At 59.5% G+C, this 56827-nt stretch carries 58 protein-coding genes (1 of these 58 running past the window's edge); 38 read left to right on the top strand and 20 right to left on the bottom strand.

Annotated elements, in window-relative coordinates; all coding sequences use genetic code 11:
- From FHT29_RS04850 to FHT29_RS04830, 5 genes are all read left to right on the top strand, one after another.
- A protein-coding gene (locus FHT29_RS04850) for a LysR family transcriptional regulator VtlR (RefSeq protein ID WP_004116399.1) crosses the window boundary here: on the top strand, positions 1-329 show its final stretch. It extends 568 nt beyond the left edge of the window; only the last 329 of its 897 coding nucleotides appear in the window; the start codon falls outside the window, past its left edge; the stop codon is at positions 327-329.
- A gap of 565 nt (positions 330-894) precedes the next feature.
- The gene (locus FHT29_RS04845) at positions 895-1188 is read left to right on the top strand and encodes a metalloregulator ArsR/SmtB family transcription factor (RefSeq protein ID WP_037194631.1); all 294 of its coding nucleotides are present in this window, start codon (positions 895-897) and stop codon (positions 1186-1188) included.
- A 2-nt stretch (positions 1189-1190) separates the two neighbouring features.
- Positions 1191-2357, top strand: a complete 1167-nt coding sequence (locus tag FHT29_RS04840) for an MFS transporter (protein WP_047562737.1) — start codon at positions 1191-1193, stop codon at positions 2355-2357.
- Positions 2358-2397: 40 nt separating this feature from the next.
- The gene (locus FHT29_RS04835) at positions 2398-3510 is read left to right on the top strand and encodes an alkene reductase (protein WP_047562735.1); all 1113 of its coding nucleotides are present in this window, start codon (positions 2398-2400) and stop codon (positions 3508-3510) included.
- A gap of 187 nt (positions 3511-3697) precedes the next feature.
- Entirely contained in the window at positions 3698-4501 is an 804-nt protein-coding gene (locus tag FHT29_RS04830; RefSeq protein ID WP_047562733.1) for an aminoglycoside phosphotransferase family protein, read from the top strand.
- A 9-nt stretch (positions 4502-4510) separates the two neighbouring features.
- Here the strand turns inward: FHT29_RS04830 and FHT29_RS04825 are convergent, their stop codons facing one another.
- Complete coding sequence (locus tag FHT29_RS04825; protein WP_047562975.1) at positions 4511-5488, bottom strand: SDR family oxidoreductase; 978 nt, start codon at positions 5486-5488, stop codon at positions 4511-4513.
- Positions 5489-5582: 94 nt separating this feature from the next.
- Here FHT29_RS04825 and FHT29_RS04820 point away from each other — a divergent pair, with 94 nt between their 5' ends.
- Positions 5583-6491, top strand: a complete 909-nt coding sequence (locus FHT29_RS04820) for a LysR family transcriptional regulator (protein ID WP_210166116.1) — start codon at positions 5583-5585, stop codon at positions 6489-6491.
- 2 nt (positions 6492-6493) lie between these two features.
- A complete protein-coding gene (locus FHT29_RS04815; RefSeq protein ID WP_047562728.1) occupies positions 6494-7003 on the top strand; it encodes a GrpB family protein in 510 nt (169 codons plus the stop codon).
- A 2-nt stretch (positions 7004-7005) separates the two neighbouring features.
- On the opposite strand, the gene FHT29_RS04810 is transcribed toward FHT29_RS04815, so the two are convergent.
- A complete protein-coding gene (locus FHT29_RS04810) occupies positions 7006-7287 on the bottom strand; it encodes a DUF2188 domain-containing protein (RefSeq protein ID WP_037194647.1) in 282 nt (93 codons plus the stop codon).
- Positions 7288-7515: 228 nt separating this feature from the next.
- Between FHT29_RS04810 and FHT29_RS04805 the strand changes: the two genes are divergently transcribed.
- Positions 7516-8613 (top strand): calcium:proton antiporter, encoded by a 1098-nt coding sequence (locus FHT29_RS04805; protein ID WP_047562725.1) that lies wholly within the window; start codon positions 7516-7518, stop codon positions 8611-8613.
- A 141-nt stretch (positions 8614-8754) separates the two neighbouring features.
- On the opposite strand, the gene FHT29_RS04800 is transcribed toward FHT29_RS04805, so the two are convergent.
- Positions 8755-9957 (bottom strand): pyridoxal phosphate-dependent aminotransferase, encoded by a 1203-nt coding sequence (locus FHT29_RS04800; protein WP_047562723.1) that lies wholly within the window; start codon positions 9955-9957, stop codon positions 8755-8757.
- 512 nt (positions 9958-10469) lie between these two features.
- On the opposite strand from FHT29_RS04800, the gene FHT29_RS04795 reads away from it, so the two are divergent.
- From FHT29_RS04795 to FHT29_RS04780, 4 genes are all read left to right on the top strand, one after another.
- Positions 10470-11615, top strand: a complete 1146-nt coding sequence (locus FHT29_RS04795) for a PQQ-dependent sugar dehydrogenase (RefSeq protein WP_047562721.1) — start codon at positions 10470-10472, stop codon at positions 11613-11615.
- Between the two features lie 99 nt (positions 11616-11714).
- Positions 11715-12605, top strand: coding sequence for a DMT family transporter (locus FHT29_RS04790; RefSeq protein WP_047562973.1), 891 nt, complete (start codon positions 11715-11717; stop codon positions 12603-12605).
- Between the two features lie 497 nt (positions 12606-13102).
- The gene (locus tag FHT29_RS04785) at positions 13103-13318 is read left to right on the top strand and encodes a cold-shock protein (RefSeq protein WP_004116423.1); all 216 of its coding nucleotides are present in this window, start codon (positions 13103-13105) and stop codon (positions 13316-13318) included.
- Between the two features lie 146 nt (positions 13319-13464).
- A complete protein-coding gene (locus tag FHT29_RS04780) occupies positions 13465-13902 on the top strand; it encodes a BA14K family protein (RefSeq protein ID WP_047562718.1) in 438 nt (145 codons plus the stop codon).
- A 61-nt stretch (positions 13903-13963) separates the two neighbouring features.
- Here the strand turns inward: FHT29_RS04780 and FHT29_RS04775 are convergent, their stop codons facing one another.
- The gene (locus FHT29_RS04775; protein WP_047562715.1) at positions 13964-14608 is read right to left on the bottom strand and encodes an MBL fold metallo-hydrolase; all 645 of its coding nucleotides are present in this window, start codon (positions 14606-14608) and stop codon (positions 13964-13966) included.
- A gap of 198 nt (positions 14609-14806) precedes the next feature.
- Between FHT29_RS04775 and FHT29_RS04770 the strand changes: the two genes are divergently transcribed.
- The 6 genes from FHT29_RS04770 to FHT29_RS04745 all read left to right on the top strand — a co-directional run bounded on the left by FHT29_RS04770 (position 14807) and on the right by FHT29_RS04745 (position 19842).
- Complete coding sequence (locus FHT29_RS04770; protein ID WP_047562714.1) at positions 14807-15436, top strand: DUF1236 domain-containing protein; 630 nt, start codon at positions 14807-14809, stop codon at positions 15434-15436.
- 246 nt (positions 15437-15682) lie between these two features.
- Positions 15683-15946: a hypothetical protein gene (locus FHT29_RS04765; RefSeq protein WP_037194666.1), complete on the top strand. Its 264-nt coding sequence runs from the start codon at positions 15683-15685 to the stop codon at positions 15944-15946.
- A 629-nt stretch (positions 15947-16575) separates the two neighbouring features.
- Complete coding sequence (locus FHT29_RS04760; RefSeq protein ID WP_037194668.1) at positions 16576-17058, top strand: MarR family transcriptional regulator; 483 nt, start codon at positions 16576-16578, stop codon at positions 17056-17058.
- Positions 17059-17135: 77 nt separating this feature from the next.
- Positions 17136-17837: a response regulator gene (locus FHT29_RS04755; RefSeq protein WP_037194671.1), complete on the top strand. Its 702-nt coding sequence runs from the start codon at positions 17136-17138 to the stop codon at positions 17835-17837.
- Between the two features lie 28 nt (positions 17838-17865).
- The gene (locus FHT29_RS04750; RefSeq protein WP_047562711.1) at positions 17866-19248 is read left to right on the top strand and encodes an ATP-binding protein; all 1383 of its coding nucleotides are present in this window, start codon (positions 17866-17868) and stop codon (positions 19246-19248) included.
- 12 nt (positions 19249-19260) lie between these two features.
- Positions 19261-19842 (top strand): DUF1349 domain-containing protein, encoded by a 582-nt coding sequence (locus FHT29_RS04745; RefSeq protein ID WP_047562709.1) that lies wholly within the window; start codon positions 19261-19263, stop codon positions 19840-19842.
- A gap of 34 nt (positions 19843-19876) precedes the next feature.
- Here the strand turns inward: FHT29_RS04745 and FHT29_RS04740 are convergent, their stop codons facing one another.
- From FHT29_RS04740 to FHT29_RS04725, 4 genes are all read right to left on the bottom strand, one after another.
- Positions 19877-20218 (bottom strand): tRNA-binding protein, encoded by a 342-nt coding sequence (locus tag FHT29_RS04740; protein ID WP_047562707.1) that lies wholly within the window; start codon positions 20216-20218, stop codon positions 19877-19879.
- A gap of 24 nt (positions 20219-20242) precedes the next feature.
- On the bottom strand, positions 20243-21082 hold the full coding sequence (proC, locus tag FHT29_RS04735; protein ID WP_047562705.1) for a pyrroline-5-carboxylate reductase: 840 nt from the start codon (positions 21080-21082) through the stop codon (positions 20243-20245).
- Position 21083: 1 nt separating this feature from the next.
- Positions 21084-21584: a YbjN domain-containing protein gene (locus tag FHT29_RS04730; RefSeq protein ID WP_037194677.1), complete on the bottom strand. Its 501-nt coding sequence runs from the start codon at positions 21582-21584 to the stop codon at positions 21084-21086.
- Positions 21585-21972: 388 nt separating this feature from the next.
- Positions 21973-22233: an accessory factor UbiK family protein gene (locus FHT29_RS04725; protein WP_037194679.1), complete on the bottom strand. Its 261-nt coding sequence runs from the start codon at positions 22231-22233 to the stop codon at positions 21973-21975.
- Between the two features lie 266 nt (positions 22234-22499).
- Here FHT29_RS04725 and lgt point away from each other — a divergent pair, with 266 nt between their 5' ends.
- The 6 genes from lgt to FHT29_RS04695 all read left to right on the top strand — a co-directional run bounded on the left by lgt (position 22500) and on the right by FHT29_RS04695 (position 28591).
- On the top strand, positions 22500-23387 hold the full coding sequence (lgt, locus tag FHT29_RS04720; RefSeq protein WP_047562971.1) for a prolipoprotein diacylglyceryl transferase: 888 nt from the start codon (positions 22500-22502) through the stop codon (positions 23385-23387).
- A gap of 73 nt (positions 23388-23460) precedes the next feature.
- A complete protein-coding gene (locus FHT29_RS04715) occupies positions 23461-24558 on the top strand; it encodes a class I SAM-dependent methyltransferase (RefSeq protein WP_047562703.1) in 1098 nt (365 codons plus the stop codon).
- 133 nt (positions 24559-24691) lie between these two features.
- On the top strand, positions 24692-25474 hold the full coding sequence (gene pgeF, locus FHT29_RS04710; RefSeq protein WP_047562701.1) for a peptidoglycan editing factor PgeF: 783 nt from the start codon (positions 24692-24694) through the stop codon (positions 25472-25474).
- Position 25475: 1 nt separating this feature from the next.
- Positions 25476-26627: a Xaa-Pro peptidase family protein gene (locus tag FHT29_RS04705; protein WP_047562699.1), complete on the top strand. Its 1152-nt coding sequence runs from the start codon at positions 25476-25478 to the stop codon at positions 26625-26627.
- Between the two features lie 53 nt (positions 26628-26680).
- A complete protein-coding gene (locus tag FHT29_RS04700) occupies positions 26681-27553 on the top strand; it encodes a hypothetical protein (protein ID WP_037194688.1) in 873 nt (290 codons plus the stop codon).
- 105 nt (positions 27554-27658) lie between these two features.
- The gene (locus FHT29_RS04695; protein ID WP_037194690.1) at positions 27659-28591 is read left to right on the top strand and encodes a ribose-phosphate pyrophosphokinase; all 933 of its coding nucleotides are present in this window, start codon (positions 27659-27661) and stop codon (positions 28589-28591) included.
- Positions 28592-28606: 15 nt separating this feature from the next.
- Here FHT29_RS04695 and FHT29_RS04690 read toward each other — a convergent pair whose 3' ends face one another.
- From FHT29_RS04690 to FHT29_RS04680, 3 genes are all read right to left on the bottom strand, one after another.
- Positions 28607-29842, bottom strand: coding sequence for an MFS transporter (locus FHT29_RS04690; protein ID WP_037194692.1), 1236 nt, complete (start codon positions 29840-29842; stop codon positions 28607-28609).
- A gap of 25 nt (positions 29843-29867) precedes the next feature.
- Positions 29868-31322 (bottom strand): YdgA family protein, encoded by a 1455-nt coding sequence (locus FHT29_RS04685; protein WP_168599244.1) that lies wholly within the window; start codon positions 31320-31322, stop codon positions 29868-29870.
- 75 nt (positions 31323-31397) lie between these two features.
- Entirely contained in the window at positions 31398-32840 is a 1443-nt protein-coding gene (locus FHT29_RS04680) for a hypothetical protein (RefSeq protein ID WP_168599243.1), read from the bottom strand.
- Between the two features lie 300 nt (positions 32841-33140).
- Here FHT29_RS04680 and FHT29_RS04675 point away from each other — a divergent pair, with 300 nt between their 5' ends.
- From FHT29_RS04675 to FHT29_RS04655, 5 genes are all read left to right on the top strand, one after another.
- Positions 33141-33755, top strand: a complete 615-nt coding sequence (locus tag FHT29_RS04675) for a 50S ribosomal protein L25/general stress protein Ctc (protein WP_037194699.1) — start codon at positions 33141-33143, stop codon at positions 33753-33755.
- 245 nt (positions 33756-34000) lie between these two features.
- Positions 34001-36367: an EAL domain-containing protein gene (locus FHT29_RS04670; protein ID WP_047638648.1), complete on the top strand. Its 2367-nt coding sequence runs from the start codon at positions 34001-34003 to the stop codon at positions 36365-36367.
- A gap of 14 nt (positions 36368-36381) precedes the next feature.
- On the top strand, positions 36382-37113 hold the full coding sequence (locus tag FHT29_RS04665) for a transporter substrate-binding domain-containing protein (protein WP_047638775.1): 732 nt from the start codon (positions 36382-36384) through the stop codon (positions 37111-37113).
- 73 nt (positions 37114-37186) lie between these two features.
- Positions 37187-37903: an aminoacyl-tRNA hydrolase gene (pth, locus tag FHT29_RS04660; RefSeq protein WP_037194706.1), complete on the top strand. Its 717-nt coding sequence runs from the start codon at positions 37187-37189 to the stop codon at positions 37901-37903.
- A gap of 1 nt (position 37904) precedes the next feature.
- Entirely contained in the window at positions 37905-38381 is a 477-nt protein-coding gene (locus FHT29_RS04655; RefSeq protein WP_047562694.1) for a GNAT family N-acetyltransferase, read from the top strand.
- A gap of 15 nt (positions 38382-38396) precedes the next feature.
- On the opposite strand, the gene clpS is transcribed toward FHT29_RS04655, so the two are convergent.
- The gene (gene clpS / locus FHT29_RS04650) at positions 38397-38708 is read right to left on the bottom strand and encodes an ATP-dependent Clp protease adapter ClpS (protein ID WP_037194710.1); all 312 of its coding nucleotides are present in this window, start codon (positions 38706-38708) and stop codon (positions 38397-38399) included.
- Positions 38709-38943: 235 nt separating this feature from the next.
- Here clpS and ychF point away from each other — a divergent pair, with 235 nt between their 5' ends.
- Positions 38944-40047 carry a redox-regulated ATPase YchF gene (ychF, locus tag FHT29_RS04645; protein WP_037194712.1) on the top strand — a complete coding sequence of 368 codons (1104 nt, stop codon included), beginning with the start codon at positions 38944-38946 and terminating at the stop codon, positions 40045-40047.
- A 22-nt stretch (positions 40048-40069) separates the two neighbouring features.
- Here the strand turns inward: ychF and FHT29_RS04640 are convergent, their stop codons facing one another.
- Positions 40070-41182, bottom strand: coding sequence for a hypothetical protein (locus FHT29_RS04640; protein ID WP_047562692.1), 1113 nt, complete (start codon positions 41180-41182; stop codon positions 40070-40072).
- Positions 41183-41366: 184 nt separating this feature from the next.
- Here FHT29_RS04640 and FHT29_RS04635 point away from each other — a divergent pair, with 184 nt between their 5' ends.
- Together FHT29_RS04635 and FHT29_RS04630 are read left to right on the top strand one after the other, a co-directional pair.
- Positions 41367-41831 (top strand): MaoC family dehydratase, encoded by a 465-nt coding sequence (locus tag FHT29_RS04635; protein ID WP_047562689.1) that lies wholly within the window; start codon positions 41367-41369, stop codon positions 41829-41831.
- On the top strand, positions 41828-42295 hold the full coding sequence (locus FHT29_RS04630; protein WP_047562687.1) for a MaoC family dehydratase: 468 nt from the start codon (positions 41828-41830) through the stop codon (positions 42293-42295). The genes FHT29_RS04635 and FHT29_RS04630 overlap by 4 nt, the downstream gene beginning before the upstream one ends.
- A 51-nt stretch (positions 42296-42346) precedes the next feature.
- Here FHT29_RS04630 and FHT29_RS04625 read toward each other — a convergent pair whose 3' ends face one another.
- From FHT29_RS04625 to petA, 4 genes are all read right to left on the bottom strand, one after another.
- Positions 42347-42889, bottom strand: a complete 543-nt coding sequence (locus tag FHT29_RS04625; RefSeq protein ID WP_037194719.1) for an adenine phosphoribosyltransferase — start codon at positions 42887-42889, stop codon at positions 42347-42349.
- Between the two features lie 116 nt (positions 42890-43005).
- Positions 43006-43833 carry a cytochrome c1 gene (locus tag FHT29_RS04620; RefSeq protein WP_234903805.1) on the bottom strand — a complete coding sequence of 276 codons (828 nt, stop codon included), beginning with the start codon at positions 43831-43833 and terminating at the stop codon, positions 43006-43008.
- A gap of 61 nt (positions 43834-43894) precedes the next feature.
- Positions 43895-45169 carry a cytochrome b N-terminal domain-containing protein gene (locus FHT29_RS04615; RefSeq protein ID WP_034504061.1) on the bottom strand — a complete coding sequence of 425 codons (1275 nt, stop codon included), beginning with the start codon at positions 45167-45169 and terminating at the stop codon, positions 43895-43897.
- 14 nt (positions 45170-45183) lie between these two features.
- Complete coding sequence (gene petA, locus FHT29_RS04610; RefSeq protein WP_037194725.1) at positions 45184-45762, bottom strand: ubiquinol-cytochrome c reductase iron-sulfur subunit; 579 nt, start codon at positions 45760-45762, stop codon at positions 45184-45186.
- A 467-nt stretch (positions 45763-46229) separates the two neighbouring features.
- Between petA and FHT29_RS04605 the strand changes: the two genes are divergently transcribed.
- Positions 46230-47171: an endonuclease/exonuclease/phosphatase family protein gene (locus FHT29_RS04605; protein WP_047562684.1), complete on the top strand. Its 942-nt coding sequence runs from the start codon at positions 46230-46232 to the stop codon at positions 47169-47171.
- A 47-nt stretch (positions 47172-47218) separates the two neighbouring features.
- Here the strand turns inward: FHT29_RS04605 and FHT29_RS04600 are convergent, their stop codons facing one another.
- Both FHT29_RS04600 and FHT29_RS04595 read right to left on the bottom strand, forming a co-directional pair.
- Complete coding sequence (locus FHT29_RS04600) at positions 47219-49081, bottom strand: ABC transporter ATP-binding protein (RefSeq protein ID WP_047562682.1); 1863 nt, start codon at positions 49079-49081, stop codon at positions 47219-47221.
- A gap of 145 nt (positions 49082-49226) precedes the next feature.
- Positions 49227-51080: an ABC transporter ATP-binding protein gene (locus FHT29_RS04595; protein WP_047562680.1), complete on the bottom strand. Its 1854-nt coding sequence runs from the start codon at positions 51078-51080 to the stop codon at positions 49227-49229.
- Between the two features lie 390 nt (positions 51081-51470).
- On the opposite strand from FHT29_RS04595, the gene FHT29_RS04590 reads away from it, so the two are divergent.
- From FHT29_RS04590 to FHT29_RS04580, 3 genes are all read left to right on the top strand, one after another.
- The gene (locus tag FHT29_RS04590) at positions 51471-51944 is read left to right on the top strand and encodes a tRNA (cytidine(34)-2'-O)-methyltransferase (RefSeq protein ID WP_037195385.1); all 474 of its coding nucleotides are present in this window, start codon (positions 51471-51473) and stop codon (positions 51942-51944) included.
- A 100-nt stretch (positions 51945-52044) separates the two neighbouring features.
- Complete coding sequence (locus tag FHT29_RS04585) at positions 52045-53184, top strand: hypothetical protein (protein WP_047562677.1); 1140 nt, start codon at positions 52045-52047, stop codon at positions 53182-53184.
- Between the two features lie 205 nt (positions 53185-53389).
- A complete protein-coding gene (locus tag FHT29_RS04580) occupies positions 53390-55033 on the top strand; it encodes a Na/Pi cotransporter family protein (protein ID WP_037194734.1) in 1644 nt (547 codons plus the stop codon).
- 49 nt (positions 55034-55082) lie between these two features.
- On the opposite strand, the gene FHT29_RS04575 is transcribed toward FHT29_RS04580, so the two are convergent.
- Positions 55083-55343 (bottom strand): hypothetical protein, encoded by a 261-nt coding sequence (locus FHT29_RS04575; RefSeq protein ID WP_047562966.1) that lies wholly within the window; start codon positions 55341-55343, stop codon positions 55083-55085.
- 169 nt (positions 55344-55512) lie between these two features.
- Here FHT29_RS04575 and hemF point away from each other — a divergent pair, with 169 nt between their 5' ends.
- Complete coding sequence (gene hemF, locus FHT29_RS04570) at positions 55513-56424, top strand: oxygen-dependent coproporphyrinogen oxidase (RefSeq protein ID WP_037194736.1); 912 nt, start codon at positions 55513-55515, stop codon at positions 56422-56424.
- 93 nt (positions 56425-56517) lie between these two features.
- Complete coding sequence (locus tag FHT29_RS04565) at positions 56518-56796, top strand: hypothetical protein (RefSeq protein ID WP_047562675.1); 279 nt, start codon at positions 56518-56520, stop codon at positions 56794-56796.
- The last annotated feature ends 31 nt before the right edge of the window (positions 56797-56827 follow it).

Here is a 56827-nt window from a genome sequence, read left to right as displayed (position 1 = left end):
TCATCAGCTTCGGCGAGCCGGCGCCGAATTACCTGCTCGACGTCAACTGGCTGGAGATCGCCGGACGCTCTTCCGACAACAAGCGCATACCGCATCTGCAGATCAACAGCCAGACCTCGATCAAGCGTGCCTGCCTGCTCGGCATCGGCATCGCCGTGCTGCCCGACTACATCGTCGGCCGGGATCCAGGCCTGATTCAACTTGCGATCAATGCGGATGTCCCGTCCTTCGATACATATTTCTGCTATCCTGACGAGATGAAAAATGCGGCTAAGCTCAAGGTTTTCCGAGATTTTATCGTCGCCAAGGCCCGGAACTGGAATTTCTAGATAAGGGTAAACTACTGATAACAAACTCTTTTTGAGACTAATATATCAGCCGCGCGTATGATGCATAGCTGATATGCACAAAATAGAGTTGAAGCCTGCCCATTTAACTACCATATCGCACATAGCTGATGCACACGGTGGCTTTTCCTCCCAGTTCCACCGCATTGGCTGTTCCCCTCTGGAGGTTTTTGACCTTCATACCTATAGGGCCCTGGTTTACTCCGGTGGCCCTTTTTTTTGCCTTTTTGGCGCTGACCCTGCAAACGCATAACTGCCATGCACAAAAAAGCATTGCGCACTGCACAAATTAGCATCATAACGCACACAGCTGATGCACATGGTGGCTTTTCCTCCCAGTTCCACCGCATTGGCTGTTCCCCTCTGGAGGTTTTTGACCTTCATACCTATAGGGCCCTGGTTTACTCCGGTGGCCCTCTTTTTTTGCCCATTTTCTGAGCAGTCACCCTTGTTGCTATGCGGAAAATAATATCCCGCGTCGGTCTTGATATATCGAAAACCATCGATACATATATCGTCATTATTCGATATTCATGCGGTGAACACCATGGACAAAAGCGAGATACTCAAGGCTTTGGCCCATCCGGCAAGGCTTGAAATCCTCAACCACCTCAAGGATCCGCATACTCATTTCCCGACGCAGGAGCATCCGCTGGAACTGGGTGTCTGCGCCAGCCAGTTCGAGCGCTGCGGCCTGTCGCAATCCACCGTGTCGGCCCATCTGAGCACGCTGCACCGCGCCGGCCTGGTGACCACGCGACGGCTGGGCCAGTGGATTTTCTACAAGCGTAACGAGGAAACCATCGCCGAATTCCTCGACTCCCTGCAGAAGGAACTTTGAACATGCCGCTTGCGCTCCTCGTTCTCGCGCTCAGCTCCTTCGCCATTGGCACGACCGAGTTTGTCATCATGGGGCTGTTGCCCGAAGTGGCCTCGGACCTGTCCGTCACCATTCCGCAAGCCGGTTGGCTCGTCACCGGCTATGCGCTGGCAGTCGCCATCGGCGCGCCGATCATGGCGGTCTCGACCGCCCATCTGCGGCGGCGGTCGGCCCTGATCATGCTGATGGGCTTCTTCATTCTCGGCAATCTCCTTTGCGCCATAGCCCCGGGCTATTGGGTGCTGATGATCGCCCGGGTCGTTACCGCGCTTTGCCACGGTGCCTTCTTCGGCATCGGCTCGGTGGTCGCGGCAAGCCTGGTTGCGGATGATCGCAAGGCTCGCGCCGTCGCGCTGATGTTCACCGGCCTGACGCTTGCCAACGTGCTCGGCGTCCCCCTCGGCACGGCTTTCGGCCAGGCCTTTGGCTGGCGTGCGCCGTTCTGGATCGTCTCTCTTCTTGGCGTCGCCTCGATCATCGGCCTCATCGCCGTACTGCCGAAGGGCGAAGAAGTACGTCAGGGCAACCTCGCACGCGAGATCTCGGCACTGCGCGGCACCGGCCTCTGGCTGTCATTGCTGACGACCGTGTTCTTCTCGGCAGCCATGTTTGCGCTCTTCACCTATATCGCCCCGATGCTGCGCGACGTCACCGGCGTCTCGCCGAAAACCGTCACCTGGACGCTGTTGTCGATCGGCGTCGGCCTGACGATCGGCAATTTGATCGGCGGCAAGCTCGCCGACTGGCGACTCGGCACGACGCTTGCCGGCGTCTTCATCGCGATCGCGGTGACATCGGCGATCTTCAGCATCACCATTCATTCCTTCATCGGCGCTGAGATCACGCTGTTCCTGTGGGCGGCGGCAGCCTTTGCCGCCGTGCCTGCGCTGCAGATCAGCGTCGTCTCCTTCGGAAAGGACGCGCCGAACCTTGTTTCGACCATCAATATCGGCGCCTTCAACACCGGCAACGCGCTCGGCGCCTGGGTCGGCGGCGTGGTCATCGACCAAGGCTTTTCGCTCTCGCAGGTACCGCTCGCCGGCTCGGCCATGGCGGTCCTCGGCCTCATCACCGTCTTGTTGACCTTCGCAGCCGCCCGACCCAAGGGCGAGGCCCTCGCCTCGTCCTGACAACTCTCCCTCTCCCGCCCCCTCATAAGAAAGGACGACCATGACCAAATTGTTCGAACCGACGAAGCTTGGCGATATCTCCCTTGCCAACCGCATCGTCATGGCACCTCTCACGCGCAATCGTTCCCCGAATGCCGTGCCGAACGAGCTCAACGTCAAGTACTATGCTCAGCGCGCCTCCGCCGGGTTGATCATCACTGAAGCCACCGCAATCACCCATCAGGGTCAGGGCTACGCCAATGTGCCGGGCCTCTACACCAAGGAAGCGCTCGACGGTTGGAAGAAGGTGACGGACGCAGTGCATGCCAATGGCGGCAAGATCGTCGTGCAGATGTGGCATGTCGGCCGCATCTCCCACACAACCCTTCAGCCGAACGGCGCCAAGCCGGTCTCCTCCACCTCCAAGCGCGCTGAAACCTCGAAGACCTATCTGGTCAACAGCGACGGCACCGGCAGCTTTGCCGATGTCTCCGAGCCGCGTGCGCTCGAAACCTCGGAAATATCAGGCATTGTCGAGGATTATCGCAAGGCTGCCCGCGCCGCCATCGATGCCGGTTTCGATGGCGTCGAGATCCACGCCGCGAACGGTTATCTGATCGACCAGTTCCTGCGCGGCAATGTCAACGATCGCACCGATCAGTATGGCGGTTCGATCGAAAACCGCGGCCGCTTCCTCTTCGAAGTCGTCGATGCCATTACCAGGGAAATCGGTGCCGGCCGCACGGCGATCCGCATCTCGCCGGTAACCGCGTCCGGTGATGCCAGCGATCCCGCTCCGCAGCAGCTGTTCACCTATGTGGTCGAGGGCCTGGCAAAGTATGGCCTCGCCTACATCCATGTCGTAGAAGGCCAGACCGGCGGCAAGCGCGACTTCCTGTCCTTCGACTACGACGCCCTGCATGCAGCCTATAAGGCCGCAGGCGGCAAGGCTGGCTGGATGGTCAACAATGCCTATACCCGCGAGATGGCGATCGAGGCCGTTAACAGCGGCAAGGCCGATGTCGTCGCTTTCGGCAAGCCGTTCATCTCCAATCCAGATCTTGTCCACCGCCTGAAGGAAGATGCTGCGCTGACACCGTGGGACCAGGCGACGCTCTACGGCGGCGGTGCAAAGGGCTATGCCGACTATCCGACGCTCGATGAGGCAGCCTGAGCCGCAAGCGGCGCTTTCACGCGCAAGCACGCATCTCGGATTTAATTCGATACCAACAAAGCACCCTCGCGACGAAACGTTGCGAGGGTTTTTCCATTTCAAAGCTTGAAAACAGACACGGCACAACCGAGCTAAACAGGCATACACGCTTCAAAAGCATAATCCGCAGGTATAGCAAAGCCGATACATGTTTGATCCCTATATCGACCGTTGGTCGCTGACGCCGGACGGCGATCCCATCATTACCCATTCGAGCCATCTGTTGCCGGTCCTCTGGCGGGACAAGCCCGCCATGCTCAAGATCGCGCTGGATGTCGACGAGAAGTTCGGCAATCGCGTGCTGCGCTGGTGGGACGGTGACGGCACGGCCTTCGTCTACGAGTATGATGACAGTGCTGCGCTTATGGAGCGGGCGATCGGGCCAGGCTCGCTGCTCACCATGGCGATACAGGTCGAAGACGACGAGGCGAGCCGGATCATGTGTCGCACGGCGGCAAGACTGCACGCGCCGAGGGCAAAGCCGCTTCCGTCGGATCTCGTACCTCTGGATCGCTGGTTCCGGGAGCTCGAACCGGCAGCGCGCATTCATGGCGGCATGCTCACCGCCTGCGCCGAGGTGGCAGCACGCCTTCTGGCGGATCAACGCGACCAGACCATATTGCACGGCGATATCCACCACGAGAATATTCTGGATTTCGGTTCCCGTGGCTGGCTCGCCATCGATCCCAAGCGGGTCTACGGCGAGCGCGGTTTCGACTTCGCCAACATCTTCTGTAATCCGGAGCTGCCGACCGTCACCAAACCGGGCCGCTTGCAACGGCAGTTGCCGATCGTTTGCGCCGAGGCAGGCCTCGAGCCGAAACGGCAGCTGCGATGGATCATCGCCTATGCGGGACTTTCGGCCGCCTGGTTCTTGAGCGACGGCGACACGAAGAACGCGGATTCGGATTTCACGGTCGCCGGTATTGCCTTTGCCGAGCTCAACGCCTGACGGCCGGCTTCATGCCGCCGGCAAGCAACCGATTGCTGCAAGGCTCGTCTTCACGGCCTCATCGATCGGCGTGTGCGGCTCTTCGCCGAGCGCGGTCAGCAGCTTGTTATTTCTCATCTGCAACGGCACGTCCCACAGATAGCTCATTTCACGCAGCTCCCGCATGAACGGCACGAAGGGAGCAGCCAGCGGCACCAGCCACCAGGGAAACGCCTTGACCTTCACCGGATGCCCGAGCACGCGCCCCACGGCATCGACCATCTGCCTGCCATCGCCATCCCAATGGCCGCGCATGTGATAGACAGCAAAGACAGGCAGCTCGTCGCCCTTCTCGATCAGGCGGATCATCGTCTCGGCGACATCGGGCAGGTAAGCCCATTGATGCCCGATACCGGACTTGCCCGGATAGGTTACGGAACGGATCGGTTTGCCGGGCGTCACCATCGCCTGTGAAAACCAGCTGTTGGCGCGGGTTCCGCCAAAGAAATCTCCCGCACGAACAATGATGACCGGCGTACCGCCCTCCTCCGCAGCCGCCCTCAGGCGCCGCTCCATCTGCACGCGGATGGCGCCCTTGCGGGTTTTCGGGCGCTGCGCACTATCCTCGGTGACATTGGGAAAGACATCCGGGCCGAAATTATAGACCGTGCCCGGCAGCACGATCCGCGCGCCGACAGCCTTTGCGGCCGCGATGGTGTTATCAAGCATCGGTAATACGAGCTGTCCCCAGTTGCGATAGCCGGGTGGGTTGACGGCATGCACGATGACATCGGCTCCCGCCGCAGCCTTCAAGACATCCTCAGCTCGCATGGCGTCACCCTGGATCCAGTCGAAGCGCGGCTGACGGCGAGCCGCCTCTGGCGCGTCGCGGTTCAGCGCGCGGATGCGCCAGCCGCGCGCGGCGAGCCCCTCGGCAACGGCGCCGCCGATGCCGCCGGTAGCGCCGAGTATCAAAGCGGTTTTCGTATTGTCTGTTTGGTTGCTCATTGTCATCTCCACTGGTTCGATGAGCCGATTATGCTGCGTGCGCCAAATAAACAAAATTGCCAAAAAATCTGCAGATGTTATACATAAATGTATGATGACACCTGAACCAAGTTGGGATTTTTATCGCACCTTCCTTGCCGTGCTGCAGCATGGTTCGCTGTCTGCAGCCGCGCGCGATCTCGGACTGACCCAGCCGACCATCGGTCGCCATATCGACGCGCTGGAAGATGCCGTTGGCGCCGAACTCTTCACGCGCTCGCAACAAGGCCTCATTCCGACCGATGCCGCCCTCGCCCTGAGGCCATACGCCGAGACGCTGGCCAGCACCACCGCCGCCTTGTTGCGCACGGCTTCGGGCTCGCGCGACAAGGTGAGCGGCACGGTGCGCATCAGCGCCAGCGAAGTCATCGGCGCGGAGGTGTTGCCACCGATCCTTGCTGGGCTGCAGGCCAGCTACCCCGAGCTGATCGTGGAGCTTTCCGCCTCCGATGCGGTGGAGGACCTTCTGCAGCGCGAGGCGGATATCGCCGTTCGCATGGTCGAACCGGCGCAGGAAGCTCTGCTCTCCCGCCATATCGGTGTCATCCCGCTCGGCTTCTTCGCCCATTACACTTATATCGAACGACACGGCAAACCCGAGAGCCTCGAAGACCTGCGTCGACACAAGCTGATCGGCTTCGATCGCCAGACAGCCTATATCAGGATGATGCTGAAGCGCTATCCCGTGTTCGACGGCGTCCCCTTCGTCTTTCGGTCCGACCATAGCATTGCGCAGCATAACGCCCTGCGCGCAGGCATCGGAATCAGCTTCCTCCAGATACCTCTGGCAAGGCGCGAGAGAGACCTCGTGCGCCTGCTGCCCGAGATCGAATTGCCGCTCGACACCTGGGTCGTCATGCATGAAAACCTGAAGACATCGCCGCGCTGCCGCGTGACGTTCGATGCGCTGGTCACCGGCCTGCTGAACTATATCAAGGGTAACACCGCTGGAGAGCGAGCGTGACAATGAGTATTGCCGTGGAACTGGCGCCCTATGATCCGGCCTGGCCGGCAGCCTTCGAGCGTATTCGCGACAAGCTCGAGCGATTGTTGACACCCTATGTCGTGGCGATCGAGCACATCGGCAGCACATCCATTCCCGGCCTGGCAGCAAAACCGCTTGTCGATATCGACATCATTCTTCGCAGCTCCGATGACGTGCCACTAGCAACACAGCATCTCCTGGATCAAGATTACGAGCCACGCGGCAATCGCTACGATGACGATGTCTGGGCGTTCATGCTTCGCGATGGCAAGCCGCCGGAACGCATCTATCTCTGCCCGCCGAACAACCAGACGCATCAAAGAAGGGTCATTTTTCGCGATCATCTGAGATCGCACCCCGACGACATGGCCGCGTATGCCAGGCTGAAATTGGATCTGGCGGAAAAGCACCGACGCGATGGTGATCGCTATACCGCCGAGAAACGGCATTTCGTCGATGCGATCATCGACAAGGCATCAGGTACGCCGTAATTCTAGGCTCCGGGAGCCGTATCCACCGGCGGGAAATGCATCTGGCCATCGATAACTTCCGTTTCCGGCCGGTCGCCGCCATCGGCATATTCCTCATGCCACTTGCCGCTTTCGTCCTGCCAGCTGATTTCGGCCGAGTCACCCCCGACCTGCTGTTCGGCCGCGACAATCCTGGCTGCTTCCACCGCCTCGGAATGTGTCGGAAATGCTTCCGAATAAACATCGCGGAAACGATATGCCCATCCACCATCATGCGGCACGATTTCGTATACGACCTTGACCATTCAGATCCTCCTGCTGATCTGCCAAGACCTCAGGACCGGACATAGCCGGCGGGCCGCATGCATCTCAGACAAGTTTCGAGGATGCCGCGACATTTTTAGTTGGGCAGACCTATCCAACCAGTATTCCATTAAACGGCTTCGACTGCAAATTTCACCTTCGCATACGCGCTTGATGTGGGAAATCATTGATTTAGAGTGCAACCGTGAATCGGCGCAAAGGTTGGAAACGTGATCATAGCAAAGTGGCTTAGACAGGAAAAAGCCCTCCTGGTGGCATTGGCAATCGCCGTCATCGCCTATGTCGGCGAGCATGCCGTGCTGGAAATGGGGCAAGCCGTGTCGGTGATCGCGGCCGTTGCATTGATCGCGACGATTGTGCTGGCCTCCATGCGCGTTGCGCATCATGCCGAAACCCTTGCCGTAAAAGTCGGCGACCCCTATGGCACGATGATCCTGACGCTGGCAGCCGTCGCCGTCGAAGTCATCATCCTCGCCATCATGATGAGCGGGGAAAGCTCGCCGACGCTGGTGCGTGACACCATCTACTCCGCCGTTATGCTCGACATCAACGGCATCCTCGGTCTCGCCGCCCTCCTCGGCGGACTGAAACATGGCGAGCAGCCCTACAACGACGATTCCAGCCGGACCTACGGCGTGATGATCCTGACGGCCATGGGCATTTCGATGATCGTGCCGGAATTCATTCCCGATGTGAAATGGCACTACTATTCCGCGTTCACCATCGCCGCGATGATCGCGCTCTATACGCTGTTCCTGCGTATGCAGGTCGGCAAGCACAGCTATTTCTTCAGCTACAGCTATCCGCGCACCGAGAAGAAGCTCGCCGCGGCCGAAGCGCATCACGAGGACGAGTCCACCACCACATCGATCGTGACGATCCTGATCGGCGTCGTGCTGATCGGGGCCCTTGCGGAATTTATGTCTGCCTTCATGAATGTCGGTCTCAAGGGCACGGGCGCGCCGCCGGCCATCGCCGCGATCGTCGTCGCAGCGATTTCGGCAGCCCCGGAAATCCTGACTGCCTTGCGCGCGGCACTGCGCAACCGCATGCAGGCAACGGTCAACATCGCCATGGGTGCCTCGCTTTCGACCGTCATCCTGACGGTGCCTGTCATGGAGGCGATCGCGCTCTATACCGGCCAGCCCTTCATCATGGCGATGTCGCCGGCACAGACTGTCATGGTCATGATCACGCTCATCGTTGCCGCCATCAACCTAAACGACGGCGAAACCAACGCCATCGAAGGCATGACCCACTTCATCCTCTTCGCCACCTTCATCATGCTGACGGCGCTTGGACTTTGACTTTGATTTCAAAGGCTTGAGGCAGCAGGCGGATTCAAATCGCGAGGCGCTTGAATCAGTTGATGAGCCGATATCGAAGCCGGAAAAGCAAAAAAGCCCGCCATCTCCGGCGGGCTTTTCATTTGACTTGTCTTCGACTGCTTACTTGCAAGCGCCGCAGAAGCGCTGGATGCGGCGGCAAGCCTCTTCGAGCAGTTCTTCCGACGTCGCATAGGAAATGCGGAAGTTCGGGCCGAGGCCGAAAGCCGAACCGTGCACGACAGCTACGCCTTCCGATTCCAGCAGTTCGGATACGAAGTCCTCATCGGTTTCGATGACCTTGCCGGTCGGAGCCGTCTTGCCGATCAAGCCGGCGCAGGACGGATAGACGTAGAAGGCGCCTTCCGGAACCGGGCAGGAAAGGCCCTTCGCCTGGTTCAGCATCGACACGACGAGATCACGACGGCCTTCGAAGATCTTCTTGTTGCGCGGGATGAAGTCCTGCGGTCCGTTCAGCGCTTCGACGGCAGCCCATTGGGCGATCGAAGTCGCGCCCGAGGTCTGCTGGCCCTGGATCATGTCCATTGCCTTGATGAGCTGCAGCGGGCCGGCAGCATAGCCGATACGCCAACCGGTCATCGCGTAAGCCTTCGACACGCCATTCATCGTGAGCGTGCGGTCATAGAGGCTCGGCTCGACTTCGACCGGCGTGGCGAATTTGAAATCGCCATAGGTCAGATGCTCGTACATGTCATCGGTCAGGATCCAGACATGCGGATGCTTGACAAGCACGTCCGTCAACGCCTTCAGTTCGGCATGCGAATAGGCCGCGCCCGACGGGTTGGACGGCGAGTTGAACATGAACCACTTGGTCTTCGGCGTGATCGCCTTTTCCAGGTCGGCAGGCTGGAGCTTGAAGTTGTTGGCCTGCGTCGTTGCGACGAAAACCGGCGTGCCGCCGCACAGCGACACCATTTCCGGGTAGGAAACCCAGTAAGGCGTCGGGATGATGACTTCATCGCCCGGGTTCAGCGTCGCCATGAAGGCGTTGAACAGGATCTGCTTGCCGCCCGTGCCAACGATGGTCTGCTCGGGAGCATAGTCGAGATTGTTCTCGCGCTTGAACTTGGCGGCGATCGCCTTGCGCAGTTCCGGGATGCCGGCAACCGGCGTGTACTTCGTCTCGCCGCGATTGATCGCGTCGATGGCAGCCTGCTTGATATTGTCAGGCGTATCGAAATCAGGCTCGCCCGCGCCGAGGCCGATCACGTCACGTCCTTTTGCTTTCAACTCGCGCGCTTTCTGGGAAACGGCGATGGTGGCAGAAGGCTTTACACGGGAAAGAGCGTCGGCAAGAAAGGCCATGATGATCGGTCCTATTCGGTTGAAATGGGCAGAAAGCCTGTGGACCAGATTTCTGCGCTAAGCTCTATGTCGAATATGGGCCGCCGTTTCAAGCAGAAAGGCGTCACTGTGACGTTATTTCATGGCTTTTGAGCGGTGTCTTCCTTGTCATCTTCGGGCGATCTCGAGGCGACGGCGCAAGGCAGCGCCTGGCATCCGGATCGTCATCCGCCGCCCAAGCCTCGACATCATCATCCCCGAAGTTGAATCGATTTGCGAAGCACCTGATTCAGTTTCTGAGGACAGTTGAAATTTCCCATATGAAACAAAGGGTTTCCCATGTCCTTCGTTTCTCACAAACCCGCAGCGATACGTCCCGACAACCCTGTCGGAGCCCTCGCCCGCGGAATAGCCGACGGATCGGCGGATGAGCGCGCGACAACACAAAGACGTTATCGACCCGATATCCGACCTTGAACGGCAGATTGGCCGCCCCACGTTGCGAAAGCGGCGATATTGGGGGAGTCGGGAAGATGCAATTTGGCAAAACAGGATTTTCGATCGCCCTGGTGGCTTCTGCCTTGCTGTCGGCAAGCATGGCGTTTGCCGAACCTGCGCGAACCTTCCAGACGCAGAAAGTACCGGTCAAAATCGAGACGATCGCCACCGGCCTTGAGCATCCGTGGGCTGTCGCGGTCTTGCCTGATGGAACCTATCTCGTCACCGAACGGCCCGGCCGTATGCGGACTATCCGCGATGGCAAGGTAGGAGCCCCCATCTCCGGCGTGCCGGAGGTCTATGCCCGCGGACAGGGCGGCTTGCTCGATGTGGAACTCGATCCGAAATTCACCAGCAATCGCACCCTCTACTTCACCGCCTCCGTGGCCGCCGGCGGCGGGAGCGGCACGGAGGTTTTTCGCGCGCGATTGTCGTCCGATGAAAAACAGCTAACCGATGTGAAGCGCATCTTCCTGATGAACAAGTTGTCGCGCGGCAATATCCAGTATGGCGCGCGCATCGCCATCGCCAGGGACGGCAGTCTCTTCGTCAGCCTCGGCGATCGCGGCGAGCAGGACCGCGCGCAGGATTTCCATGACGACGCCGGCTCCATCATCCATATCGAGGGCGATGGGAGCATCCCCGCCAACAATCCGTTCAAGGACGGCAAGGGTGCCCTGCCGGAAATCTGGTCGAAGGGCCATCGCAATCCGCAGGGTATCACCTTCGATACCGCGACGAACAAGCTCTACACCGCCGAACACGGCGCCAGGGGCGGCGACGAGATCAACACGCCGGAGGCCGGCAAGAACTATGGCTGGCCAGTCATCTCCTACGGGGTCAATTATTCCGGTACGAAGATTGGCATCGGCACGGCAAAGGCAGGCATGGAGCAACCCCTCTTCTATTGGGACCCATCGATCGCGCCCGGTGCCATCGCCGTCTATCGCGGCAAGATGTTTCCCGAATGGAACGGCGACCTGCTGGTCACCGCGCTGAAATTCCAGTTGCTTTCGCGCCTGAGCCGTGACGGCAGCCGCAAGATCACCGAGCGGGAACGTATGTTCGAAGGCGAATTCGGCCGTATGCGCGACATCACCGTCGCTCCCGATGGCGCGCTGCTGATAACGACCGACGAGGACGATGGTGCATTGCTGAGAGTTTCAAGAACAACGAGTTAGGCGAAGCTGTCGCCCGATTTGGCCCCTTTCGCCCTTGTCCGGCATAAGAGCAACTGCTAACGGTCGCCCAACTCGTTTTTCCCTTCCCGCAGGATGCAGATGTCTCGCATACAGGCGAATTTGTTGTTGTTGCTTGCCGCCGCGATCTGGGGCGGCGGCTTCGTCGCACAATCGACGGCAATGAAGTCGATCGGACCGTTCTGGTTCATCGGCCTGCGCTTCGCCGTCGCCACGATAGTCGTCCTGCCCTTCGTGTGGATGGAAAACAGAAAGGCGACGCAGCCGCTGACGCACCGCAACTGGCTCTCCTTCCTGCTGATCGGCATCGCGCTCTTCGGCGGAGCCGCGACGCAGCAGCTCGGGCTTTTGACCACCACCGTCACCAACTCCAGCTTCATCACCGGCCTTTACGTGGTTTTCGTGCCCTTGATCGCCGTCATCTTTCTGCGCCGCACGCCGCATTGGGTCATCTGGCCGGCGGCCCTGATGGCGCTTGGCGGCATATACCTCCTGTCCGGCGGATCCCTCTCGCATCTGACGATCGGTGATTTTCTGACCGTCGTCTGCGCGCTCTTCTGGGCCGCGCAGATCACGCTTGCCGGCTCCGCCGTCAATGAGACCGGCCGGCCGCTCGGTATTTCCGCCACGCAATTCGCAGTCACGGCCGTGCTTGCTCTTGCCGTCGCAATTGCCGTCGAGCCGATCAGTATTGCCGATATCCGCGCCGCACTCGGCGAAATCCTCTACGTCGGCGTCTTTTCATCCGGCCTTGCCTTCGCGCTGCAGATAATCGGTCAGCGCTATACGACGGCGCCGCAGGCGGCGATTTTCCTGTCCGCCGAGGCGTTGTTTGGAGCCTCGCTCGGCGCATTGCTGCTGGGCGAAACCATGGGTCCGCTCGGCTATGCCGGCTGCGCCTTGATGTTCGCCGCGATGCTGGCCGTGGAACTGGTGCCGGAATTTGCTCGGCGACGCCGCGCCCCAGCGTGAAATCGGCCTCAAATTGCTCGCTATGGCTGTCCCCATAAGCATTTTTTGAATTTTTTTCAAACGACCTGAAACACGCGTTTACCGTCAGCCATTTGGGAAAATAACGCCAAAACTATATCGCAAACGATGCAAAAACCTTAGAAATTTGTTTCAAAGCGGAAAAATTTGCGAATCGCGTTATCACACTCGCATTACGGTACTGTGTGCCCCCAATGCGTTAAAAAACTTTTGCTTGCCAATTCCCAATAAACACAGCACTCTCAACGCTGTTCGGGCATTTTTAGAGCATGGGAAGTCCTAATAAAATTGCGCGCCGGGAACGCTAAATATTCCGGTCAGCTTGGTCGAGAAGCGGGTGGCAAACATCGCATCAAGATCATGCCGAGGTATAGGGGACCTTTTCCTTCAATTTGCGAGAATTGCCTGTAAGCGCCCGCAAGGGCAAGACAGTAGTGCTGCCCGTGTGGATGGCGGGCAGGGAGAAAAGGACCTTAGGCATGGCCGAGACTGGCACTGTAAAGTTTTTCAATACCGATAAGGGCTTCGGTTTCATCAAACCGGACAAAGGTGGGGCAGACATCTTTGTGCACATTTCTGCAGTTCAGGCTTCTGGTCTGGCAGGATTGTCGGAAAACCAGAAAGTAAGCTTCGACACGGAACCGGATCGCCGCGGCAAGGGACCGAAGGCCGTCAATCTCCAGATTGCCGGCTGATACGTCTTACGGCTATCATTCGAGTTGAGGCCCGGCAGCGATGCCGGGTTTTGTCATTCAGTCTGCATTCAGTTTGTTGCGTATAGTCTACCTGGCATGAAAGAGCGGGAATTGCAGTCGTCCCGTTCCCCTGAGAGGACAGACTAATGACCATACTCGGCAAATCGCTCGTACTGTCCGCCATGGCCGCAGCATTGACACTGACGTCTATAAGTGCTGCTTCGGCGGACGAATATTGGCGTCATCGCAACCGCGATGGTTGGGCGATCGGCGCTGCCGGCCTCGCCACCGGCCTGATCGTCGGCTCGGCTATCGCCAGCCAGCCGCGCTATGTTGAGCCCGGCCCGATCTATGCCGAGCCCGACTATGGCGCACCGCCCCCGCCCTATTACTACCGCGCCCCGCCGCGCCGGGTCTATGTCGAACGGGATGTCAGCTACTACGCGCCTCCCAGCGCAGCAGGCCTGCGCCCCTGGTCCTCGTCATGGATGCGTTATTGCTACGATCGCTATAGAAGCTTCGACGGCCGCAGCGGCACCTATGTCGGCTATGACGGCATGCGCCACTTCTGCACGGCCGACTGATCCCGAGCAGTTACTCATATCACCGGAAAAAAGTGCCGCCGTCGAGCGGCGCTTTTTTGATTCACAGTCCCCGTAAGAAAGGATTGGTGCGGCGCTCGTCGCCGATCCGGCTGCCTGGGCCGTGACCGCAGATGAAGCCCACTTCGTCGCCGAGCGGAAAGACCTTGTCGCGGATCGACTCCAGCAGTTGCTGGTGATTGCCGCCGGGCAAATCCGTGCGACCGATCGAGCCGCTGAACAGCACGTCGCCGAGATGGGCGAATCCCTGCTTTCGATTGAAATAGATGACGTGGCCGGGCGCATGCCCCGGGCAATGAAAAACGTCGAACTCATGCTCGCCGAAGGAGACCTTGTCACCATCCTTCAGAAAGCGATCCGGCACCACGTTGCGCACGCCCTCGATGTTGAACATCTTGCCCTTGGCTTCGATATCCTCGAGCAGGAACCGATCATCCTCGTGCGGACCGATGACCTCGATGCCAAGCGCTTCGCGTACTTCGTCAGCGCCTCCGGCGTGATCGATGTGGCCATGCGTCAACCAGACGGCCTTCAAGGCGATGCCATTCTCGCGCACCATCTGCAGGATGATATCGACATCGCCGCCCGGATCGACCACCACCCCCTCCTTGGTCTCCGGATCGAACAGGATGGTGCAATTCTGTTCAAAAGGGGTCACCGGAATGATGCCGGCCTGGAGCATGCCCATGAGCGCCTCGTCTGTTTGATGGTCGTGCTGCCGGTATAGCGGCAAACAATCGGCAAAGCAGCCCCTGGCGATTTCAAAGTCGGGAGGCCGCCAAGCCTGGCGAGATTTAGCCGACCGGCAACCGACGTGGCCAACGCTCGGAACACTGAAGCGCCCGACGCGTTGAGCATAGTCTTTTGAGGCAGAAGGAGAAAACCAATGTCCTTGAGGAGAAATCTGCTGCTGGCCGGCTTCGTTCTCGTCGGCAGCGCCGGCCTGGCACAGGCCGACATGTCCGCAACCACTGCCACCGATATTGAGGTGCGCTCGGGTCCTGGCTCGGAATTTCCGACGGTAGGCGTCGCGACGCGCGGCTCCGAGGCGACGCTGGATGGCTGCATCGAAGGCAGCCGCTGGTGTCGGGTCGACGTCAACGGCATGCGAGGCTGGGTCTACGCCCAATATCTCAGCGTCGAGCAAAATGGCACGTCGATGGTCGTCCAGGACCACCGTGACGATCTGGGTGTTCCGACCATCACTTACGAGCGAACCGATTCCGTCAAGACCGGCAGTGTGCAGCCCGGCCCGGATGATGAACTGCTCGGCAGCGTCGATCAGAACGACGGTAATGTCGTTGCAATCACACCGCCGGGCGAGATTCGAACCTATATCGACGAAAATCCGGTCGATACCGTCCAGTTGGATGACGATGTCGCCGTTGGTGCAACTCTCCCAGAGAGCGTCGAGGTCCACCGCATCCCCAACTATCAATATAGCTACGTCGAAGTGAACCGTCAGCCGGTCCTGGTCGATCCGGGCACTCGGCGTATCGTCTACGTCTACCGCTGATTCGGCCTTCAATCGGAACAGGATGGCGAAATTCGCATTCGGCCGGCCGGCCGCATGCCTTCAAGGCCGATTTCTCCTGCAATTATTGCGGAATTCTCCCGTTTGAGTTGCCTTTCTATTTCCACCGATCGGTGCATGATGTAGTTCTAATATCATTGAGGATTATCGCCGCTCCCTGGCATCGATCCGGGGCGCGCCGAGAGGGCATCCGGAAGCGTCTTCCGGAACAATGGGAGAAGGGCAATCATGGAAAGTCTAGGGCCTATCATCACTCAACTGATAGCCGGCGCGATCGGCGGCAACGCCGCAAGCGCTGTGTTGAAGCAGGACGGTATCAATCTCGTCGCCAGAACGATTGCGGGTGCGGTCGGCGGTCTTGGCGGTGGCTTGATCCTCAATCTGATCGGCAGCGAAGCCCTGACCGGCCTCATCGCACAGGGCATATCCTCGCTGATCGCCGGCGGCGTGCTCTCGGCAATCGTCGGCGCGGTCCTGGGCCGCAAGTCGTAGAGATCGGAAACTGCGAAAGCCGGGCAGGACGACACGCCCGGCTTCTGCAGACCTATGCGAAATCTTGCTCGATGGCGCGGAAAGGTCCGGAATGGACATGTCTCCGCCACAGTACCGCGATAATCGGCCTCGTCATTCTCCACATGGCGCCGATTTCAGCCACCCGTTTGCAAAATGTGCAGATCATCTAGAGATCGGCGGCGCTGGACGCATATCATGGCGCGGTCTTGATATCGCGGGCGGTATCCGGCGACATCGAAGCAGATGCCGTCATTTGAAAAAGGCTGCGCGCCACCGGATCGCAATCACCACGTTGATAGCATTGCGCTCGACGGAGATACCTCTCCTCTCGCCATCGCGCCCGCAGGAGCCCCACATTGTCTCCTGACGCCGCTATACCATGGCAATTGATTGTTGCCTCAGCTAGGCTCCAGCCACGAGGCGCCAAAGGGAAATGCAAGAAATATTTGGAGTTTTGCGAGGCCGGGCTTAATTTTCAGATGGGGCATACCGTCCGGGCCATGCAAGATTGCGCGGGAGCGACCAGCGACGTAAAAATGCGTCAATAAAGCTGACATATTTTTGCGTAAGTTTCCCGAATGCTCCAAAATAGGAAAGGAAATGCCAGGGTGCCACGACAGACGAGCCAGAATGCGGCAAAGACGGAGCCGCTGGCAACGCCGATGCGGAATGCGGGAATCATCGATTTCGAGATCATCGAGCTGCTTTTCTTCGCCTATCGCGACTTCGTGTCGGATCCGGACCAGATCCTGGACAAGAGCGGATTCGGGCGTGCCCATCATCGCGTCGTTCATTTCGTTAACCGCGAACCCGGCATGACGGTTGCAGACCTTCTGGAAACCTTGAAGATCACGAAACAGAGTTTGGCGCGGGTTCTCAAACAATTGATCGATTCGGGGTATATTCGTCAGGTCGCCGGCCCGGAAGACCGCCGGCAGCGTAAGCTTTATCCGACGCAGGCGGGCAGAGATCTGGCGCTGGCGCTGGCTGAGCCGCAATCGCGCCGTATTGAACGAGCATTCGAAGGCGCATCGGAAGCGACGCGCGAAAGCGTGAAACGGTTCCTGAGGGGAATGCAGACCGAGAAGTGACGGCGAGTTCCGACCCCGGGGCCGGTTCGGAATGGATCATCTCAATCACTGGGTAGGACAAGATCGAGACGGATGGAATGACGACGAAAACAGCTATTTCGGACGACGCGGCGCACCTTCTGATCGTCGATGACGATACGCGTATCCGCGCCCTTCTCAACCGCTATCTGATGGAGAAGGGATTCCGCGTGACGGCCGCTGCCGACGGAGCCGAGGCGCGCCGCAAGCTGGAAGGACTCGATTTTGATCTCATCATCATGGACGTGATGATGCCCGGCGAATCCGGTATCGCGCTGACATCGAGCCTGCGTGCCATCAAGAACATCCCGATCATCATGCTGACGGCGCTTGCCGAAGCCGATTCCCGCATAGCGGGCCTCGAAGCAGGTGCAGATGACTATTTGCCGAAGCCGTTCGATCCGCGCGAACTGGTGCTGCGCGTCAACAATATCCTTCGGCGCAACACGCCGGCCGATTCCCCGAAAATCGAGCTCGTCATGTTCGGGCCCTATACGTTTTCGCTGACCCGCAAGGAGCTCAAGAAGTCTGCCGAGCTCATCCGGCTGACCGATCGGGAGCAGGAGATCATGCTGCTCTTCGCCAAGCGCGCCGGCGAGACGATCCCCCGCCACGAACTCATCGGTGGCGACGCCGAAGTTGGCGAGCGGACCATCGACGTACAAATCAACCGGCTGCGCCGCAAGATCGAAGACGACCCGGCCAACCCCATCTGGCTGCAGACGGTGCGTGGCATCGGCTACCGCCTTAGCATAGACTGAGAAGATCGGCTCTCCAGGATCAGCGGCGATGGTGACATTCGATTCGATCAGGCGCGACCAGGACCACGCGCCGTCCAACGGCCTGCGGTGGCTTGCGCGCTGGCTGCGCCGGAATGTGCTGCCGACGGGCCTTTATGCGCGCTCGCTGCTGATCTTCATTCTTCCGATGATCATCCTGCAAGCGGTCGTGACTGTCGTCTTCATGGAGCGTCACTGGCAGATGGTGACGCAGAGATTGTCCATGGCGACCACGCGTGACATCGCCGCCATCATAACAGTCATCGAGACCTATCCACAGGACGCCGACTATTCGGCCATTACGCAGATCGCACGGCAGAAGCTCGACCTCGCCATCTCGATCGAACCGGGCGGCGAGTTGCCTGCCCCGCGCGAAAAGCCCTTCTTCTCCATACTGGACGGCATTCTGAGCGATGAAATCCGCGATCAGATCAACCTGCCTTTCTGGATCGATACGGTCGGAAACTCCAGCCTGGTCGAGATTCGGGTCAAGCTGCCCGATAAGGTGCTGCGGGTCTTCGCCAAGCGCAGCCAGACATATGCCTCCAACACCCATATCTTCATTCTCTGGATGGTCGGCACCTCCCTGGTGTTGATCGGCATCGCAGTGCTGTTCCTCAGGGGGCAGATCCGACCGATTCAGGCGCTGGCCCAGGCCGCGGAAAGCTTCGGCAAAGGCCAGAGGCTGGAAAACTATTCACCACGCGGCGCCGATGAGATCCGTCGAGCCGGCCTCGCCTTCATCCTGATGCGGGAACGCATCGAACGTCAGATCGAGCAGCGCACCGCAATGCTTTCCGGCGTCAGTCACGACCTCCGTACGGTACTCACCCGCTTCAAGCTGCAGCTCGCCCTCGTCGGCGACAATCCGGATCTCTTGGGTCTCAATGAGGATGTCGAGGACATGCAGAGCATGCTCGAGGGCTATATGGCTTTCGCGCGCGGCGAAGCGGAAGAAGATGTCGGCCAGTTCAAGCTCAGCGACATTCTCGAGAAGATCCAGCAGGACTTTTCCTTGCATGGCAAGTCCATGGATTTCTCGATCGAAGGAGACAACCAGATTTCGGTTCGTCCGAATGCCTTTAACCGCCTGGTGACGAATCTTGCCACCAATGCGCGCCGTTACGCCAAGAGCCTGCGCGTCGAGGCCAAGCACAGCGCCAAATGGCTGACGATCATCTTCGATGATGATGGCCCCGGCATTCCAGTCGGTGCCCGCGAGGATGTCTTCAAACCCTTCTTCCGGCTGGACGAGGCACGCAATCTCGACAAATCCGGCACCGGCCTCGGCCTTGCCATCGCCCGCGACATTGCCCGCAGTCACGGCGGCAACGTCACGCTTGGCGATAGTCCGCTCGGCGGCCTGCGCGCCACCATCCGCATTCCAGCCTGAGGGAGGCATCGCATGCCGATCGACATCGACAACATGCACTGGCTGAATGCGCCGCCCATGTGGGAAGTGAACCAGGGGCGGCTGTTCGTACGCTCGGGAAACAAGACCGACTTCTGGCAGGAAACCTATTATGGCTTCCATCGCGACGACGGCCACTTTCTCGGCGCATCCCGCCGTGGCGACTTCACCGCCGAAGTGACCTTCGTCGGACACTACCGCGAACTTTACGATCAGGCAGGCCTGATGATCCGCCATGACGCCAGACACTGGATGAAATGCGGAATCGAATATACCGACGGCGCCAGGCATTTCAGCGTCGTCATCACCAATGGCAACTCCGACTGGTCCGCCTTTCGGCTGGACCACGAATTCGATGCCATGTCTGCGCGGGTGACGCGCAACGGCGACGCTCTCTTCATCCAGTATCGCACCGACCGGATGAACGAATGGCGCATGGCAAGACTTGCCTGGTTCGATCCGATGCTGGAGGAGATATCGGTCGGCCCCGCCTTCTGCTCGCCGCAGCGTGAAGGCTTCGAGGCAGAGTTCCTCGATTTCAGCCTGAATGATCCGCTATCAAGGGATATTCACTGAACCATCTCTTCTCTGCACGAAGAAGAAAGCTGGCTCACATCATCTTTTTGCCGTTCGGCACCGCGTGAGTAACCGCGGCAAGAACGATCGCACCGGACTCATCCTCGAACCCCAGCGTCAGGACCTCCGAGCGCACCGGGCCGATCTGGCGCGGCGGAAAATTGACGACGGCAAGTACCTGCCGGCCGATTAGGGTTTCCGGCGTGTAGTGCACCGTGATCTGCGCGGAGGAGCGCTTGATGCCGATCTCCGGCCCGAAGTCGATCCGCAGCTTGTATGCCGGCTTGCGCGCTTCCGGAAAGGTCTCCGCCTCGATGATCGTCCCGACGCGGATATCCACCCGCTCGAAATCGCCATAGGTGATCTCTTCCGTCATGCCTCTGCCCTTTTCGTCGAAAATTTAACCGGCCAGTTCCTGCGCCCGCTTGCGTGCCGCTTCCAGCGCCGCATCGAACAAGGGCTGCATGCCGTCCTCCGCCATCAAAACACCCAGCGCCGCGGCGGTCGTCCCGCCCGGAGATGTCACGTTATGCCGCAGACGCGAAGCGTCGTCGGGGGACTGATGTAATAGCTCACCAGCCCCCGCGACAGTTTCCCGTGCAAGCCGCATGGCGAGGTCCGCCTGCAGACCGAGTTTCCGGCCCGCTTCCGCCATGCATTCGACGAGATAGAAAACATAGGCAGGCCCGCTGCCCGAGACCGCAGTCACCGAATCGATATCGGCTTCGCCCGGCACCCACTCGACCGGACCGGATACTTTCAGGAGATTCTGAACCAGCTGCCTTTGCCGTTCGCCTACCCTGGCATTCGCGAAAGCGCCGGTCACTCCACGCCCGACCATGGCAGGCGTGTTGGGCATGGCCCGCACCATCGCCGCCTCGCCCAGATGCTTCTCGAGCGAGGCAAGCGTCTTGCCGGCCGCGATCGACACGACGACCGTATCTGTTCCCACCGCCGCCTTCAGCGGCGGCAGCACCGCATCCATGACCTGAGGTTTGACGGCAACGAACAGCACGCCCGCAGTCACACCGGCGGGAATGCCGATGACATGGCTGGCTCCCGCATCCGCAATCATCTTCCGCATCGGCTCGGATGGATTGGGATCGACGACGATCACCGAAGATCCCGGCACGCCATTCTTCAGCCATCCCGTCAACAGCGCGCCGCCCATATTGCCGGCCCCGATCAACACGATCGGCCCTGTGGATGCAAAAGCACTGGCGGACTGTTGACCTGTCATATCACGCTTCGCCTACCGTTTCGAAAAGCACAGCTTCCATGGCGCGGTTGGCCTCAAGACCGGACCACACCACGAACTGGAAAGCCTGATAGTATGCCTCGCAAGTGTCAAGCGCGTTGGAAAGCAGCACTTCCACTTGTCGGTTCGTGGGCTCCGCACCGCCGGACAGCAAGAGCGACTGGCGGAAAATTACGATATCTTCCTGGCGCCAGAGGTCGAAGTGCCCCATCAACACCTGCCCGTTGATGCAGGAAAGCAGCTTGATCACCTCATTGACGCGCGGCTCCGAAACCTTGACGTCGAAAGCACAGGCGATATGCAGCGCCTCGAATTCCTCCATCCAGGAGAAGGAGACGTGGTAATCGGTCCATTTCCCTTCGACGGTCATAGCGAGTTCGTCCTCGCCGGACCGTTCGAACGACCAATCATTGTTGGCGGCCACGAACTCGATCATATCGACCGGATTCGACTGTCGTTCGACTTCCATTTCCATAAGGCTCATGCAGCACCTTCTTGACCGGAACGAATGCAGTTTTTTCGTGTTCGAACACCAAAAGAACGCAAACAGTTTTACTCCGGAGACATCCTCGGGATGATGTTGAACGGCTACGAGACTAACGCATCCATCCTGCCCGGAGCTTACCAAGTCCGTTTCGAATCATCATTTAAAATCAGTGTATAGCGGCATGCCCGGCAAGCCAGCCCCTGAGGATCGATTTTGGAAACGGCACTGTGGACAGCTCTTCCGGCGTCTATTCAGAAGGGAGTCATAACCGACTCTGACGATTGGCTTTTTTGCCTATGTCCACAGGTGGAAAAACAGCTGAATATTTTCAGAGAAAAAAGCGCGGCAAACGGGTGCCGCGCCGGTCAACAGCGAAAGGGTGTGCTTATTTGCTCTTGGAGGCCAGCTTTGCCTCGAGCGCTTCGATTCTCGCAAGCAACGCTTCGTTTTCGTCGCGCGCCTTGATCGCCATCTCGCGAACGGCCTCGAATTCCTCGCGCTTGACGATGTCCAGGCTATTCAGCCAACGCTCGGCATGCGCATTGAAAGCAGTCTCGATCTCCCGGCGCACGCCTTGGGCAGCACCGGCGGCATCGGTCATCAGCTTGGCGAATTCATCCAAGATACGGTTCGGTCCAGTGCTCATAGCAATCTCCTTGCGGCCGTCGGCCCCGAAAACGGACAGGCATCGATAAGGGGCCAGGTAGTGCTGAGGTAGGATTTCCAAGGGTCCGATGCAAGCAAATTGAGATAGAACGGGACAACCGGACCTGCGATAAAGGACACAGCAATAATCGACTTGACCGTTTCGATAGCGAGCGCCATGTTCCGCGCACATTTGGATTTAGCATGCTCTTGTCCCGAAATGGCGCAATGCCTTTTGGGAATCATGCGACAACGGGCCTGACGATCTTGCTGACATCCGCCAATCTCGCCGCCATCCTGCCGTTTCCGGATATCGATCCGGTCGCCGTTTCTTTAGGCCCGCTCTCGATTCACTGGTACGGCCTGGCCTATGTGGCGGGCATCCTGCTCGGCTGGTTCTATGCAAGGCGCCTGGTCGACAACGGCAAGCTCTGGCTGAACGACACCGCGCCGATGACGCGCCAGCATCTGGATGATTTCATCCTCTGGGTGGCGTTCGGCATCGTTCTCGGCGGCCGCATCGGCTATATCCTGTTCTACGATCTCGATCCGGTGCTCGCCAATCCGATCCGCGCGATTGAAGTCTGGAATGGCGGCATGTCTTTCCATGGTGGATTGATCGGCACGACCATCGCCATGATTTTGTTCGCAAAACGCAACAAGGTCCCGGTATGGAGCCTGTTCGATATCGTTGCCGCCGTCGCGCCTCTCGGCCTCTTCTTTGGTCGCATCGCCAATTTCATCAATGGCGAGCTCTGGGGCCGGGCCGCGGACGTCCCCTGGGCGATGGTATTCTGCAGCCCGCACGTGATCGCCGCACACAATGGCATCTGCCCCGCAGGTCCCGATCCGCGCCATCCGAGCCAGCTTTACGAGGCGGGTATCGAAGGCATCATACTCTTTCTCGTTCTCTTCATTCTCACGCGTTGGGCTCTGGCGCTGAAGAAACCCGGTACGGTCAGCGGTATTTTTGTGATCGGCTACGCTTTATCGCGTATTTTTGTCGAATTCTTCCGTCAGCCTGATGAGCAGCTCGGCTATCTTCTCGGCACGAACTGGTTGACGATGGGCATGGTACTGTCTCTGCCGATGGTTGCTATCGGTCTGTGGGCAGTTGTCCGCGCCCGGCAGGCAGCAACCAGGCAGACGGCTTGAGCTGAAGATTAATATCGCATGACCCTTTCAAAAGCCCCCGCTTTTCAAGGCAGTGCACTAGCGAAAGCAGAGAATGACGACGGCGCTCGGTGAAAAGATCAAAGCCATTATCCGCACGAATGGGCCACTGAGCATCACGGACTATTTTTCGCTGTGTCTGGCCGATCCGACGCATGGCTATTACAAAACGCGCGAACCCTTCGGCCAATCCGGCGACTTCGTCACCGCACCGGAGATCAGCCAGCTCTTCGGCGAGATGATCGGCGTCTTCATGGTGCATGCGTGGCAGCGCCACGGAACGCCGGCCGATGTGCGTCTCGTCGAAATCGGCCCTGGCCGCGGCACGATGATGTCAGACATGCTGCGTGTCATCAGCAAGCTGGCGCCGCCGCTCTATGACGTCGTGACGGTCCATCTGGTCGAGACCAGCGAGCGTTTGCAGGGATTTCAGCAACAGACCCTGGAGCCTTATGGCTCAAAAGTCTCGTGGCATACGGATTTCGGCGAAGTGCCTGATGGTTTTACCCTGCTTGCCGCCAACGAACTCTTCGATGCCATCCCCATCCGTCAGTTCGTTCGCACCGCCAGCGGTTTTCGCGAGCGCGCGGTCGGCCTCGATGTCGACGACGAACTGACCTTCACCACCGGCGTCGCCACCCTTGATCCGGCGCTTCTTCCGGAGGGCGGACTTCCGCCGATCGGTACGATTTTCGAGCTCGCGCCAGCCCGGCAGGCCGTCATGACGACAATCTGCGACAGGCTGGCCACCCATGGCGGCACGGCTCTCGCTATCGATTACGGCCACATGACGACGGGTTTTGGCGACACGCTGCAGGCCGTGCGCATGCATGAATACGATCCGCCGCTGGAACATCCCGGCGAAGCCGACCTTACCAGCCATGTCGATTTTCAGCATCTGGCGCAGACGGCGCTCGCCTCCGGCATGCACATCAACGGATGTTGCCACCAGGGCGATTTCTTGATCGGGCTCGGATTGATGGAACGAGCAGCGGCTCTTGGACGCGATCGCGATGTCGCAACTCAGGAGAGTATCCGCGTCGCCGTGGAGAGGCTGGCCGGAGCCGGAGAAGGCAGGATGGGAGAGCTCTTCAAGGTGCTTGCGGTTTCCAGTCCGGCGATCGACCTCCTGCCCTTTCGTCCTGTCAGCTGAACCGTGACCGTCGATCCTGCGGATTGACAGCCCGCGCCGGGCTGGGCCAACATCCCGGCCAGATCGAACTGCTTCGCCGCGGCTGCGTTACTCATCGCACGACAAGCTAAACCGAATATCAAGGAACGCTGTGTTGCCGACACCAATTGCAAGCACGCTGCTGAGCGCCGCCGAGGCTGCCGGCATCCGCCATGGCTATTTCACCCGCGCCGGCGGCATTTCAGAAGGCCTCTATCGCGGCTTGAACGTCGGCCTCGGCTCGAACGACAATCGTGAACATGTGCAGGAAAACCGCCGCCGCGTCGCCCATTGGTTCGGTCTTTCGCTTGAGCGGCTCGCCACCGTGCACCAGATTCATTCCCCCGATGTCGTCACCATCGACGAGCGTTATGACGGCAGTCGGCCTGAAGCTGACGCGATGGTGACGGCAACACCAGGCATCGTGCTTGGCGTTCTTGCCGCCGATTGTGGCCCCATCCTCTTCGCCGATCCCGAAAATCGGATCATCGGCGCCGCCCATGCAGGCTGGAAGGGAGCGCTGACCGGCGTGCTGGAAAACACCATCGACGCGATGGTGGCGCTCGGCGCAAGGCGTGAGGCGATCATTGCCTGCCTCGGCCCCTCCATCAGCCAGGCAAGCTACGAGGTCGGCCCGGAATTCGTCGATCGGTTCCTGGCCCACGACCCGGGCTACGCCAGATATTTCACGTCGTCTGAACGGGCCGGCCACGCGATGTTCGACCTGCCGGCCCTGACTGTCGATCGCCTGCGAAAGGCAGGCGTGACAGCTGAAAGCCTGAATCTCTGCACCTATCCGGATCCCGACCGCTTTTTCTCCTATCGCCGCACCACACATGCGAAGGAGCCGGATTACGGCCGGCAGATTTCCGCCATCGCCATCGGGGAGGCAGCTTGATATGGCCTTGCATTTCGAACGCAGCGAATTTGGTGCACGCTTGGCTCGACTGCTCGCCAAGATGCAGGAGGAAAAGCTCGACGCCATGCTGCTCTTCGCGCAGGAGAGCATGTATTGGCTGACGGGCTACGATACCTTCGGCTATTGCTTCTTTCAGACCCTGGTGGTCAAGGCGGACGGATCGATGACGCTCCTGACGCGCTCCGCCGACCTTCGTCAGGCGCAACTCACTTCGGTCATTTCCGATATCCGTATCTGGGTCGATCGCGTCAATGCCGATCCGACGCTCGATCTCAAGGAATTGCTTGTTGATCTCGACCTTCTCGGTGCCCGCATCGGCATCGAATACGATACGCATGGCATGACCGGCCGCATCGCCCGCCTGCTTGACCAACAGCTTGCCAGTTTCGGCCAGATCGTTGATGCCTCCTATCTCGTCAGCCGATTACGCCTGATCAAGAGCCCGGCGGAGATCGGCCATGTCGAGCGCGCCGCCGCTCTCGCCGACGATGCCCTGGACGCCGCCCTGGCGCTGATCAAGCCCGGTGCGGATGAGGCCGATATCCTCGCCGCCATGCAGGGCGCCGTCTTTTCCGGCGGAGGCGACTATCCAGCCAACGAATTCATTATCGGCTCCGGCGCCGAGGCCCTGCTCTGCCGCTACAAGGCCGGCCGTCGCAAGCTCGACGCCGACGACCAACTGACACTCGAATGGGCCGGCGTCGACGCTCACTACCATGCCGCCATGATGCGTACCGTCGTCATCGGCAATCCCAGTCATCGCCACCGAGAGCTCTATAGCGCCTGCCTGGAGACACTGCAGGCGATCGAAACCATCCTGACGCCTGGCCACAGCTTCGGCGATGTTTTCGACATGCACGCCAAGATCATGGACGAACGCGGGCTTTCGCGCCACCGGCTGAATGCCTGCGGTTATTCGCTCGGCGCCCGCTTTTCTCCGTCCTGGATGGAGCACGAGATGTTCCACATCGGCAATCCGCAGGAGATCGAGGAGAATATGTCGCTCTTCGTGCACATGATCATCATGGACTCCGACAGCGGTACCGCCATGACCCTCGGACAGACCTATCTGACGACGTCGCAAGCCCCGAAAGCCCTATCCCGTCACCCGCTCGAATTTCTTAACCGTTAGCGGCGTAAGATAGCGATCCTGAACGGAGAGACCGTCGAGGAAAGGATCGCGCAATGGGACTGGTCAGGACAATGTTGACTGTCGCCGGCTTCTGCCTCGCGCTCTCCGCCTGCAACACCACGGACGCCCTGACGCCACCCGAGGCGATCGGCGATGTCGGCTCCAACCCGGTCACCCAACGGGATGTCGAGCGGATGGCCACAGCACCCCAGCGTCGCCAAAGCTATCCGGGAACACAAGAGAGCTACGGCTACCAGCAGCAGACTTCTCAGCAAGCATATCAGCCGCAAAGCTATGGCGGCGGTTCGCTTGACGACCAAGCATCGGCGCTGCGGTCGAACGGCACCAATCCCTATGCCTCGCGCCCGCTTGATGACGGCCGCACCGCTTCCATCGCCCCGGCCGATACGCAGACCTCGCAAACCGACGAGCAGAGCGAGGCCGACCGGCGCCTTTCGGAAGATCCGCAACAGCAACCGAAACGGCAGCGGCAAGCCGCCGACGATCAACAGCCGGAACAACAGCAACAGGCGTCGCTGCCGCCCGCCGCCGCCCCCGGCGGCAACAGCATTCGCTTTCTGCCGATCATCGGCGCGCCCGTCGACGCCGTCACCCCGCTATCGCGTCAGCTCGGTGCGGATGCCCGCTCGCTCGGCCTGACGATCAAGAGTTCCAGCGACGCCAGCGCCAGCTATGTTTTGAAGGGCTACCTCTCCGCCTTCGAGGACGGCCCGCAAATTTCCGTGACCTATGTCTGGGATGTGCTGGATAACAACGGCAACCGCCTGCACCGAATCCAGGGCGCGGAAAGCGCGCCGCTGAAGCGCGGCGACCCGTGGACGGCCGTTCCGCCGGCCGTCATGCAGAAAATCGCCTCCAAAACCATGTCGGAATTCAATTCCTGGCGCAATTCCAGCGGTGGATAGCCACAAGCTTTTCAGAAATATGAAAGGTATCGCGCGTCTCCCCCTTGCATTCGAGTGCAAGGCGGTTAAAAGCGCGGCTATCAGGTTGGTAACAGGCGGGCCAAGATGAAGGTTTTCGCAGGCAATTCGAACAGGCACCTTGCCGAAGCGATCTGCAATTATCTCAATGTTCCCTTGGGAAGGGCTAGCGTCCGCCGGTTCGCCGACCAGGAGATTTTCGTAGAGATCCAGGAAAACGTGCGCGGCGAGGATGTCTTCCTCGTACAGCCGACGTCGTTTCCGACTAACGATCACCTGATGGAACTGCTGATCATGATCGATGCGATGCGCCGCTCGTCGGCGCGGCGCATAACCGCAGTCATCCCCTATTTCGGCTATGCCCGCCAGGATCGCCGCGCCTCCGGGCGCACGCCGATCTCGGCCAAGCTGGTGGCCAATCTGATCACCGAGGCTGGCGCCGACCGTGTTCTCACGCTCGACCTGCACGCGGGCCAGATTCAGGGATTCTTCGATATCCCGACCGACAATCTCTATGCGATTCCGGTGCTGACCCGCGACATCAAGGCCAATTACGACATCAGCAACGTCATGGTTGTCTCGCCCGACGTCGGCGGCGTCGTGCGCGCCCGCGCTCTTGCCAAACGTCTCGACTGTCTGCTGGCGATCGTGGATAAGCGCCGCGACCGCCCGGGCGAATCCGAGGTGATGAACATCATCGGCGAAGTGGAAGGAAAAGACTGCCTGCTGATTGACGATATCGTCGATTCCGGCGGCACGCTCTGCAACGCGGCCGATGCCCTGCTCGCACAAGGCGCGGCAAGCGTCACTGCCTACATCACGCATGGCGTCCTCTCGGGCGGTGCCGTGACCCGTGTTGTAAACTCGAAACTGAAGGAACTGGTGATCACCGATTCCATTCAGCCGACGACAGCAGTGCAATCGGCGCCCAATATCCGCGTCATCAGCACGGCCAGCCTCATCGGCGAAGCCATCAACCGCACCAGCCAGGAAGAATCGGTCTCGAGCCTGTTCGACTGAGGCCGACAAGCACTCTCAGGCGGTCTTCGCTGCGGACGGATGTGTCTGCCTCCATGCCAGCAAGCCGATCCCGACAAGACCCGAGGCGAACACAGCCGCCCCCGCACCCATGATCGAAGGCCCGATGCCAAACCAGGCAAACAGGCTCGGCGACATGAGGTAAGCCACAAACAAGCCCGTGAAAATAGCGCACATCAGCAGACGATAGACCTGTGCCAGGCGATGCGGTTCGCTGCGCGTCTGCATCAGGTACAGCATGGCGAGGTTTTCAAAAGGACCATTGATTGCCGCGAAGCACGCGACGATCATCAGCCACATCCTGTCATGCATTAGCGGCAGCAGGAATACCCCTGCCCCGAAAATCAGCTTTGCCACGATAATCCAGACAACAGGCCGGCGAGGCTTGATGCTGCTGAGAATGAGATTGGTCGTCAGGTTACCGACACCGTAAGCCGTCATCATCAAGCCGTAATCCGTCAGAGGATCGGCGCTGGTTTCGCGCAGATGCAAGATCATCCCGAGCAGAATTCCCATTGCCCAGGCGATGTTCCCCATCAGGTTGGTGAATAAGCCATAGAGGATCGCCGCATGACCCCGGGCCACCCGCCATCCGCCAAGGACACCATCTATCACGGCAGCCGTTCCGGAAAAATCGCGACGCCTCGGCGCAGCCGGGAATTTCGCGACCGCGAGCCAGACGGCGAGCGCCGACAGCAAGAAGGTAGCTGCAGTGACAGTAAAAAACTGCGACTTCGGCAGGAAGCCGTTCACGAGCGCGATCAAGCTCGGACCGAGAATGCGCGCCATGCGCCGTGTGGCATCGAACAGGCCATTGGTTGCATGCCGAACATCAGGATCGACGGCAATCGTCGGCAGGGTCGCCTGCAGCGACGGGTCGAATGTCGAGGTCAGCAATGCAATGCATCCGGCAAGTACCATCAGCAGCGGCAGGCTCATCAGATGCAGAAGGCCGGCAAGCGACAAAGTCAGCAACAGAGCTGCACGCACGAGATCGGCTGCGATCATCGTGGTACTGTGACGCCAGCGATCCGTGACGATGCCGCCGAAGAGACTGCCGAACAGAAGCGCGCCGGACTGCAACGCGGAAACATATCCCGCATTCCTGCCGATGAAGTCCGCCGCGATCCAGACGACTGCGACCATGTAGAATTCGGAACCTGTGGCCGCCAGCACCTGACCGGCCCACAGGAGAGAGATCGAACGCTGGCCGAGCGGCCTTAGAACAAACATGATCGCATTCTGACTTCAGATTGATTTACTTGATGACCTGGCCGTTGACCTTCACACCGCCGTCTTCGGAAAGATCGATCTCCCAGCGCGAACGCCCGTCCGCATCCGTCTTGGCGAAGCCCTTGGCCATCATCAGGCCGAAGGAAAGCTGAGCGAGATCGGTCTTCGTCTTGGCGGCCTCCTGGACCGCGGCGATCGTCTTGTCGAGATCGCGGGCGAGCACCGTCATCTTCATGGACACGCGGTCCTTCTCGTTCAGCCAGCCGCGCATGCTGCCGGAGGCCTCGACATCGTAAAGACCCGAGACGGCGCTGATTTTCGGAAAGTTGATGGTCATCGTCCCATCCGGGAACATGGCTTGCTGCAGCTTGACGTCCATGGCCGTATTGTTGTCCGGAACCTTGAAATCGGTCTGCTGCAAGACGTCCATCAGAGCGGAGAAGTTCAGGTTCGGCACCTGCAACTGGATATCGGCGGCATCGGGAATGAAGGCGACATAGTCTTCAGGCATCAGACCCGAGGCAAGGGTGAGCTTTTCGGCACTCATCCCGAAATCGGCGTTCATCGCATTGGTCGGCCCCGCCACCTTGAAGAAATAGCCGAGCTTCTGCAGTCCGCCATCACCGAGTGGCGTCGTGACGGCAATGTCCTTGATGGCGACCGACTCGTCGAACGAACCGACGATCGGCATCGCGTCCATCAGCAGGGCCTTCAGCGCCAGGCTGTCGGTGTCGGAGAGGGTCTTCTGGTCCTTGTGTTCCGAGACGAAATGCAGCAGGGAATTCACCGCCTTCAACGGCAGCTTGGTCGCGCTGGCATTGAAATCGATTGCCGCGACCTTGATTTCGCCAAGCGCCGTGCTGTCTGACGAGATCTTGTCGTAGAGCGACTGCAGGCCGCCGCTCATCTTGATATCGAGTCTGCCAGGCTCGCCGCTGTCGGACGAGGACAGGGTATAGCCGATGCTGTCGATCGTGGCGTCGTTCTTCTGGACGCCATTGTCGGTGGTCTTGGTGGCGAAGGTGATGCCGCTGCCCTTCATATCCATCGAGCGCAGATAGTGAAGCGCAGGATCGAACACGCCCTTGAAATTCGAGGAGGCCAGCGCATAACGAAATTCGGTGTCGGGACCGCTGCCCGGCTTCGAGCGCGCCGTCACATCAAAGGCGTTGTTGCCTTCAATGTTCCAGAGGCCGCTATCCAGCGGCGTCGCAAGCAGCGCCAACGGCTTCAAGCCGCTGATATCGAAACCGGTCACGTTCAGCTTGTCGAAAAGCTTCTGCAGGTCATAGGTGACCTCATAATGAGCACTGACCGGCTTCACCGAGATGCCGCCGCTCCCGGCGATATCATCGGGCAGGAAATAGGTCAGATTGCCGAGTAGATCCTTGGCACCCTGCTCGCTGACATCTGCCGCCTGGACAATGCCGGCCACGCCGGCGGCGAGAACAGCCGCCGCGGCAACCGCTTTAAAACGCATAATTCACCCCCAAATATGATGGAAAAACAATATGAAAGTCCGAAAATGCCCAAGAAGCTTGGCTCGCCCCGTGCCTCAGGGCTTCTTCATCACCTGTCCGTTGACCGTAACTGTCCGATCTTCATCCATCGTGACGTCCCAGCGTAGGCGACCGTCCGGATCGGTTTTTGCAAACCCCTTGGCGGCGAGCAGGCTGAAGGAGACATTGTTCAGCCGAGGCTCCGTCTTGGCGGCCTCCTGAATGGCTGTAACAGTCTTGTCGAAATCGCGCGCCAGGATCGTTGCCTGCAACGAATAGTCGGAATGGGCCTTGGTCGAGGCCTTCACCGCGCCGGAAACCTCGACGTCGTAGACACTGGAGGTAGCGCTTATCTTCGGAAATTCGAGCGTACCGTATCCGCTCGGGAACATCGTGCGCTTCAGCGCTTCACCGGAAACCGGCGTCGCCCGCGTGGCGACCGCCCCTAGAGCCGTGTCGATGAGGCCGGCGAAGTTGATGTTGGGCACACCGAGCTGAACGTCCAATGTCTCGGGCAGGAAAGGCGAATAAGCCGCCGGGATGAGGTCCGCATCAGGCGTGAAATGCTCTGCCCGCAGCTCGAAATTGACATTGGACGCCTTTGTCAGGCCATCCATCTTGAAATTATAGCCGACACGCTTGACGCCGACCTTGCCCTTATCCGTCGCCACCAGGACATTGTTCAACGTCACAGTCTTGTTGAACGAACCGAAAACCGGCAGGGCGCGGCGCACCAGCTGCTCGAACTTCTCGCTGCCGCTTTCCGAGAGCTGCTTCGCCTTGACGTGTTGAACGAAGAAGCGAATGAGTGCACGCAGCTCCTTCACTGGCAAGCTGGTCGCGGTAACGTTCGTATTGACGCTCTCGACACTGAAGTTGACGGGTGAACCATGCGGCCGCCCCGTGAACTGTTCGCTGAATCGCTGCAGCGTGCCCTGCAATTGCAGATCGACCTTGCCTGCCTCGGTGCTGTCTGTCACCGTATGCGCGAAAGAGGCGCTATCGATGGTGGCGTCGATCTTGCGCCCGCTCCTTGGCCCGCTGCCGACACTGGAGAATTTCACGCCGCTGCTCTTGATGCCCATCGACCGCATCATCTCGATCGTAGGATCGAAAATGCCGTCGAAAGAGGTGGAGGCAACGGAATAAGCGATGTCGGACACCGGCGAATGCAGAGAAATATCGAGGCTGTTATCGCCCTTCAAATGCCATTTGCCCTGATCGACCGGCTGCGCGAACAAAGAAAGCGGCTTGAAACCCGTGACGGAAAACGCGCTGGAATTGATTTTGTCGAAGAACTTTGCAAGGTCATAGGTAATCTCATACTGATCACCCGCTGGCTTCACCGAGACGAAATCGCTTCGGGCAAGATCGTTTGAAAGAGAATGCGCCAGTATGTTGCGAAGGTCCTTGGCGCCTTGCTCGTTGATGTCGGCCGCCTGTGATGCGCCGGCAAGACCCATGGAAATAACCGCAGCGGCGATAGCCCTGGAGCGCATGCCCGACCTCTCCTTTTGACCCTGATCGATTGAGTTCGACTGTTGAAGGGGCCGAGGGTATATGTCAAGTCGTTGATAGAAATGGCGTCGCAGCCTCGTGCGCAAGAGTTGCAATGTCATCACAGACCTTCGCATTCCGGAGGTGCTTGCGCCTTCGGCCACTTTGTATTATACGCCACGCGTCCGCGTAGACACCCTTGGAGGCAACGCGGATGAGGCAGGGCATGCCCTCCTCCAGTTCAACCGATACGGCGATGACCGACCGGATGAACTCTCCAAATAACCTCGAAAGGAATAGCCATGAGCCACGAAAGCTACGAGCTCAAGGCCGAGGCGCGCGAACGGGTTGGTAAGGGGTCCGCCCGTGAACTTCGCCGCAACGGTTTGATTCCCGCTGTCATCTATGGTGACAAGCAGGCCCCCATTTCTATCGCTCTCAACACCAATGAGGTGACGAAGCGCATCCACGCCGGCGGTTTTCTCACGACGATCGCAACGATCGACGTCGGCGGCAAGAAGATCAAGGTTCTGCCGAAGGACTACCAGCTCGATCCGGTCCGTGACTTCACGGTTCACGTCGATTTCCTGCGCGTTTCCGGCAACACCGAAGTCACCGTTGAAATCCCGGTTCACTTCGTCAACCACGAAAAGTCCCCGGGCCTCAAGGCTGGCGGCGTTCTCAACATCGTTCGTCACGAAGTTGAAGTTCATTGCCCGGCCGACGCGATCCCGGAATTCTTCACCGTTGACCTCAGCGGCCTGAAGAGCGGCGACAGCATCCACATCTCGAATGTGACGCTGCCGAAGAAGGTCACCCCGGTGATCAGCGACCGCGACTTCACGATCGCAACGATCGTTGCCCCGGCAGCCGGTCTTGCGGAAGAGGAAGAAGGCGGCGAGGAAACCACCGCCTGATTTTGGCGTCTTCATTGCCAAGCATCCAGACCCGCCTCCCTTATGGGGATGGCGGGTTTTTCATATGTAATCACTAATATTAGAACAAATAAAAATAAAGATTTCTTGAATCTATACTTTGATTGATATTCTTTAACCCCGGAATTTCAACAACATTTAACACATTCATGGAACCTTACGCGAAAGAGTTGTAGGGAACGGTATCCCAAGATTCGCCGGCCTATGACTGGGGAGCTATCGGGACTATGAGCCATTCGGTCGAAAACAGGTTTTTCGCGATCGTCTGCGGAGCGCTGCTGATTTTCGTAGCGCCGCTCTTTATTCTATTCCTTTTCCTGTCGTCAGAGCGCGCCGAAAAGGAAATCAAGGATCATATAACCGTACTGCTCGTTGCCAATGCCCAGGCCCTGGCCAAACCTCTGTGGGATCTCGACGAAGACAGCGTCACCCAGATCAGTGCGACGACGGTCGCCGAAGGCGCCATCGTCAGGGTCAATGTCCGCGACCTCTCTGGCCAGCTCGACGTCACGCAATCGACAATCCCTAAATCCTACAAGGGCAATCTGGAGTCGGTTTCCCGTTCGATCGTCTATAACGGCGTCGATGGCGCAAAGAAGCTTGGCACCATCACGGTCTACTATCCTCAGCTTGGGCTCTTCGATGGTTTGAAGAACGAGGAGATCGTCTTCATCTCCATCTTCATCTTCGCCGTGCTTACGGTCTTCGGCGCGGCGCTGATCGGCAACCGCATCTTCGTCATCCAGCCATTGATGCGGCTGACGCACGCCGTGGAGGCGACGCGGCGGCTCGGCTCGCGCCATCATGTCGATTGGCAATCGAATGACGAAATGGGACGGCTCGCCAGCAGTTTCAACGACATGCAGAGCAAGCTTCAGCGCGAGGAAACCGAGCTGAAGCACGCTCATCGCCGCGCCACCGACACTTATAATCTGACGCCCGCCATGCTCTTCTCCCTCGACAAGGACGATTGCATCGCCGCCGTCAGCGATTACTGGCTCGCTGCGACAGGCTATAATCGTGCCGAGGTGTTGGGGCGGGAATTCGCCAGTCTGGTACTGCCAGATTCGCGCTCGCAATATGTCGACCGCAAACGCAGCCATCCCGATAGCGCCGCCCGCCTTGCCGTCACGGTAAAATTCCTTTGCCAGGACGGGCGCAAAATGGACGTCTTGATCCTCGAGACGACGGCAGTCCAGGACGGCCTCTCACTGTCCGTCATGACCGACGTCACCGAACTCAAGCAATCCGAAGACCGGAACTTGCGCCAGGCGATCACCGACCATCTGACCGGCCTCTTGAACCGTCAAGGCTTCGAGACCGCACTCGACGCCAAGATCAATGAGGCGGACCTGCGCCATCGCGAGCTTGCCTGCCTCTTCATCGACCTCGACCGTTTCAAGTGGATCAACGACAATATGGGCCATGCAGCCGGCGATGCGGCACTGCGCGAACTCGTATCGCGCCTGCAGGCCCGACTGACGCCCGGCGATGTCGCAGCTCGCCTCGGCGGCGACGAATTTGCGATCCTGTTGCTGGCGGAAGATGCGGAAGCAAGAGCCATGGACATGGCCGCTCGCATCGCCGAAGTCTTCGACGCGCCATTCTGTGGCGACGCCCGCCTCAGCGCCAGCATCGGCATCGCCATCTATCCGCGCCAGGCCGCCAACGCGGCCGAACTGCTGCTGAAATCCGATATCGCCATGTATGCCAAGAAGCGCGACGGCAAGAACGGCGCGCAGATCTTCGACAACGGCATGCTCGATGACTCCCGCCGCCGCGCTGAATTGGAGAGCTACATCGAAAGCGGTCTCAGCGAAGACTGGTTCGAAGCCTATCTGCAACCGGTCGTCAATATCGATGATCGCTCGATTGTCGGCTTCGAGGCGCTGATGCGATTGCATCATCCGCAGAAGGGCATCCTGCCTCCGGGCCGCATCATCGAGGTTGCGGAAGAAACAGGCTCCATCATACGCATAGGCAATCGCATCATGGAAAAAGCGATCGCCCATTTCGCACGGCTGTCGCGGCTCGACGGCATGCAGGACAGCTACATCGCGATCAATTTCTCACCCTTGCAGTTCGAGCCGGATCTACCCGTGCGCATCGCAGCCTTGCTTTCGCGCTACGATATTTCCCCGCGACGCATCGTCATCGAAATCACAGAGGCCGTGCTCATGGACGACAATCCGGAAACACGCATGGTCATCAACGAGATCTGCCACTACGGCTGCCGCATCGCGCTCGACGATTTCGGCACGGGTTATTCCTCGCTGAGCTATATCAATCGGTTCCCCGTCGACATCATCAAGATCGACCAATCCTTCATCCGCGCCATCAACGATACCGCTTCGGACGTCAGCGCCAGGAGCCGCATGCTTGTGGAAAGCATTACGACGCTCTCGCACAAGATGAGCTGCACGGTCATTGCCGAGGGTGTGGAAACCGAAGAGGAATGCGCGACCCTGCGCACCATGGGCATCGATTATGGGCAAGGCTATCTCTTCCATCGACCGCAACATCCGGACAATCTGATGAAAACGCTGTCCGGCCCGCAATTCGACCAGCTCTCCCCCGTAGCGCAGGCGTCATAGCGATGAGGAACCGCATGCGAAAACTGCTGCTAACGGTCGCCATCAGCCTGTCTTCGCTATCCGTCCTTTCTCCTGCTCGTGCTGAAACCATCCATTTCACGACCGAGGAATATCCGCCCTTCAATTATCGCGACGGCAAGACCCCCGTTGGAGCAACCGTCGAACAGGTACAGAAGGTCATGACCGACATCGGCGTCGATTACACGATCGATATCATGCCCTGGGCCCGGGCCTACAACCAGGCGCTGACGGAGCCTCTGACCTGCGTATTCGCCACGGCGCACAACGACGAGCGCGACAAGCTCTTCAAATGGGTGCAGCCGTTGCTGATCGATCGCAACATCCTGATCAAGCACAGCGGCTCGACGGTTACAGCCGCCACGATCGACGAAGCCAAGACGTACCTCGTCGGCACCTGGCGCCAGGACTATACGGAGAGTGTACTGCGCCGGAACAATTTTCCGCGTATCGATGTGGGCAGCGACTTCAGGGCGACGCTGAAGAAACTGATGAGCGACCGCGTCGACCTGATGCCGATCTCGGAATTCTATTTCGATAAGCTGAAGAAGGACGGCAATGCCGTGGAGAAGGTGACGATCCTCTCCCAGCAACCCATGGGTATCGCCTGCCAGAAGGATTTCCCCGACGATCTCCAGAGCAGAATGCAAACTGCGCTCGATGCGCTGATCGCCGACGGCACGCAGACGCGGATTTTCCTGAAGTACGGCCTGCGCCTCGGCGAGTGATCGCATCCCGCCTTGACTTTGCCGTCAATTCCCTGTCGTGAAGGGCATCTGCATTTTCCAAGGGGTGAAGCGCATGCTTCTCATCGCGGGCCTCGGCAATCCCGGCGCCAAATATCAGGGCAACCGCCACAACATCGGCTTCATGGCCGTGGACGCGATCCATCGCCGCCACAGCTTTTCGCCGTGGTCGAAGAAATTCAAGGCGGAGATTGCCGAAGGCGAGCTCGGCGGCCAGAAAGTGCTGCTCATCAAGCCGCAGACCTTCATGAACCTGTCAGGCGAATCCGTCGGCGAGGCCATGCGCTTTTATAAGCTCGAGCCGTCCGACCTCGTGGTGATCTACGATGAACTCGACCTGCCGGCCGGCAAGGCACGCCTGAAGACCGGCGGCGGCCATGGCGGCCACAACGGCATCAAGTCGATCGATGCCCATTCCGGCCGCGAATATCGGCGCCTCCGTCTCGGCATTGGTCATCCCGGCGCCAAGGAACTCGTGCACAATCACGTTCTCGGCGATTTCGCCAAGGTGGACCGGGACTGGCTGGAACCTTTGTTCGATACGCTTGCCGACAATGCCGACATGCTGGTGCGCGGCGAGGATTCGCAGCTGATGAACAAGATCGCGCTCGCCCTGGGCGGCAAGGCCGAGGAAGAGGCACCAAAGCCGGAAAAGAAAGTCACGGCCAAATCGCATATCCATCAAGCACGCAACCACAACCAGCCGAGGATACCGGAAACCGGCCCGATGGCGGAGATGCTGAAAAGGATGTTCGGCAAGAAGGGCGATTGAAATGCCGGAAGCAGCAGCCGAAAACGCCGACAATATCGTCATCCGGCCGGCAGCAGCCAGGGATCTCCGAACCCTGCTGGCACTCTATCGGCACCTCAACTCCGATCCAGAGCTGGAACTTCCTCTGGCGGACAGCCGCTTCGCCGAAATCCTGACCCATCCCGGCATGACGATCTTCGCGGCCTTCGCCGGTGACGAAGCAATTTCCTCAGTGACACTGGTGATAATTCCAAACCTGACACGCGGCGCCTCCTCCTATGCCTTGATCGAGAATGTCGTAACCCATGCCGATTATCGCCAACGCGGCCTTGCCGGAGCGCTCATTGAAAGGGCCATAGGGGCAGCCTGGGAAAAGAACTGCTACAAGATCATGCTGCTGACCGGCTCAAAAGACCCGGCGACACTGCGTTTCTACGCCAATTGTGGTTTCGCGCAGGACAAGACCGGCTTCCAGATCCGCCGCCCCGTTGCAGTCTGACGCTCCGAGGGAGCCTTATTCTTCCGGCTCGGTGGTGAACATCAGCGGGAAATCGGCACTTTTCGCCAGATCGATCGCCTCCTGGGCTTTCGTCTCGGCGATATCCCGCGCGCAAACCATCACCACGCAGCTGCCGAGCTTATGCGCCGTCATCATGACGCGATAGCCGGCCTCCTCGCTCATGCGGAAGACGGCCTTCAGCACCATGATGACGAACTCGCGCGGCGTGTAGTCGTCATTGACGAGAATGATCTTGTAAAGCTTCGGCCTCTCGACCTTCAGCTTGGTTTTGGTCTTTGGTTTAAGGACAACATCATTGTCACTCATCGGCATCACCGTTGACGACAGAGAAAAAGGCTTTGAGCTAATAGCGCCATTATAGTGCAGCGCACCACGCCATTCAAGGCGGACGGTGTCTCGGAGACAATGTGGCGCCGCAGCTTTTGAAGGCTTCAACCCGTCTTGCGGCAGAAAATCGGCTCGCTTTCCCCACAAGACTTGACCCGCAACGGCCCTTCCCCCATACGCACTGCAAAGATTTTCTAGATATGGACAAGGTGCCATGGGTTTCAAATGCGGTATCGTCGGGCTGCCGAATGTCGGCAAGTCCACTCTATTTAACGCGCTGACCAAGACGGCGGCGGCGCAGGCGGCGAATTATCCCTTCTGCACGATCGAGCCGAACACCGGTGAAGTCGCGGTTCCCGATCCGCGCATGCGCAAGCTTGCCGACATCGCCAAGTCGAAGGAGCTGATCCCGACGCGCATCTCCTTCGTCGATATCGCCGGTCTCGTGCGCGGCGCCTCGAAGGGCGAAGGCCTCGGCAACCAGTTCCTCGCCAACATCCGCGAAGTCGATGCCATCGTGCACGTGCTGCGCTGCTTCGAGGATAGCGACATCACCCATGTCGAAGGCCGCATCAATCCGGTCGCCGACGCCGAGACGATCGAGACCGAGCTGATGCTCTCCGATCTCGAGAGCCTGGAGCGCCGCACAGAACAGATGCGAAAGCGCGCCACCAGCAAGGACAAGGATTCCATGGCGATGCTGCCGATCATGGAAGCCTCGCTCAGCCTGCTGAACGAAGGCAAGCCGGTCCGCACGCTGCTGTCGAAGCTCGACGCGGAGGAGCTCCGCATCCTCAAGAGCCTGAACCTTCTGACCTCGCATCCGGTGCTTTATGTTTGCAACGTCGCCGAGGCGGATGCCGTGACCGGCAACGAGCACACCGCTGCAGTCGAAGCCATGGCGAAGGAACAGAATTCCGAGGTGGTGATCATCTCCGCCGCCATCGAAGCGGAAGTAGCCCAGCTGCCTGAAGAGGAAGCGACGGAATTCCTCTCCGCTCTCGGCCTCGATGAAGCCGGCCTCGACCGGCTGATCCGCGCCGGCTACAAGCTGTTGCACCTCATTACCTATTTCACAGTCGGCCCGAAGGAAACGCGCGCCTGGACGATCGAGCGCGGCACAAAGGCCCCGCAGGCCGCCGGCGTCATCCATTCAGACTTCGAACGCGGCTTCATCCGCGCCAGCACCATCGCCTATGACGACTACGTCGCCTACAACGGCGAAGTCGGCGCCAAGGAAGCAGGCAAGATGCGCTCCGAAGGCAAGGAATATGTCGTCCAGGACGGCGATGTCCTCAACTTCCTCTTTAACGCCTAAAGAATGAAGGGATTGCCGGCGCTTACCTGAGCGCCGGCAATCTTCCTTGTATAGATGCCGGCAGCAGCCGGACCGTGGCGCGGCGCAGATGCGGCCAGCCGACGCCGATCACCAGTACGATGAGCCCGACGATCATCAGCACGATGAAGCTCACCTTGTCGAGCCCGGCATTGTTCTGCCGCAAAATAGTGCCGATCGCCACGCCGAGCGAAAGCAAACCAGCTGTGACGAAAGCACGCCTGTCGATGATCAGGCCGATCAGCATCATGATCGCCACGATGACGACGATGGTCGCCGCCTGCGCGTAACCACCAGTGTCAATGTTGGTGAAAATGTCGCCGTCCTTGCCGAACTCAAGCATGAATGCCAGCAGGTTCGCCGTGTAGAGCAACGCAGGCGCGGTCGCGAGATGCAGCCAGAAGGCAACGTCAGAGCGGCGTGTTACGCGCTGGGGATCGCGGAGATCGAAATACATCGCAACCGCGAATGTCCCGAGTGCCGCCGCAAACATGATGCAAATCGACAGCAGCGGGTAGGCAAGCACCACGTTCGGCGCGCCCGTCACCAGCCCCATGATGTAGAAGACTGCCGCCAGCAACAGCGCAAACAGCGAAAAGAGCAGCATTGCCAGCGACAACGGCACGCGGTAGCGCCAATAAAACAAGGCAAAGAGCGGCGGCAATGGAAGCGTCATCACCATCCAGTCCACCATGATAGATCGGCCATCGTCGGCCGGACCGAGATAGACCACCGAGACGGTGATTATCCATTGCGCCAGCGCGATGGTCAGCGCAACTGCCGGAAGCGCCAGCCGCTGGCGGCGCACCAGGATTTCGGCAAGGATGATAATCGCCGGCAGCGGCCCGAGGAAGCTCGTAAGCCCCCATAGCCCGGCAAGCAGCACGATGATGCCGATGGTAATCAGGACATCATGAAAGCCTCGAATGAAGCGCGGCGCTTCACTGTCCTCCAGCGGGTTCATCAGATCATTGTCGCGCGGCTGCGAAAGACCGTTCCGAACGGTGGGGGCGCCGATATTGCGCTCGGCCAGATAGGGCAAAAGCCGCATGGCTTGGTCCGGGGAAATTATCCCCTCGCCGGCGGCGCCTTCCAGCGCGGTCTTGAGATCGCTCATGTCTGTCCTTACTGCGTGACGATGTTATGCAGCCTCATCACATCGCCGGCACACAATCAAGGGCTGCGGGGCACCGGCATGCGTTCACAGCACTCTGTTATCCGCTGCTATTACGAAAATACTTGCGCGCTTCCTGCCCCGCATGCGATTGCGCACGGACGGAATGAGGAGGCTCGTGACGAATATGGCGAAACTGGCATATGAGGATTTTCAGCCGGGGCAGGAATTTCCGCTCGGCCCAAAACATGTGACGGCGGTAGAAATTATCGAATTCGCCAGGGAATTCGACCCGCAACCGATGCACCTGGATGAGGAAGCGGGCCGCACCAGCATCCTTGGCGGCCTTGCAGCCTCAGGCTGGCATACCGCGGCGATGTTCATGCGCATGATGTGCGACTCCTATCTTCTCGAAGCCGATGCGCAAGGTGCCCCGGGCATTGATTTTATGGATTGGAAGAAGCCGGTTCTGGCTGATGATACCCTGTCCGGCCGGTCCATCGTGCTGGAAGCACGTCCCATGCGCTCGCGCCCCGGCATCGGCATCGTCAAATTCCGCCACGAGGTCGAGAACCAGCGCCGCGAGCTCGTCTGCCTCGGCGAAAACTCGACGATGATCCGCATGCGCGCAGACGCGGAGGTGTCGGCATGAAGATGAGCGAGCTCTATACCATCGGTGAACGGGTCGAGATCGGCAGCCATACCTTCACGCCCGAAAGCATTGTCCGCTTCGCATCGCGCTTCGATCCGCAGATCTTCCACATGGATGCCGAAGCGGCCAAAGGGACGCTGTTCGGCGGCCTTTGCGCCTCCGGCTGGCACAGCTGCTCGATGTGGATGCGCACCTTCGTCGATTTCTGGAAGGGCGAGACCATCAGGCTGATTGCGGAGGGGAACACTCCCCCAAAACTCGGGCCCTCGCCCGGCTTCAAGACGCTGCAATGGCTGCGCCCGGTCTTTGCCGGCGACACCATCACCTATGGCGTCACCCTGCTCGCCAGCCGCCCTCTGGCCTCGCGCCCCGGCTGGACGCTCTACACGCTCGCCTGTGACGGCTCAAACCAGCATGGCATGCCGGCCTTGCGCTTCGAAAGCACTGTGCTGGCATTTGAATAAGGAATAGCGGGGCTGCCGGCAATTCTGCCCGGCGTGCCCAACAAGCCCGGCTCAGTGACCGGCGAATTCCACCAGCGTATGAACCGGCACATCAAGCGCTTCGAGCTTCTTGCGGCCGCCGAGATCCGGCAGGTCGATGACGAAGCAGGCAGCGACGACTTCGGCGCCGATCTGGCGCAGCAACTGTGTGGCGCCGACAGCCGTGCCGCCGGTCGCGATCAGGTCGTCGACAAGAATCACTCTCTCGCCGGGATTGACGGCGTCCCGGTGCATCTCCATCTCGTCGACGCCATATTCCAGGCTGTAGGCGATGCGGACGATATCGTGCGGCAGCTTGCCCTTCTTGCGGATCGGCACGAAGCCGGCCGACAACTGATGCGCTACCGCTCCCCCAAGGATAAAGCCGCGCGCTTCCATTCCAGCGATCTTGTCGATCTTCGTGCCGGCATAGGGCTGCACGAGCGCATCGACCGCGCGGCGAAACGCCTTGGCATCGCCGAGCATCGTCGTGATGTCGCGAAAGATGATGCCGGGCTTGGGATAATCCGGAATGGAGCGGATGCTGGCAGCAAGCTCCGAAGCGATAGTGTTCATGAAATATGTACTCTCAGGCTGTGATAGGGCCGGCCGCACCCTAGCAATACCCAGGCGTTATACCAATAAAAAAGGCGGCCCGGACAGGCCGCCTTTTCGTTGATTCACCGCAATACTCAGTGAGCGCCGGCCTTGGCATAGACGGACCGTTTGGTGAGATAGATCAACACCGAGAAGATCAGCAGGAACACGATGACCATGAAGCCGAGGTGCTTGCGATCCTCCAGATGCGGTTCGGATGTCCACATCAGGAAGGCAGCGACGTCGCGCGCATACTGGTCCACCGTCTGCGGCGAGCCGTCGTCATAGGTCACCTGCCCGTCCGAAAGTGGCTTCGGCATCGCAAAGGTCGCGGCCGCATCGAAATACGGATTGTAGTGCGAGTTCTGCGGTACCTTGAAACCGGCCGGCGCATCTTCATAGCCGGTCAGCAGCGAGTAGATGTAGTCCGGGCCGCCTTCCTGATACTGCGTGAAGATATCGAAAATGAACTGCGGGAAGCCGCGTTCGATTTCGCGCGCCTTGGCAAGCAGCGACATGTCAGGCGGAACGGCCCCGTTGTTGGAGGCAGCAGCAGCCTCGTCGTTCGGGAACGGCGAGTTGAAATGATCTGATGGAACCGCCTTGCGGGTAAACATCTCACCCTGAGGGTTCGGCCCGTCCTGCACTTCGTAGTTGGCAGCGAAGGTTTTCACCTGCGCCTCAGAATAACCGAGGTCTCCCAGCGTGCGGTAGGCCACCAGCTTCATCGAGTGGCAGGCGGAACAGACTTCCGTGTAGACCTTGAGGCCACGTTGCAGCTGCGCCTTGTCGTAATAGCCGAACGGGCCGGAGAAGGACCAATGCTGTTCGCGCGGCTCCTTCAGCGGATAATGCGGCGTCTCGCTTTCTGCGGCAGGCTTCGTTTCCGCGGCAAAGGCAGCAACGCTCGCCGGACCGCCCATGAGCGTGAGCGACAGAAGGCCGACAATAAGTTTTTTCATCGTTTTCTTCCTCTATCGCCGGTCAAGCTTGAACCGGGGTGGCAACTTTACCGCCCTGTTTTTCAAGAACCGCTTCCGTAATCGAATTGGGAACGCGCCTCGGTGTCTCGACTATGCCGAGCACCGGCATGGCGACGAGGAAGAAGAGGAAGTAGAACAATGTCGCGAACTGCGCAGCCGTGGTGTAGATCCCTTCCGCCGGCTGCGAGCCCAGCCAACCGAGCAGGATGGCATCGGCGACGAACAGCCAGAAGAACAGCTTGTACCACGGACGATAGACGGCCGAACGAACCTTCGACGTATCGAGCCACGGCAGGAAGAACAGCACGATGATCGCGCCGAACATCGTCAAGACGCCGCCGAGCTTGGAATCGATCGGCCCGATGTTGAAGGTGATCGACCGCAGCATTGCGTAGAACGGCAGGAAGTACCATTCCGGAACGATGTGAGCCGGCGTCTTCAGCGGATTGGCCGGGATATAGTTATCGGCGTGACCGAGGAAATTCGGCAGGTAGAAGACGAAATAGGCGAACACCAGCAGGAAGATCGAAACGCCAAGCGCGTCCTTGAGCGTGGCGTAGGGTGTGAAGGCCACGGTATCGGTCTTCAGCTTGACCTCGACGCCGGTCGGGTTCGTCTGGCCGGTCACATGCAGAGCCCAGATGTGCAGGATGACAACGCCGGCGATCATGAACGGCAGCAGATAGTGCAGCGAGAAGAAGCGGTTGAGCGTCGGATCGTCAACGGCGAAGCCGCCGAGCAGGAAGGTCTGGATCCAGTCGCCGACCCAAGGGAAGGCCGAGAAAAAGCCGGTGATAACAGTGGCACCCCAGAAGGACATCTGGCCCCAGGGCAGCACATAGCCCATGAAGGCGGTCGCCATCATCAGCAGATAGATGATCACGCCGAGGATCCAGAGGATTTCGCGCGGCGCCTTGTAGGAGCCGTAATAGAGGCCGCGCGCGATGTGGAGATAAACAGCGACAAAGAAGAAGGACGCGCCGTTGGCATGCATGTAGCGCAGCAGCCAGCCGTGGTTGACGTCGCGGACGATCTTTTCGACCGAATTGAAGGCGACGGTCGTATCCGCCGCATAATGCATGGCAAGGACGACACCCGTCAGGATCTGCAGAACGAGCATGACGGCCAGCATCGCGCCGAACGTATAGGCATAGTTCAGGTTGCGCGGAACCGGATAGGCAATGAAACTGTCATAGACCATACGCGGCAGCGGCAACCGCGCATCGACCCATTTTTCGAGCCCTGTGGATGGCTCGTAAGACGAATGAGTACTCATGATTCAGCTCCCCCTCAACCGACCTTGATCTTTTTTTCTGCGGTGAACGCATATAGCGGAATGGCGAGGTTCTGCGGCGCCGGCCCATGGCGGATGCGACCGGCGGTATCATAGACCGAACCGTGGCAGGGACAGAACCAGCCGCCATATTCCCCAGCCTGACCGAGCGGTATGCAACCGAGATGCGTGCAGACGCCGATCATGACAAGCCAGTTTTCCTTCCCATTACCGGCCGAACGCGCGGCATCGGTCGCTTGCGCATCCGACGGCAGATTGGCATTGCGGGCGACGGGATCCTTCAGATCGGAAATCTGCGTGCCCTTGGCATCGTCGATTTCCTTTTGCGTGCGGTTGCGGATGAAGACAGGCTTGCCGCGCCATTTCACCGTCAGAGACATGCCAGGCTCCAGGCTCGACACGTCGACTTCGATGGAAGCAAGAGCGAGTGTGGACGCATCCGGCCGCATCTGATCGATAAACGGCCAGGCGACGGCAACCGCGCCCACTGCGCCCGCCATTCCTGTCGTCAAATAAAGGAAATCGCGGCGAGTTGGCTCGCCGATGGTTTCACTTGTCGTACTATGCTCGCTCAAGGCTGGACATCCTCTTCCGCAAAACCGCGGCAGAGCCGCGGTACCCCCTCACTAACGGCGAATCAACGCGACCATAATTCCGCCATAGATTCCTCCGTAACCCGCTGCGTTCTAAGCTTGATCGCAAATTATGTCCAGTCTTGGCAAGGGAAGAGGGCACAATGTCGCGGCAAAACTGCGCTATTCGTTCGCAAGGCCGGAGCTTAAAATCGCAAGCTGCAGTCACGCGGCCCTAAGCACATGAAAAAACGAGCGATTCAGATAATATATTTTTATGATGCAAGGCAAAATAAACAGTGATTTCAATGCTGCATTGCGGCATAAGCGGTAGCGGTACAGCGTCCGGTATATAGTGAGCTTGCCTTTCTACCTCTTAAAACTGAATGGATTTAGCGCGCGATTTATGAACGATTGAGGCCGTTGCTGCGCCTCGTCAAAGCGCCGAAAACGAAGCACGAGAACCTCTCATGAGACATACGGTTTATTGCGTTCTATGTGTCCTCGCCACTCTGGCGCTCGGCATACTCGCGGCGCGCTACGTGGCCGATTCGTGGATACTGGCCTTTTTTGATAGCCTGCAGACCCACATCAGCCTGGTCGCGATCGTGCTCGCCCTGATCGCGCTTGTTTTCAAACGGCACTGGTATGCGACATTCCTGGTGTTGGTCGGCGCCGCGCTGCTGGTGCATTCCGTTATCATGCTCCAGGAATATGCCGTCCCCTCCTTCATTGCGCCGGCGGAAGCATCGGTCGGAAGCTTCAGGCTCCTCTCCTTCAACATAGAGGACAGCAACTTCGAGAACGGCGGACGTATCGCCGATCTCATCATCGGCTCGAAGGCCGATATCGTCGAAATCTTCGAGGCAGGCCCGATCTTTTCGCAGATGGATCGCATCACACAGGTCTATCCCTACCGCATCGGCTGTGGCGTGATGACGTCCGATTGCGACTCGCTGATGCTGTCGAAGCGGCCGTTCCAGACGCAGCTCATGCGCAGCCTCGGCAGCCTTTGGGACAATCGTTTCATTCTCGCCACCATCGACATGGAGGGACAGCCCGTCAATTTCGCATCGGTCCATCTGAGCAAGCCCTATTTCGACGCCTTCCATCAGATCGAACTCGATCTTCTCGGCTCGATCCTTGGCGATGTGAAAGGGCCGTTGATCCTGGCCGGCGATTTCAACGCGTCGGTCATCGTGCCCGATATGCGGGACTTCCTGGCGGCAACCGGCCTGCGCCACGCCTTCCCGGAACCGGCCACATGGCCGATCGAGGCCGGCGCCTACGGCATCACGATCGACCATGTGTTCGCGCGCGCTCCGCTGCGGCTGGTATCGGTAAAGCAGATACCCGACGCCATGGGCTCGAACCATTTCGGCGTGATGACGGAGTTCGGCATTTCCAAATAGTGGCTTGATATCGCAGGTTCTTGGCGGAGATGCGCGCGGAGGAGAGGCTATTCGGCGTCGGTCGCGATGAAGCCACCGGATTGACGTGCCCAGAGCTCGGAATAGAGGCCGCGGCGGGCGATCAGCTCGTCATGGGTCCCCTCCTCGATGATCTTGCCCTTGTCGACCACGATCAGCCGGTCGAGCTTGGCAATGGTCGATAGCCGATGGGCGATCGCCAACACGGTCTTGCCCTTCATCAGCGTGTCGAGATTGGATTGCAACGCGGCCTCGGCCTCAGAATCCAGCGCCGACGTCGCTTCATCGAGCACCAGGATCGGCGCGTCCTTCAGCATGACGCGCGCGATCGCGATACGCTGGCGCTGGCCGCCCGAAAGCTTGACGCCGCGCTCGCCGACATGGGCCGCATAGGCGGCGCGCCCCTTTTGATCTTCGAGATCGATGATGAACCTGTCCGCCTCCGCCTGGCGTGCCGCCTCCACCATCCGCTCGTCGCCGGCATCCGGACGACCGAAAAGAATGTTGTCGCGAATGGAGCGGTTCAGAAGGGCGGTATCCTGAGTCACCATACCGATCGCACCGCGCAGCGACTCCTGTCGCACGCGGGCTATGTCCTGGCCGTCGATCAGGATGCGGCCGCCTTCAAGGTCATAGAAGCGCAGCAGCAGATTGACGAGCGTCGTCTTGCCCGCCCCCGAGCGGCCGACAATGCCGACCTTCTCGCCCGCGCGCACGCAGAGGGAGAAATTGTCGATGATGCCGCCGCCGCGCCCGTAGTGGAAGGTCACGTTCTCGAAGCGGATTTCGGGGCCGCTGATCGTCAGGTCCTTGGCGCCTGCCTGGTCGACCAGGCCGATCGGCTCGGAGATCATCTCGGCCGAATTCTGGATCGTACCGAGATTGCGCATGATGGCGTTGAACTGCGCCATCATGCGGCCGAAGAGCATGTTCAGCCGCAGCACCATGCTGAGCGTGAAAGCAACGCCGCCGGTCGAGATCGCGCCGGACAACCAGAGATGCACGGCAAGCGCGCCGATGGTGGTGATCATCACGCCCGACAGCAGGGCGAGCGAGGAACGTACACCCGTCAACAGCCGCGTGAAAGGCATGACGGCGGCCTGGAAACGATCGAAGCCGTTGCGGATATAATCGTCGTTCTGCTCCTCACGTCCGAAGAGCTTTAGCGTCTGGATATTGGCATAGGCGTCGACCATGCGGCCGTTCAGCATCGAGGATGCCTCCGCCGCGTTGCGGGCGTGCCGCCGGATGCGCGGCACGAAGTGGCGGGCCAGCAGCGAGAAGATGCCGATCCACACCGTAATCACCAGCGCCAGCCGCCAGTCGAGCCTGCCGACCAGCGCAATGGTGGAAGCGGCATAGATGATGATGAACCAGACCACTTGCAGCAGCGACACGACAAGATCGCCTGTCGCCTGGCCCGCCGACCAGACCTTGGTGACGACACGCCCGGAAAAATCGTTCTGGAAGAATTCGACCGATTGCCTGGCCACGTGCCGATAGGCCTGCCAGCGCACGAGATTGAGAAAGCCGGGCACGACGACCTGCTCCTCCACAAGCGCACCAAGGCTGACGACCACGAAGCGGACCACCAGAACGACGAAGACCATGCCGAGGAGCACTCCCCCATGGCCGGCGAGCAGTCCGCTCCATCCTTCGCCCGGGTTCACCCTGTCGAGAATGTCGACCAGATGGCCGACGAACCAGAACAGCGCCGCCTCGAGCATCGCCACGGCACCGCCGAGCGCCGCCATCGCCAGGAACGGGCCTTTCGCCTGGCTGACATAGTACCAGATGAACGCCCCGAGCGACCGCGGCGGACGAAGATCGCCGCTGCGGTAGTAGGGATCAATCCACGTCTCGAACAGACGGTACACGGAACGGATGAGCATGCGAGCGATATAGGGAATTTCTGAGAGCTCGCAAAGTAAAGGGGGCCATAGCGAAGGTTACATTTTTGTTAGGATTGGATGCGGCGGGCTCACCACGAATGAGGCGCCAACAGAAAGGGCGGCCGAAGCCGCCCTTTCCTCATGCTTACTCCGCTGCCGCCTCGGCCTCTTCGTGGTCCGCAAGGAAACCACCGGACTGGCGGCTCCAGAGCTCGGCATAGATGCCGCCATTCTGGACCAGCTCCTGATGTGTGCCCATCTCGATGATCCGACCCTTGTCGAGGACGATGAGACGGTCCATCTCGGTCAGCGTCGACAGGCGATGCGCAATGGCGATCACCGTCTTGCCATGCATCAGCGCGAAGAGGTTTTCCTGGATCGCCGCTTCCACTTCGGAATCGAGCGCCGAGGTCGCCTCGTCAAGCACCAGGATCGGCGCGTCCTTCAGGAAGACGCGGGCGATCGCGATGCGCTGCCGCTGGCCGCCGGAGAGCTTGACGCCGCGCTCGCCGACCTGCGCATCCAGCCCTTTGCGGCCCTGCATGTCGACCAGACCTTCGATGAACTCCCAGGCATTGGCGCGTTTTGCCGCCTGGGTCACCTCTTCGTCGGTCGCATCCGGGCGGCTGTAGGCGATGTTGTCGCGGATCGAGCGGTGCAACAACGACGTATCCTGCGTCACTACGCCGATCATCGAACGAAGGCTGTCCTGCGTCACCCCGGCTATGTCGTGGCCGTCGATGGTGATGCGACCGCTCTCCAGATCGTAGAAGCGGAGCAGCAAGTTCATCAGCGTCGTCTTGCCGGCGCCTGAGCGACCGACGAGCCCGATCTTTTCGCCGGCCCGAATGTCCAGGGTCAGATCCTCGATGACACCCTTCGCTTTGCCATAGTGGAAGCGAATGTGGTCGAAGCGGATTGCGCCCTGCTTGGCTGAGATCGGCGAAGCCGTCGGCTGATCGACGATGTCATGCGGCTTCGTCATCATCTCCATGCCGTCATAGACCGTGCCGATATTCTCGAAGAGCGCCGAAACTTCCCACATCACCCACTGCGACATGCCGTTGACGCGCATGGCAAGGCCGATAGCAATGGCGATCGAGCCGACCGAGATCGAACCGCTGAGCCAGAACCAGATCGACAGCGCCGAAACGATGAACAGCGCCACGCAGTTGTTGATGTAGACGGCGGCATGGAACATCGTCACCTTGCGCATCTGCTGGTGCACGGTGCCCAGGAATTCCTCCATGCCAGCCCTGGCGTACTTCTCCTCCCGACCCGCGTGCGAAAACAGCTTCACCGTCGCGATGTTGGTATAGCTGTCGACGACACGACCCGTCATAGTCGAGCGCGCATCGGCCTGCTGTGCGGCGATCTTGCGCAGCACCGGTACGAAATAGGCGACAATGGCGACATAGACGCCGAGCCAAAGCAGGATCGGGAACATCAGCCGCCAATCCGCCATCGCGATCACGAGGATCATCGACAGGAAGTACGTGACCACATAGACGAAGACGTCGAGGATCTTCATCACCGTTTCGCGCACGGCAAGCGAGGTCTGCATCACCTTGGTGGCGACTCGGCCTGCGAACTCGTTGGCGAAAAAAGTCATGCTGTGGCGCAGCAGGAAGCGATGCATCTGCCAGCGCGCGATCATCGGATAGTTGCCGAGCAGGACCTGGTGCATGATGAAGCTGTCGAGCACCGCCGCAAACGGCAGGCCGATCAGCACCATCGCCCCCATCCAGAAAAGCTTGTGCCATTCCGTTTGCAGGAAGGTCGTCCTATCGGCCTTGGTCAGCCAATCGACGATATCGCCAAGAAACTGGAACAGCGCCACCTCCCCGATCGCGATCAGCATCGTGAGGATGCTCATGGCGATCAACCAGGGTGCTGCCGGCTTGGTATAGTGCCAGCAAAAGGCAAAGAGACCGCGCGGCGGAGCGTCCGGCACCTCGCTCGGAAAGGGGTTTAGTCGCTGTTCGAACCAGCCAAACATTGAAATGCTCCAAAGACTCGACCTTTTGACCATCCGCTGCGCCTAAAGGTGCAGACTGATATGGTGACCGGACGATGAAAGAACGAGGCCATATTGGCCGCGCAACGAAACGAAAAGGGGGACCTGCGAAAGTGCGCCTTGAAGCGCCCTAATCAGAACCGTGGGTTCACGGCACGGAGGCGCATCATTACAAAGGTGATATCCATCTGTGCCTCCTATCTCGCTGGTTGTAGAGCGAGTATCTTTTAGCGCGCATTTCCTGTTTTGAAAAGTGAAATATGCCTGAAAAATGGGCTGAAACCTTCAATTGTGCTGATGGAAGACATCACAAAAATCGAGGTATCGCGGAAAATCGAAGACAAATCCGCGTGATTTCGCTAGTTGCAGGCCATGACCACGCTTCGCATCGCCCTCTACCAGCCCGACATTCCCGGCAATACCGGCACGATCCTGCGTCTGGCCGCTTGCCTTGGCCTTAGCGTCGACATCATCGAACCGGCGGGCTTCGACATTTCGGACCGCAACCTGAAGCGCGCCGGCATGGATTACCTGGCAGCCGTGACCCTGACCAGGCACGTGAACTGGGACCGCTTCGAGGCGTGGCGTTTGGAAAGCGGGCGGCGGCTGGTGCTCGCCTCCACCAAAGCGGCCGAACGATATACCGACTTCGCCTTCCGCAGCGACGATATTCTCCTCTTCGGCCGTGAGAGCGCAGGCGTGCCCGAGCATGTGCACGACAAGGCCGATGGCCGCATTTTGATCCCGATGGTCGAAGGCCAGCGCTCCATCAATGTCGCCATGTCGGCGGCCATGATAGCAGGCGAAGCGCTGCGGCAGACGCAATGGACGCCGATCCCGCGCTAGGCCTGAATGTCGTGCCCGAATAGGCGTTGGCACGTCGGATAAAGTGTGAGAAGCTTTGCCCTGGAATGCTCTAACTCAGGCAACCTTGGCGAGGTGACCCATGTTCCAGACGGCATTCACTCTCTCCCTCATCCAGTTCGCGCGCATCTTGAGCCTCCCCGAGCGGCTTCAGCGCTCCCCCCTTCGCAATCTCGCTCTCGAGGGCCTTCGCCAACGGAATGTCGCACTCGACGCCCTGTTTTACGACATCAAGGTGATCACGCCGGAAGAAGCCTTCTACATCAGCGACTCGCTCGCCGCCCAGGGTGCGATCATGATCGTCCCGCCAAGCGATGGTGCGCCGATTATCCTTTGCGAGACGGTGGACGAATTCGTCCTGCGCGGCGGCGATAAGGTGCGGGCACTCGCCGTCGCCGGCATCGGCGGCTCCGCGTTGGGTGCGGCCGCCTTCGCCCGAAACGTGGCGGACGCAATCCAGGGGCCGGTCGCCGTTGTCGTCTCCGGCTACGGCATCGCCGATGTCATCACCGAGGCTTTCGGCGGACTTTTTTTCTTCGGACATCTGAGGGGCCTGCGACCGATGCTGGAAACGTTGGACGACCTTGCCGGACGTCCCAAAGTCGGAGCATATGGCGACGGAGCGGCCGCCCGCACCAGCCTCGATACCAGAACCGTGCGGGCGCTTCTTGCTGATCCCCGCCTCTCCTTCCGCCTGCTGGTCGGCCACTCCAAGGGCAATCTCGTGCTTTCCGCCGCCCTGCATGATCTTTGCAAAGAGGACGAGATACGGGTCGCCGACCTGGCCGAAACTATGAAGATCGTGACGATAGGCGCACGCATCGCCATGCCGCCGGCCTTCACCGACGTCGTCGATGTCATGGGCGAATGGGACTGGTTCGGCGAAATCAATTCCCGGCCGTTCATCGACGCCGATCGACACATTCCCCATGCCTGGCATCATACGAATACGGATTTGGGCGGCCATTTGCCTGTGACATCAACGCTCAAGGAAATCCTGGCGATCTCGCCGATAGCAGCGGATGCGCGGGCCGAGGAAAGCAGCGCGGAAGCATCGCCGTTGGCGAACGAGACAATCGTTGCCTTGTCCTCTGCTCGTCCCGGACCGCGACCCGCAACAATCGAAAAGGTCAAAAAGGCCTTCTCGGTAAGCACATTGCCAAGCACGCCGCACAGTGAACCCGGCTCTTCCGAAGATTTGCAACCGCCCAAGCCACATTGAAGCGGACGCTGCGCAAATACTGACCCCATATGTCGCAAGTGATGATGGACTAAGGTCTCCGCAAGCGTATAATGCTTAGCCGGCGATTAAAATTGCCTCTTCTCATCCGATACGCCTGCATGCTGAAATACATGCCTTTTCAGTATGTTATTATGCTTTCGGATTTATCTAGCAAATGGCGGCATGAGGAAGAATAAGAAGAAAATTGGAATCTACCATTGTCATGATCAATCTGTTCGGGGCCGTTGCTCTCCTGCTCTTCGGCCTTGCACAGGTGAAGGATGGCGTGTCGCGCGCCTTCGGAGCCAAGCTCAGAACAGGCCTTGCCAAGGGCACGCGCAGCGGCGGACGCTCATTCCTATCCGGCTTCCTGGCGACAATTGCTCTGCAGAGCTCCACAGCGACGGCGCTGATGATTGCCTCCTTCGTCGAGCGCGATCTCGTCCTGCCAAGCATGGCACAGATCGTCCTGCTTGGCGCCAATGTCGGCACGGCGGTCACGGCATGGATCGTCGCGACCGGCATCGAATGGCTGTCCCCTCTTATCCTTCTCATAGGCATCGTACTCTATCGCCGCTCGTCGACCTCCAAGCAGGGCGCTGGAGCGGCGCTCATCGGTATCGGGCTGATGTTGCTTTCGTTGCAATTGCTGAGCCTTGCTACCGCGCCGATGCGGCAATCGCCGGCGCTTGGTGCCTTCATCGGCCTGCTTGACGGCGCGCTGCCAGTGGCGCTCATCTTCTCGGCTGTCCTGGCCTTTGTGTCCTCGTCCAGCCTTGCCGTCGTCGTGCTGATCCTGTCGCTTGCGTCAGCAGGCATATTGTCCCCAGCATTGACGGTGGTGCTCGTGCTCGGTGCCAATCTCGGCGGCGCGATCCCGCCGGTCATGGCGACATTGTCAGGCCCGGCGACCGCGCGGCGCGTCACCCTCGGCAACCTGATCGTGCGCGCGATCGGCTGCCTCATCGCGCTGCCGCTCGCAGGCTATATCGGCGACTGGATGCAAAACCTCCATTTCTCGCCGGCCAAACTGCCCGTGGATGTGCATCTGCTTTTCAATATCGCCCTTGCCGTCTGCGCCTGGCCCTTCTCGCGCCTGCTGTCAAAGGTGATGCTCCGGCTTGTGCCGGATGATCCGCGGGCCGACGACGGGCCGAATTTTCTCGATCAGCAGGCCCTCACCACGCCTGTCGTCGCACTCGCAAGCGCCACGCGCGAGGTGCTCGGCGTCGGGGATCTCGTCGAACGCATGCTGATCCGCACGGAAAATGCCTTCAACGACAACGACCTGTCGCCGTTGAAGGAAGTCCCGATTCTGGAGAAGCGCGTCGATCGGATCCAGCAGGAGGTGAAGATCTACCTGTCGAAGCTCGGCCGCGACGGGCTGGATGCCGAGAACGGCAGGCGCTCCATCGTCATCATCGACTATGCCATCAATCTCGAGCATATAGGCGACATCATCGAGAAGGGCCTTGCCGAGCAGGTGGCGAAGAAGATCGGCAAGGGGCTGACCTTCTCGGAGGACGGGTACCGCGAGCTGCGAAGCCTCTTCAGCCTGACAATCGACAACCTGCGCATCGCCCAGACCATCCTCGTGACCCGCGACTCCAATCTCGCCAGGCAACTGATGGAGGTGAAGGTCGACGTCCGCCGGCTGGAGAAACAGTCCTCCGAGCGCCACCTCGAAAGACTGCGCGACGGCCGCGTCGACAGCCTGCAGACCAGCTCGCTGCATCTCGACATGCTGCGCGATCTGAAGCGCATCAATGCTCACATCGTTTCGGTGGCACATCCGATCCTGGACGAGAGCGGGTTGCTGATCGAAAGCCGGTTGCGGAGTACACAATAAGACCGCGCAGGCTCATTGCCTGCCATCGCAAGCCGCAATTTCGTCCGACTCAATCCGCCGACGGCAAACGCCGCATGGTGAATTCGATGCGGTCGCCCTCGATTTGACGCCAGCTTTCAACTTCGGTCCAATAGGCGGCTTTGGGGAATTCATCGAACCATTCGCGCGCCTTGGCGCGTGCGTCAGGGCGACTGAGACAAAAGGTCTCGCGAACGAAATCGCTCTTTCTGCCGGTTGGATGCTCCTGCCGGTGGCGGAATATTCGGTTTCTCAGCCCATCAAGGGGCGGCGGTCCGGGTATCTTCATGATAAAACCTCGCCAATGGGAGGGAACATAGTACCGCATCGGGAAATTTGCGAGTCGATTTTCCTGCGACGCTGCTGCACTGGCTGCGCCGCAGTGTTGCTGTTATTCAAAATCACGATACATACGGTGCGAATCGCGGGCCGCCAGCTGCCTGCGCCGTCGGAGAGCATGCATGGAACGACCCAATCTTCCCAAAGGACTACCCGAAGATATTGAAGCAAAGAAAGAGGCGGCGCGAACCTGGTTCGAGAGCCTGCGCGACGCGATCTGCGCCGAGTTCGAGCAGTTGGAGAACGAGCTTGCCGGCCCCCTTTCCGACCAGGAGCCGGGGCGCTTCGTCGCCAAGGACTGGCAGCGGGAAAAGGGCCAGGGCGGTGGCGGCCGCATGTCGATGATGGAAGGCCGCGTCTTCGAAAAGGTCGGCGTCCACACCTCGACCGTCCATGGCGAATTTTCTCCCGATTTCCGCAGCCAGATACCGGGCGCCGAGGAAGACCCGCGCTTCTGGGCGTCTGGCCTGTCGCTGATCGCCCACCCGGTCAATCCGAACGTGCCGGCCGTGCATATGAATACCCGTATGGTGGTCACGACCAGTCACTGGTTCGGCGGCGGCGCCGATCTGACGCCGGTGCTCGACCGTCGTCGCACGCAGGAAGACCCCGACAGCGTCCTTTTTCATCGCGCCATGCAGATCGTCTGCGACCGGCATGCCATCGCTGATTATCAGCGTTACAAGAGCTGGTGCGACGAATATTTCTTCCTGAAACACCGCAACGAGGCACGCGGAATCGGCGGCATCTTCTTCGACTGGCTGCATTCCGAGGAAGAAGCGGGCGGCTGGAATGCCGATTTCGCCTTTACCCGCGACGTCGGACGGGCCTTCTCCATGGTCTACCCGCGGATCGTCCGCTCGAATTTCAATGAGACATGGTCCGAGGAGGATCGCGACGAGCAATTAATTCGTCGCGGACGCTATGTGGAGTTCAATTTGCTGTACGATCGGGGTACAATATTCGGGCTGAAAACAGGCGGCAACGTCGAGTCGATTTTATCATCTCTGCCGCCGGTGGTGCGTTGGCCTTAGGGCGTTCAACACAAAATGATCAGACAGAACCCTGAAATTGCCCGAGGGAGTGCCTAGGTGACGTAATGCTCGTTTCAATCGGAGGAGGTTGTAATGGCAGTACTGAATCAAGTCACGGAAGTTTCGAAAGAACAGAAGCTTTCGCGCGCGGTCGATAGTCCGGAATTCGTCATCCGGCTGGCTGAGGATATGCGGATTCGCAGCGGATCCGATTTGCCGCTGTCCTGCTTCATCGAGCAGGTGAGGATGCAGCTCGCACGCAAGTCGCCGAGCGAAATCGCTCGCATGACCGCCGATCGTTCGACCAGACAAGCGCCCATACCGAAATATCAGTCTTCTGACTGCTTCAGATCCTGGGCGATGCCGGATTGAAGTCCGCAAGCACGCGTCCGGCAAGCAAAGA

The sequence above is a fragment of the Rhizobium sp. SG741 genome, assembly GCF_012275435.1.
GTDB classification, from domain to species: domain Bacteria; phylum Pseudomonadota; class Alphaproteobacteria; order Rhizobiales; family Rhizobiaceae; genus Rhizobium; species Rhizobium lusitanum.
Note: the sequence above shows the minus strand (reverse complement) of the source record. Positions and strands in the feature narration are given on the sequence as shown.

Excerpts from the sequence above, each read along its gene's own strand:
- FHT29_RS04730 (WP_037194677.1), bottom strand. The coding sequence starts at position 21,584 with ATGAGCCTTATGGAAATGGAAGTCGAACGACAGTCGAATCCGGTCGAT.
- FHT29_RS04715 (WP_047562703.1), top strand. The coding sequence starts at position 23,461 with ATGACGACGGCGCTCGGTGAAAAGATCAAAGCCATTATCCGCACGAAT.
- FHT29_RS04795 (WP_047562721.1), top strand. The coding sequence starts at position 10,470 with ATGCAATTTGGCAAAACAGGATTTTCGATCGCCCTGGTGGCTTCTGCC.
- FHT29_RS04790 (WP_047562973.1), top strand. The coding sequence starts at position 11,715 with ATGTCTCGCATACAGGCGAATTTGTTGTTGTTGCTTGCCGCCGCGATC.
- pth (WP_037194706.1), top strand. The coding sequence starts at position 37,187 with ATGCTTCTCATCGCGGGCCTCGGCAATCCCGGCGCCAAATATCAGGGC.
- FHT29_RS04630 (WP_047562687.1), top strand. The coding sequence starts at position 41,828 with ATGAAGATGAGCGAGCTCTATACCATCGGTGAACGGGTCGAGATCGGC.
- FHT29_RS04845 (WP_037194631.1), top strand. The coding sequence starts at position 895 with ATGGACAAAAGCGAGATACTCAAGGCTTTGGCCCATCCGGCAAGGCTT.
- hemF (WP_037194736.1), top strand. The coding sequence starts at position 55,513 with ATGGAACGACCCAATCTTCCCAAAGGACTACCCGAAGATATTGAAGCA.
- FHT29_RS04765 (WP_037194666.1), top strand. The coding sequence starts at position 15,683 with ATGGAAAGTCTAGGGCCTATCATCACTCAACTGATAGCCGGCGCGATC.
- FHT29_RS04700 (WP_037194688.1), top strand. The coding sequence starts at position 26,681 with ATGGGACTGGTCAGGACAATGTTGACTGTCGCCGGCTTCTGCCTCGCG.
- clpS (WP_037194710.1), bottom strand. The coding sequence starts at position 38,708 with ATGAGTGACAATGATGTTGTCCTTAAACCAAAGACCAAAACCAAGCTG.
- FHT29_RS04820 (WP_210166116.1), top strand. The coding sequence starts at position 5,583 with ATGACACCTGAACCAAGTTGGGATTTTTATCGCACCTTCCTTGCCGTG.
- FHT29_RS04685 (WP_168599244.1), bottom strand. The coding sequence starts at position 31,322 with ATGCGTTTTAAAGCGGTTGCCGCGGCGGCTGTTCTCGCCGCCGGCGTG.
- FHT29_RS04810 (WP_037194647.1), bottom strand. The coding sequence starts at position 7,287 with ATGGTCAAGGTCGTATACGAAATCGTGCCGCATGATGGTGGATGGGCA.
- FHT29_RS04785 (WP_004116423.1), top strand. The coding sequence starts at position 13,103 with ATGGCCGAGACTGGCACTGTAAAGTTTTTCAATACCGATAAGGGCTTC.
- FHT29_RS04705 (WP_047562699.1), top strand. The coding sequence starts at position 25,476 with ATGGCCTTGCATTTCGAACGCAGCGAATTTGGTGCACGCTTGGCTCGA.
- ychF (WP_037194712.1), top strand. The coding sequence starts at position 38,944 with ATGGGTTTCAAATGCGGTATCGTCGGGCTGCCGAATGTCGGCAAGTCC.
- FHT29_RS04775 (WP_047562715.1), bottom strand. The coding sequence starts at position 14,608 with ATGGGCATGCTCCAGGCCGGCATCATTCCGGTGACCCCTTTTGAACAG.
- FHT29_RS04615 (WP_034504061.1), bottom strand. The coding sequence starts at position 45,169 with ATGAGTACTCATTCGTCTTACGAGCCATCCACAGGGCTCGAAAAATGG.
- FHT29_RS04725 (WP_037194679.1), bottom strand. The coding sequence starts at position 22,233 with ATGAGCACTGGACCGAACCGTATCTTGGATGAATTCGCCAAGCTGATG.
- FHT29_RS04670 (WP_047638648.1), top strand. The coding sequence starts at position 34,001 with ATGAGCCATTCGGTCGAAAACAGGTTTTTCGCGATCGTCTGCGGAGCG.
- FHT29_RS04690 (WP_037194692.1), bottom strand. The coding sequence starts at position 29,842 with ATGTTTGTTCTAAGGCCGCTCGGCCAGCGTTCGATCTCTCTCCTGTGG.
- FHT29_RS04680 (WP_168599243.1), bottom strand. The coding sequence starts at position 32,840 with ATGCGCTCCAGGGCTATCGCCGCTGCGGTTATTTCCATGGGTCTTGCC.
- FHT29_RS04840 (WP_047562737.1), top strand. The coding sequence starts at position 1,191 with ATGCCGCTTGCGCTCCTCGTTCTCGCGCTCAGCTCCTTCGCCATTGGC.
- FHT29_RS04755 (WP_037194671.1), top strand. The coding sequence starts at position 17,136 with ATGACGACGAAAACAGCTATTTCGGACGACGCGGCGCACCTTCTGATC.
- FHT29_RS04835 (WP_047562735.1), top strand. The coding sequence starts at position 2,398 with ATGACCAAATTGTTCGAACCGACGAAGCTTGGCGATATCTCCCTTGCC.
- FHT29_RS04815 (WP_047562728.1), top strand. The coding sequence starts at position 6,494 with ATGAGTATTGCCGTGGAACTGGCGCCCTATGATCCGGCCTGGCCGGCA.
- FHT29_RS04605 (WP_047562684.1), top strand. The coding sequence starts at position 46,230 with ATGAGACATACGGTTTATTGCGTTCTATGTGTCCTCGCCACTCTGGCG.
- FHT29_RS04825 (WP_047562975.1), bottom strand. The coding sequence starts at position 5,488 with ATGAGCAACCAAACAGACAATACGAAAACCGCTTTGATACTCGGCGCT.
- FHT29_RS04585 (WP_047562677.1), top strand. The coding sequence starts at position 52,045 with ATGTTCCAGACGGCATTCACTCTCTCCCTCATCCAGTTCGCGCGCATC.
- FHT29_RS04595 (WP_047562680.1), bottom strand. The coding sequence starts at position 51,080 with ATGTTTGGCTGGTTCGAACAGCGACTAAACCCCTTTCCGAGCGAGGTG.
- FHT29_RS04565 (WP_047562675.1), top strand. The coding sequence starts at position 56,518 with ATGGCAGTACTGAATCAAGTCACGGAAGTTTCGAAAGAACAGAAGCTT.
- FHT29_RS04770 (WP_047562714.1), top strand. The coding sequence starts at position 14,807 with ATGTCCTTGAGGAGAAATCTGCTGCTGGCCGGCTTCGTTCTCGTCGGC.
- FHT29_RS04600 (WP_047562682.1), bottom strand. The coding sequence starts at position 49,081 with ATGCTCATCCGTTCCGTGTACCGTCTGTTCGAGACGTGGATTGATCCC.
- FHT29_RS04640 (WP_047562692.1), bottom strand. The coding sequence starts at position 41,182 with ATGAGCGATCTCAAGACCGCGCTGGAAGGCGCCGCCGGCGAGGGGATA.
- FHT29_RS04740 (WP_047562707.1), bottom strand. The coding sequence starts at position 20,218 with ATGACGGAAGAGATCACCTATGGCGATTTCGAGCGGGTGGATATCCGC.
- FHT29_RS04635 (WP_047562689.1), top strand. The coding sequence starts at position 41,367 with ATGGCGAAACTGGCATATGAGGATTTTCAGCCGGGGCAGGAATTTCCG.
- FHT29_RS04590 (WP_037195385.1), top strand. The coding sequence starts at position 51,471 with ATGACCACGCTTCGCATCGCCCTCTACCAGCCCGACATTCCCGGCAAT.
- FHT29_RS04830 (WP_047562733.1), top strand. The coding sequence starts at position 3,698 with ATGTTTGATCCCTATATCGACCGTTGGTCGCTGACGCCGGACGGCGAT.
- FHT29_RS04625 (WP_037194719.1), bottom strand. The coding sequence starts at position 42,889 with ATGAACACTATCGCTTCGGAGCTTGCTGCCAGCATCCGCTCCATTCCG.
- FHT29_RS04620 (WP_234903805.1), bottom strand. The coding sequence starts at position 43,833 with ATGGGCGGTCCGGCGAGCGTTGCTGCCTTTGCCGCGGAAACGAAGCCT.
- FHT29_RS04655 (WP_047562694.1), top strand. The coding sequence starts at position 37,905 with ATGCCGGAAGCAGCAGCCGAAAACGCCGACAATATCGTCATCCGGCCG.
- FHT29_RS04800 (WP_047562723.1), bottom strand. The coding sequence starts at position 9,957 with ATGGCCTTTCTTGCCGACGCTCTTTCCCGTGTAAAGCCTTCTGCCACC.
- FHT29_RS04780 (WP_047562718.1), top strand. The coding sequence starts at position 13,465 with ATGACCATACTCGGCAAATCGCTCGTACTGTCCGCCATGGCCGCAGCA.
- FHT29_RS04675 (WP_037194699.1), top strand. The coding sequence starts at position 33,141 with ATGAGCCACGAAAGCTACGAGCTCAAGGCCGAGGCGCGCGAACGGGTT.
- proC (WP_047562705.1), bottom strand. The coding sequence starts at position 21,082 with ATGACAGGTCAACAGTCCGCCAGTGCTTTTGCATCCACAGGGCCGATC.
- FHT29_RS04750 (WP_047562711.1), top strand. The coding sequence starts at position 17,866 with ATGGTGACATTCGATTCGATCAGGCGCGACCAGGACCACGCGCCGTCC.
- FHT29_RS04665 (WP_047638775.1), top strand. The coding sequence starts at position 36,382 with ATGCGAAAACTGCTGCTAACGGTCGCCATCAGCCTGTCTTCGCTATCC.
- FHT29_RS04745 (WP_047562709.1), top strand. The coding sequence starts at position 19,261 with ATGCCGATCGACATCGACAACATGCACTGGCTGAATGCGCCGCCCATG.
- FHT29_RS04695 (WP_037194690.1), top strand. The coding sequence starts at position 27,659 with ATGAAGGTTTTCGCAGGCAATTCGAACAGGCACCTTGCCGAAGCGATC.